This window comes from Citrobacter sp. wls716 (assembly GCF_005280975.1).
Classification (GTDB): Bacteria; Pseudomonadota; Gammaproteobacteria; order Enterobacterales; family Enterobacteriaceae; genus Citrobacter; species Citrobacter youngae.
On the sequence record NZ_SZWX01000037.1, the window covers coordinates 1 to 41,814 of the forward strand.

General features: G+C 49.1%; 56 protein-coding genes and 1 pseudogene. 9 read left to right on the forward strand and 48 right to left on the reverse strand.

Annotated elements, in window-relative coordinates:
- Positions 1–12: 12 nt before the first annotated feature.
- From FDX24_RS13245 to FDX24_RS13270, 6 genes are read right to left on the reverse strand one after another with little or no spacing between them, the layout of a single operon-like run.
- Positions 13–423, reverse strand: coding sequence for a tail fiber assembly protein (locus FDX24_RS13245; protein ID WP_137364426.1), 411 nt, complete (start codon positions 421–423; stop codon positions 13–15).
- Complete coding sequence (locus FDX24_RS23720) at positions 420–1,145, reverse strand: carbohydrate-binding protein (protein WP_252362820.1); 726 nt, start codon at positions 1,143–1,145, stop codon at positions 420–422. The genes FDX24_RS13245 and FDX24_RS23720 overlap by 4 nt, the downstream gene beginning before the upstream one ends.
- Entirely contained in the window at positions 1,138–1,860 is a 723-nt protein-coding gene (locus FDX24_RS13255; RefSeq protein ID WP_137364427.1) for a DUF2612 domain-containing protein, read from the reverse strand. Before FDX24_RS13255 ends, FDX24_RS23720 begins: the two co-directional genes overlap by 8 nt.
- A complete protein-coding gene (locus FDX24_RS13260) occupies positions 1,857–3,038 on the reverse strand; it encodes a baseplate J/gp47 family protein (RefSeq protein ID WP_137364428.1) in 1,182 nt (393 codons plus the stop codon). Before FDX24_RS13260 ends, FDX24_RS13255 begins: the two co-directional genes overlap by 4 nt.
- Entirely contained in the window at positions 3,022–3,402 is a 381-nt protein-coding gene (locus FDX24_RS13265; RefSeq protein WP_137364429.1) for a hypothetical protein, read from the reverse strand. The genes FDX24_RS13260 and FDX24_RS13265 overlap by 17 nt, the downstream gene beginning before the upstream one ends.
- Positions 3,399–4,016 carry a Gp138 family membrane-puncturing spike protein gene (locus FDX24_RS13270; protein WP_137364430.1) on the reverse strand — a complete coding sequence of 206 codons (618 nt, stop codon included), beginning with the start codon at positions 4,014–4,016 and terminating at the stop codon, positions 3,399–3,401. The genes FDX24_RS13265 and FDX24_RS13270 overlap by 4 nt, the downstream gene beginning before the upstream one ends.
- Positions 4,017–4,037: 21 nt before the next feature.
- Between FDX24_RS13270 and FDX24_RS13275 the strand changes: the two genes are divergently transcribed.
- Complete coding sequence (locus tag FDX24_RS13275; protein ID WP_116360029.1) at positions 4,038–4,400, forward strand: hypothetical protein; 363 nt, start codon at positions 4,038–4,040, stop codon at positions 4,398–4,400.
- Here the strand turns inward: FDX24_RS13275 and FDX24_RS13280 are convergent, their stop codons facing one another.
- The 22 genes from FDX24_RS13280 to FDX24_RS23470 form a co-directional block, all read right to left on the reverse strand.
- Positions 4,401–5,345, reverse strand: a complete 945-nt coding sequence (locus FDX24_RS13280; RefSeq protein ID WP_137364431.1) for a hypothetical protein — start codon at positions 5,343–5,345, stop codon at positions 4,401–4,403.
- Complete coding sequence (locus tag FDX24_RS13285) at positions 5,345–5,680, reverse strand: hypothetical protein (RefSeq protein WP_137364432.1); 336 nt, start codon at positions 5,678–5,680, stop codon at positions 5,345–5,347. The genes FDX24_RS13280 and FDX24_RS13285 overlap by 1 nt, the downstream gene beginning before the upstream one ends.
- A gap of 1 nt (position 5,681) precedes the next feature.
- Complete coding sequence (locus tag FDX24_RS13290; RefSeq protein WP_137364433.1) at positions 5,682–6,467, reverse strand: phage baseplate protein; 786 nt, start codon at positions 6,465–6,467, stop codon at positions 5,682–5,684.
- Entirely contained in the window at positions 6,467–8,053 is a 1,587-nt protein-coding gene (locus FDX24_RS13295) for a hypothetical protein (protein ID WP_137364434.1), read from the reverse strand. Before FDX24_RS13295 ends, FDX24_RS13290 begins: the two co-directional genes overlap by 1 nt.
- Before the next feature lie 153 nt (positions 8,054–8,206).
- Positions 8,207–8,635, reverse strand: a complete 429-nt coding sequence (locus tag FDX24_RS13300) for a hypothetical protein (protein WP_137364435.1) — start codon at positions 8,633–8,635, stop codon at positions 8,207–8,209.
- Positions 8,636–8,650: 15 nt separating this feature from the next.
- Positions 8,651–9,082, reverse strand: a complete 432-nt coding sequence (locus FDX24_RS13305) for a hypothetical protein (RefSeq protein WP_137364436.1) — start codon at positions 9,080–9,082, stop codon at positions 8,651–8,653.
- A gap of 10 nt (positions 9,083–9,092) precedes the next feature.
- Positions 9,093–10,595 carry a DUF3383 family protein gene (locus FDX24_RS13310; RefSeq protein ID WP_137364437.1) on the reverse strand — a complete coding sequence of 501 codons (1,503 nt, stop codon included), beginning with the start codon at positions 10,593–10,595 and terminating at the stop codon, positions 9,093–9,095.
- Positions 10,596–11,084, reverse strand: a complete 489-nt coding sequence (locus tag FDX24_RS13315) for a hypothetical protein (RefSeq protein ID WP_137364438.1) — start codon at positions 11,082–11,084, stop codon at positions 10,596–10,598.
- Positions 11,081–11,437, reverse strand: coding sequence for a hypothetical protein (locus FDX24_RS13320; protein WP_137364439.1), 357 nt, complete (start codon positions 11,435–11,437; stop codon positions 11,081–11,083). The genes FDX24_RS13315 and FDX24_RS13320 overlap by 4 nt, the downstream gene beginning before the upstream one ends.
- Positions 11,434–12,006: a hypothetical protein gene (locus FDX24_RS13325; RefSeq protein ID WP_137364440.1), complete on the reverse strand. Its 573-nt coding sequence runs from the start codon at positions 12,004–12,006 to the stop codon at positions 11,434–11,436. Before FDX24_RS13325 ends, FDX24_RS13320 begins: the two co-directional genes overlap by 4 nt.
- A 20-nt stretch (positions 12,007–12,026) precedes the next feature.
- Positions 12,027–12,389: a DUF4054 domain-containing protein gene (locus FDX24_RS13330; RefSeq protein ID WP_137364441.1), complete on the reverse strand. Its 363-nt coding sequence runs from the start codon at positions 12,387–12,389 to the stop codon at positions 12,027–12,029.
- Between the two features lie 14 nt (positions 12,390–12,403).
- Complete coding sequence (locus tag FDX24_RS13335; RefSeq protein WP_137364442.1) at positions 12,404–13,372, reverse strand: major capsid family protein; 969 nt, start codon at positions 13,370–13,372, stop codon at positions 12,404–12,406.
- Between the two features lie 3 nt (positions 13,373–13,375).
- Positions 13,376–13,867 (reverse strand): hypothetical protein, encoded by a 492-nt coding sequence (locus tag FDX24_RS13340; RefSeq protein ID WP_137364443.1) that lies wholly within the window; start codon positions 13,865–13,867, stop codon positions 13,376–13,378.
- Positions 13,864–15,012: a DUF2213 domain-containing protein gene (locus FDX24_RS13345; protein ID WP_137364444.1), complete on the reverse strand. Its 1,149-nt coding sequence runs from the start codon at positions 15,010–15,012 to the stop codon at positions 13,864–13,866. The genes FDX24_RS13340 and FDX24_RS13345 overlap by 4 nt, the downstream gene beginning before the upstream one ends.
- A gap of 3 nt (positions 15,013–15,015) precedes the next feature.
- Positions 15,016–15,867, reverse strand: a complete 852-nt coding sequence (locus FDX24_RS13350) for a phage minor head protein (RefSeq protein ID WP_137364445.1) — start codon at positions 15,865–15,867, stop codon at positions 15,016–15,018.
- A complete protein-coding gene (locus FDX24_RS13355; RefSeq protein WP_137364446.1) occupies positions 15,858–17,147 on the reverse strand; it encodes a DUF1073 domain-containing protein in 1,290 nt (429 codons plus the stop codon). The genes FDX24_RS13350 and FDX24_RS13355 overlap by 10 nt, the downstream gene beginning before the upstream one ends.
- Positions 17,147–18,565, reverse strand: a complete 1,419-nt coding sequence (terL, locus tag FDX24_RS13360) for a phage terminase large subunit (protein WP_137364447.1) — start codon at positions 18,563–18,565, stop codon at positions 17,147–17,149. The genes FDX24_RS13355 and terL overlap by 1 nt, the downstream gene beginning before the upstream one ends.
- On the reverse strand, positions 18,531–19,010 hold the full coding sequence (locus FDX24_RS13365; RefSeq protein WP_069721560.1) for a DUF2280 domain-containing protein: 480 nt from the start codon (positions 19,008–19,010) through the stop codon (positions 18,531–18,533). Before FDX24_RS13365 ends, terL begins: the two co-directional genes overlap by 35 nt.
- Positions 19,011–19,040: 30 nt before the next feature.
- Positions 19,041–19,691 carry a putative metallopeptidase gene (locus tag FDX24_RS13370; protein ID WP_137364448.1) on the reverse strand — a complete coding sequence of 217 codons (651 nt, stop codon included), beginning with the start codon at positions 19,689–19,691 and terminating at the stop codon, positions 19,041–19,043.
- Between the two features lie 3 nt (positions 19,692–19,694).
- Entirely contained in the window at positions 19,695–20,066 is a 372-nt protein-coding gene (locus FDX24_RS13375; protein WP_137364449.1) for a hypothetical protein, read from the reverse strand.
- A 96-nt stretch (positions 20,067–20,162) separates the two neighbouring features.
- A complete protein-coding gene (locus tag FDX24_RS23465) occupies positions 20,163–20,324 on the reverse strand; it encodes a hypothetical protein (RefSeq protein ID WP_170973069.1) in 162 nt (53 codons plus the stop codon).
- Between the two features lie 220 nt (positions 20,325–20,544).
- Positions 20,545–20,715, reverse strand: a complete 171-nt coding sequence (locus FDX24_RS23470; protein ID WP_170973070.1) for a hypothetical protein — start codon at positions 20,713–20,715, stop codon at positions 20,545–20,547.
- Here FDX24_RS23470 and FDX24_RS13380 point away from each other — a divergent pair.
- On the forward strand, positions 20,694–20,906 hold the full coding sequence (locus FDX24_RS13380; RefSeq protein ID WP_071684699.1) for a KTSC domain-containing protein: 213 nt from the start codon (positions 20,694–20,696) through the stop codon (positions 20,904–20,906). The genes FDX24_RS23470 and FDX24_RS13380 overlap by 22 nt on opposite strands.
- Here FDX24_RS13380 and FDX24_RS13385 read toward each other — a convergent pair whose 3' ends face one another.
- The 17 genes and pseudogenes from FDX24_RS13385 to FDX24_RS13475 all read right to left on the reverse strand — a co-directional run bounded on the left by FDX24_RS13385 (position 20,907) and on the right by FDX24_RS13475 (position 32,831).
- Positions 20,907–21,443 carry a DUF2514 domain-containing protein gene (locus FDX24_RS13385; RefSeq protein ID WP_137364450.1) on the reverse strand — a complete coding sequence of 179 codons (537 nt, stop codon included), beginning with the start codon at positions 21,441–21,443 and terminating at the stop codon, positions 20,907–20,909.
- Positions 21,443–22,015 carry a lysozyme gene (locus FDX24_RS13390; RefSeq protein WP_137364451.1) on the reverse strand — a complete coding sequence of 191 codons (573 nt, stop codon included), beginning with the start codon at positions 22,013–22,015 and terminating at the stop codon, positions 21,443–21,445. The genes FDX24_RS13385 and FDX24_RS13390 overlap by 1 nt, the downstream gene beginning before the upstream one ends.
- A complete protein-coding gene (locus tag FDX24_RS13395; protein WP_001568784.1) occupies positions 21,987–22,265 on the reverse strand; it encodes a phage holin in 279 nt (92 codons plus the stop codon). Before FDX24_RS13395 ends, FDX24_RS13390 begins: the two co-directional genes overlap by 29 nt.
- 506 nt (positions 22,266–22,771) lie before the next feature.
- On the reverse strand, positions 22,772–23,350 hold the full coding sequence (locus FDX24_RS13400; RefSeq protein WP_137364452.1) for a DUF1133 family protein: 579 nt from the start codon (positions 23,348–23,350) through the stop codon (positions 22,772–22,774).
- Positions 23,347–23,640, reverse strand: coding sequence for a DUF1364 domain-containing protein (locus FDX24_RS13405; RefSeq protein ID WP_137364453.1), 294 nt, complete (start codon positions 23,638–23,640; stop codon positions 23,347–23,349). Before FDX24_RS13405 ends, FDX24_RS13400 begins: the two co-directional genes overlap by 4 nt.
- Entirely contained in the window at positions 23,637–24,233 is a 597-nt protein-coding gene (locus tag FDX24_RS13410) for a DUF1367 family protein (RefSeq protein ID WP_048241290.1), read from the reverse strand. Before FDX24_RS13410 ends, FDX24_RS13405 begins: the two co-directional genes overlap by 4 nt.
- Positions 24,234–24,680: 447 nt before the next feature.
- Entirely contained in the window at positions 24,681–25,019 is a 339-nt protein-coding gene (locus FDX24_RS13420) for a hypothetical protein (RefSeq protein WP_137364454.1), read from the reverse strand.
- Positions 25,019–27,154, reverse strand: a complete 2,136-nt coding sequence (locus FDX24_RS13425) for a DNA cytosine methyltransferase (RefSeq protein ID WP_137364455.1) — start codon at positions 27,152–27,154, stop codon at positions 25,019–25,021. Before FDX24_RS13425 ends, FDX24_RS13420 begins: the two co-directional genes overlap by 1 nt.
- Before the next feature lie 278 nt (positions 27,155–27,432).
- Positions 27,433–27,906: pseudogene (locus FDX24_RS23725) on the reverse strand (class I SAM-dependent methyltransferase); the annotation flags it as partial.
- A complete protein-coding gene (locus FDX24_RS13435) occupies positions 27,903–28,505 on the reverse strand; it encodes an MT-A70 family methyltransferase (RefSeq protein WP_137364457.1) in 603 nt (200 codons plus the stop codon). The pseudogene FDX24_RS23725 and the gene FDX24_RS13435, both read right to left, overlap by 4 nt.
- Complete coding sequence (locus tag FDX24_RS13440; RefSeq protein WP_137364458.1) at positions 28,498–28,746, reverse strand: hypothetical protein; 249 nt, start codon at positions 28,744–28,746, stop codon at positions 28,498–28,500. The genes FDX24_RS13435 and FDX24_RS13440 overlap by 8 nt, the downstream gene beginning before the upstream one ends.
- A gap of 3 nt (positions 28,747–28,749) precedes the next feature.
- Positions 28,750–29,430 carry a hypothetical protein gene (locus tag FDX24_RS13445; RefSeq protein WP_137364459.1) on the reverse strand — a complete coding sequence of 227 codons (681 nt, stop codon included), beginning with the start codon at positions 29,428–29,430 and terminating at the stop codon, positions 28,750–28,752.
- 38 nt (positions 29,431–29,468) lie between these two features.
- The gene (locus FDX24_RS13450; protein ID WP_137364460.1) at positions 29,469–30,857 is read right to left on the reverse strand and encodes a replicative DNA helicase; all 1,389 of its coding nucleotides are present in this window, start codon (positions 30,855–30,857) and stop codon (positions 29,469–29,471) included.
- Positions 30,854–31,837, reverse strand: a complete 984-nt coding sequence (locus FDX24_RS13455) for a helix-turn-helix domain-containing protein (RefSeq protein WP_137364461.1) — start codon at positions 31,835–31,837, stop codon at positions 30,854–30,856. The genes FDX24_RS13450 and FDX24_RS13455 overlap by 4 nt, the downstream gene beginning before the upstream one ends.
- Before the next feature lie 2 nt (positions 31,838–31,839).
- Entirely contained in the window at positions 31,840–32,064 is a 225-nt protein-coding gene (locus tag FDX24_RS13460; protein ID WP_001648809.1) for a hypothetical protein, read from the reverse strand.
- Between the two features lie 22 nt (positions 32,065–32,086).
- On the reverse strand, positions 32,087–32,533 hold the full coding sequence (locus tag FDX24_RS13465; protein ID WP_016152513.1) for a toxin YdaT family protein: 447 nt from the start codon (positions 32,531–32,533) through the stop codon (positions 32,087–32,089).
- Positions 32,534–32,597: 64 nt separating this feature from the next.
- Entirely contained in the window at positions 32,598–32,831 is a 234-nt protein-coding gene (locus tag FDX24_RS13475; RefSeq protein WP_000364674.1) for a helix-turn-helix transcriptional regulator, read from the reverse strand.
- A gap of 108 nt (positions 32,832–32,939) precedes the next feature.
- Between FDX24_RS13475 and FDX24_RS13480 the strand changes: the two genes are divergently transcribed.
- Positions 32,940–33,395, forward strand: a complete 456-nt coding sequence (locus FDX24_RS13480; RefSeq protein WP_045449542.1) for a helix-turn-helix domain-containing protein — start codon at positions 32,940–32,942, stop codon at positions 33,393–33,395.
- Between the two features lie 303 nt (positions 33,396–33,698).
- On the opposite strand, the gene FDX24_RS23475 is transcribed toward FDX24_RS13480, so the two are convergent.
- Complete coding sequence (locus FDX24_RS23475; protein WP_170973071.1) at positions 33,699–33,947, reverse strand: hypothetical protein; 249 nt, start codon at positions 33,945–33,947, stop codon at positions 33,699–33,701.
- A gap of 486 nt (positions 33,948–34,433) precedes the next feature.
- Between FDX24_RS23475 and FDX24_RS13485 the strand changes: the two genes are divergently transcribed.
- The 6 genes from FDX24_RS13485 (at position 34,434) to FDX24_RS13515 (ending at position 39,263) form a co-directional block, all read left to right on the forward strand.
- Positions 34,434–34,757, forward strand: a complete 324-nt coding sequence (locus FDX24_RS13485; protein ID WP_137364463.1) for a hypothetical protein — start codon at positions 34,434–34,436, stop codon at positions 34,755–34,757.
- 45 nt (positions 34,758–34,802) lie between these two features.
- Positions 34,803–37,076, forward strand: a complete 2,274-nt coding sequence (locus FDX24_RS13490; protein WP_137364464.1) for a hypothetical protein — start codon at positions 34,803–34,805, stop codon at positions 37,074–37,076.
- Positions 37,076–37,630, forward strand: coding sequence for a siphovirus Gp157 family protein (locus FDX24_RS13495; RefSeq protein ID WP_016152507.1), 555 nt, complete (start codon positions 37,076–37,078; stop codon positions 37,628–37,630). The genes FDX24_RS13490 and FDX24_RS13495 overlap by 1 nt, the downstream gene beginning before the upstream one ends.
- Before the next feature lie 2 nt (positions 37,631–37,632).
- Positions 37,633–37,815, forward strand: a complete 183-nt coding sequence (locus FDX24_RS13500) for a hypothetical protein (RefSeq protein WP_016152506.1) — start codon at positions 37,633–37,635, stop codon at positions 37,813–37,815.
- Positions 37,816–38,027: 212 nt separating this feature from the next.
- Complete coding sequence (locus FDX24_RS13510; RefSeq protein WP_016152504.1) at positions 38,028–38,252, forward strand: DUF4224 domain-containing protein; 225 nt, start codon at positions 38,028–38,030, stop codon at positions 38,250–38,252.
- Positions 38,253–39,263 carry a tyrosine-type recombinase/integrase gene (locus FDX24_RS13515; protein ID WP_115643628.1) on the forward strand — a complete coding sequence of 337 codons (1,011 nt, stop codon included), beginning with the start codon at positions 38,253–38,255 and terminating at the stop codon, positions 39,261–39,263. It abuts the gene before it with no gap.
- Between the two features lie 27 nt (positions 39,264–39,290).
- Here FDX24_RS13515 and FDX24_RS13520 read toward each other — a convergent pair whose 3' ends face one another.
- Both FDX24_RS13520 and FDX24_RS13525 read right to left on the reverse strand, forming a co-directional pair.
- Positions 39,291–40,502, reverse strand: coding sequence for a hypothetical protein (locus FDX24_RS13520; protein WP_137364465.1), 1,212 nt, complete (start codon positions 40,500–40,502; stop codon positions 39,291–39,293).
- 14 nt (positions 40,503–40,516) lie between these two features.
- A complete protein-coding gene (locus FDX24_RS13525) occupies positions 40,517–41,539 on the reverse strand; it encodes a nucleoid-associated protein (protein ID WP_115642613.1) in 1,023 nt (340 codons plus the stop codon).
- Between the last annotated feature and the right edge of the window lie 275 nt (positions 41,540–41,814).

The window sequence follows — 41,814 nt, forward strand, 5'->3', positions numbered from 1 at the left end:
AACCTGTCTGGCCTACGCCTCCGGGGGAACAGGCCAGTTAACATGCTCAGGGTCGGTTGTCACATCAACCGCCTTAATCTCGTTTTTATAAGCCATCCACGCCGACAGTTTAGCTCTGTTGGCGTCGCTGATTTCACCCAGCATCAACTCTGTTCGCCAGTCGAGCATTACCGCGTCTGCCTTAGCAAGCAGCCTCTGGCGCTCAGTCTCAGCAATCTGAATCAATTGTTCCTGGCTCAGTGGTGGAGTATCGGCCCAGGATGGCAGACCATCAGCGCCGGGCTGCATGATTTTCCCGTCGCGGCCCAACATAAATTCTTCATGCACTTCCTGTGAAACCTCAACTAAATCCACGGGCGTCGGGTTGTATACAATTGCATCCGAAAAAAAACCGTTATGTTCTGCACTGTAAAATATCTTCATGCTTTCCCCACTGCAATATATCGTGCGTTCACAAATTTATTGGGTTGTGATGCGCCTGTTTTTGAATTTCGCACTGCTGCACCTAACGCAGTTACAGGTCCAGGGCCGGATGGATACGGAGAAAATATGAGAGGGTCAGTATCTGCCGCATAACTCGCATTCGCCTGCGTGATATTCAGATAAAAAACGGTATCAGGGAATGCAAACGGAAACACAACGTTCAAATTACCCTCTGGTGTGGTGTCCTTACTGCAGTTACCAACCATGACGATGAATGCCCCGATTTTCGCGGTCAGATACGTAGGGCCAGACGTTATTACCAAACCAAGGTTTGCGAGACCGTTTTTTGAAGTTAAGACAGGAGTCCATTTCGCGGATGGCGGCTGGCTACCAACATTGGCATTTTGTAAGGACTGATAAGATTCACCGTTATGTGTGCAGATTGAACCGAGATGATATTCCTGCTCAGCATGCCACTCTGGAATCCCCATCTGGTGCTGATACGCAATAAACTGACTCATTGCATACATTGCCGCATTGAAGTCCTCAAGCGAGGGGTGCTCGGAAGCGCCAACAATGCCCCATCCGCGCAGGAAAGATGCCGTGATCTGCGAGGTCAGATCATCTGCCTGATTTGTTTCACCAAACACAGTTCTTTCCAGCCCCTGAGCATCAGAGGCAAAAGCCCGAACATTTCCCTGGTATCGTGCAATCTTAGACATGGATTTTCCTCGAAAAAAAACCGCCCTGGTAGGCGGTATTGAATTTGCTGGCGAAGCCTCTGGCCGAGGGGTTTCGCGAGAAACCGAATGTCAGACCTGGAGTCACCTGATAAAAATAATCGTATCGAACGCCTGCAGGTTTTGGCAGCAAGCCAAGCTTCACAATCAAGCGTAACTCTTCAACTGATACCTGCGGCGAAACGTTCAGCGCAAGTGTCATGTCTTTTCTGTCGGTCACGTAAGCTTCGCCGTTGAATGCCGTCTGTATAACATCCTGTAGGCTGACTCGATCGTCTGACGCTATCGTTGCACCTGCGGCGTTTCGCGCAATTTTGACCCGGAGGAACCTGCGATATTCATTGTCAGCCAGTTGGTAGTCACCATATGCCGGGGAAAACTTGCTGTAGAAAGGTGCCCCGGCATACGCCGCATTAGATTTACTGTCGAAGCCCGCAGTATTCAGATGTCCGTCAAACCCGAAAAATACACGGGCAATAACATCCGGCACGCTGCGGGGAAGCCCAACTATCCGGCCAATCACATCGAGCCGGTATCCGGTAACACGGTCGAGATCAAAATTGTCTGGGTTACGAATAAAATCGGCGATGATTTGCCAGTGCCTGAGCATGGCCTGTATCTCTGACCTTGCTTTTTTCTTTTCCCAATACTGCTTGATGAGCATTAGTGTGTAGCGGTTAATGATGTCGTCATTCACTGGAGCACCTCATTAACGTCTATATTTTCCACACCCAAAGTGAACTTTCCCTGAAAACCCGGCGAAAGCTCAGCATCGGTGTAATCGACTCCATTGCTGCTAATTTGCAGGTTGGTCAGCACAAAATTCACCCGCCCGACACCGTAGCCATTCTCATAAAATTCGTTGGCATCCACAGACTCACCGATGTGCATGGTGCGTGATATAAGTGATTTTTTGAGGGTATCGATATCTATCGGTTCGTTTTGAGTCTTACGGCGGGCAGTAAGCCTGATATGAAGCGGTTTGTAGATGGGGCGATCAAGCTGAAGCTCATGGGCTATCGGAAATGAGGTGCCGTCAGGCCGAATCAGGGTTTCGGTGTAGCGACCGGTTATACTGCCTTTCGTTCCCGTGCCACCACCTTTCTGTTTAACCATGACCTCCACGATTTCTGAGATCGCACCGCCTTCCACGACAAGCCATATAGAGTTTGCCGGAATACCCGTAGTTTGATCATCGATTTTCGTGTCGTTCTCACCAATATTTAGATCAATTACGCCTGTCAGTTGGGCAACTTTTGCGAAGACAGCACCAGTGCTTCCTGTTGCCGGATTCTCAAGAGACCGATTCCGGCGCTGCCTGAACTCTTCTGGCGTCTCTTCATCACGCCCCACCACAACCTCTGAATCAGAGATAATGCTCACAATCCCTGGTTCTGGTGTGAGTTGAGTGAAGGTATCGGTGATCAGTCCTGTAACCTTCCCAAAATTTTGAGCAAAAAAGGTAGCAGTTGTGACGCCCGCCGGAATGGTCACATCCTGTCGGATAACCCAGACCTGATTGGCCTGGTCCCGTATCTTGTACCCGCTATAGAGAAGTAACGGCCTGTCTGTTGTGACTTTAAGGTCACGTTGCGAACGTGAACCAGGGCGCATGAAAAGACCGTGAAGTTTGGCAATAATCTGCTGCATATCACCCGTATTAAAATCAGGGTCCATTTGGGAATAAAGCCATTGCAGCGCGGCTTCAATATCTACCCGAGCCTGAGCTTCGATTGCCACACGTTGACCGTCTGGAGACTCCTGGTCTAAATCAATATCCTGCCCATAAATCCCTTTATAGCCATCACTCAGCATCTGAAACAAATCTCTGAATGTATTTATCTCCAGACCGTTGTCATTAAACTGTAGTGCCATTTTTCAACGCTCCGCTGACTGGGAAGGTGATCGTCTGCTCGTCATAGACGGTCTCAATGCTGAGTTCGATTTTTTGTAACCGGGTGGCTTTATTGACCTCCATCGCCAGTTCTGTGATGCGCATAACTCCGTCCGTCGCCAGTGTCACACGCTCGATCTCCCGCAAAATTTCCTGCTCGGTGTTTTTTTCTGATAACAGGTAAAGCCAGTCGATGTTGTCATCCATGTTGAGAGGGTTATCGTTTTTGAACGAGAGAATCCGGCATTTCACTTTCTGTGCGATAGCTACACCGCCAGTAATATAATTCGCTCGCCCGCGCCCAAATCCCCAGTCGTGATTTTTATCCAGTGCTGAAACAATCATGAGATCTCCGTGACGATACCGTTGGTAACTGTGATTGTTTTCCCGTCATCGCTTCGAAATGAACCAGACACACCTGATTTGCCGCCTGTCTTTACCTGGGAATATTGAAGTACATTCAGAACATCGCATTCTTCCAGAGTCGTCTTGCCCTCTTTCTGGGTAATATTCCCTGTGAGGTTTAAATCACCTTCATGGTCAGTATCCCCCTTCATCATCCGATTCTTCTTAGGAATAGCGATAGCGGCGGCCTGTGGATTAACCCCACATAGAGCAAATCCATCTGAATAATCGTGCATGCGCATTTCAAGTGGTGAAACGAAGTCGCTGCCAGCATACCAGGCGTCATAGCAACGCTCAGATATTAGAACGAGGCAATAGTCACCAGCCGCAATTGGTTCTGCGATATAACTATCACCACCTTGCAAAATTACCGGGGGTACTTCGATGAACTCTGGGAGTTGCCTGCTGCTCCCCTTCACAACCCGATTGATAACGGGGGCGCAACTGATTGTTTTGTCATTTACAGACGTTATTTTTGCGACAACAATGGTATGAACATCGGCCAGAGCGAATTCAACACCCAGGCCGATTGTGTCGTGAAGTTCTTCAACCATATTTTTTCTCTGGGATGAATTATGAAAAAATTGATTTGCATTGCTGGATTGTTATTTGCCACAGCATCTATCGCTGGGCCTTACGCAGAAATTGCGAAATCTAAGTTTGAAAGCGCCATGCTCGAAGCACTTCAGGCAACTAATGCTAATCAGAAAAAAATAAATGAAGGCATGTCTCAGTTACCAGCCATGGAAAAACAAATGAGAGGGGTAGTTCGTGAAGGCTTAAAAGAAAAAAAGTCATGTTCTAAGATAAAGCGAGACTTCATCAAGGAACAAAAACAAATGATGGAAAAGGAAGATTGGCCGGATCAAGACTTTGTCGAGTCATTTCTTTCTGCGGGTGGTGATTATGTCGCAACTATTTGCCTCGATATGAAATAGTCACTTAATTACCCTGTAGCTCCCTGCTGGCTGACAGACGACCTTCTGATACCAAGCAGGCCCGTTGTTCTGCCCACTGGTTTCAATCTGGTATATCTTATAAACCCCGTTTAACGCGGGGTTCATGACACTCTCCATCGCACAAAGTCCTCCAATTACCAGCATAGGATTCAGTTTCGTATCGAATACTATTTGCCCTTTTGATGACTTGGCTAAGGTGCTCGAATCGGTGTCTTTTTTACCTGCCGGATCAGTATCAGGATCATTGGTTGGAGTTTTGGCTTTCTTACCGCCGTCATCCTGCGCGCTAATCTTCGTGGCCTGCGGGGTGTTTAGCAGACCGCTTCGCGCGTTCACGACTGGAATGTTACCCGATGTAACCTCATTAGCTTTGAGGATATGGACGCGCTCATCTTTGATGAAAAATGACTCGTCAGGCGCAAGGGTATCGGTAAGAATTTTACTGGAGCTACCTACCAGAACCTTCGGCCTGATGAGTGCCTGTTGCTTCGTCACAGAGCCTTTCTTCGTGTTCGGCATGTCCTGCAAGACAGAATCGACAACCTGATCTTTCCCGCGTACCGTGCGCGATGTGAAGGCGTTGATATAGTCGTGACCACCGTCTTCACATTCCAAGCTGACGATGTGGATCGCACCATCACGCTTTACTGCCCCACTTTTAACTGAACCCTGAAACACCTGACGCAGCTTGCCGTCGTAACCAACCTCCAGCCTTACCGGGATGTACTTCTCTTCATCTTCAGACTTGAGCAATTGCAGACGCGTGGAGGGCTTTAAACCGTTGATGGACACACTCAACTTACCCAGAGACTTTTTACTTACCGATTCAAGCGCTTTAAATGAAATAGTTATCGGTGGCTGAATAATCACAGCCTGGTTACCGATCCCAACCGTCAGACGATAGTCACGATAAAAAGTTTCCATTACGGTACGTCTCCCCCGCGAATTTCAATCATTTCTTCCGGTGTTACCATGTAAAGCTCACATCGTCCGCTGGCGAAATCATCTGCGCGGTACGGATCTATACCGGTGTTATCTGTAGCAAGCACCGCAATATCAAACGGCCAGTTTTTATGTCGAAAATGCAACGTTCCCAGCGACAACTTTACGCCATCAATATAATCGCCATTGTATTCCACGCGCATCTTCCACATTTCAACCGTTGGCAGGTGGCGAAGGATAACGACAGCCTCACCACGGTCAAAGTTCAGAATGTGGCGCTGAATAGACTCGTCGGTAATGTTGGAGATCTGATTCATATTATCTCCCAAGTAGTGCGGTAAAGACTGATTTAGATTTTCCACTACCACTTTTTGAACTATCTGCCGGAGTCTGCGCCCCCTTATTTGCAACGCCCGCTGTTTTTGATTTAGCGACTGCCGACGGCGATTTGAAGTGCTGCTCTATCGGTGCGGTAGTTAGTTGCGTGAAGGTGATCTTTGTAAAACTGGCCTCAAACTTAGTTTCCATCGTCTGATTGTCAGTGCTGATGAGCAGGCCGCTTAATGCCATATTTTCATGGGTGCGATAATCTACCTCCACGGAAATAAGTTGCTTGCCGTAGTACACACCCTCAATAAAATCGAGGAATTGCTCTCTGATACCTTTTGCGCCACCAGTAGACGGGCTGCCCACCAGCCCAAACAGGTCGGCGCCTTTATCAGCCAGGCGTTTTGCCTTTAAGATGGCCTGCTCTGCGCGGTCGGCAATCTCATTCATTTTCTGCAACTGCTGCTGCGTCTTTGCGGGGATATACTCCAGCACCTCGCCATACTTCGAATAATCAGGCATCAGGCTAAAAGAAGAGTTTGGTTTTGCATCGACATAGATATCGGCCACAACACCGCTGATTTTTATCGTCAGCGGGCCATTAATAATATCGTCAGACGCGTTACTACCGTCCTCCAGCACGTCTACCGGAACCTGAGAGGGGTAATCAGTCGAATCACTCACGCGAGCGAACATTGAGAACCCGCCGATCCCTACCTTTTTAACTGTATCCTTGCCAGAAGATTGCGCCTGCATGAGGCCGTCTAGAATTCCCATTAACGCCCTCCTCTGCCACTCAACCGGTTGGCATCCTTCATGTTTTGTTGCAGGCTATCTGCCGCGGTATTCCCGGCTACAACTGGATCAGATGTATTGATGTGAATCGTGTTCTGCTGGCTGACATTTGAATTGCTTGTCATACCACCACCAGCGATACCCACCGCAGAATTCATGCCGTAAGGAATACCATCAGGACTAATGCCACCATTACCGCCGCCGGTTACACCCTGCTGCTGTTCATCCTCACCGAACCCGAAGAAAGACTTCGTGGCATTCCAGGCATTTGAAGCAGCATTGTTGATCGTGTTTTTAATCGTCTCACCGAGGTTTGCGAACAGCCCCATTACCCACTGCATAAATTCATCAAACGGTTTTCTGAGCAGAGCGACACTTTCAGTGAAAGATTTCACAACATCATCCCACGCCCCCTGAAAATCGCCTGTAACCACTTTACTCAGCGCGCTAAAGAGCAGTTTGATATTCTCAACACCCTGTTTGAATACATCGATGATGTAATCGACCACCACCATGACCGCGTCTTTAATCGCCAGCAAACCGGGGACGATATCGATCCCCCATGTGTCTTTAAAGAAATCAGCAATAACGCTTTGGCCGCCTTCCATCGCCGTTAACAGATCATCTATGACGAGGATAACGCCCAGGATTGCTGCGGTGATAAGGACTACTGGAGACATCAGCACGCCCATTGCCGTTGCAAGCCCGCCAGTGACAAGCCACCAGGCAGAGAAAGCGATAGTGATAGCAGCGACAATCGGCAGGAAGCGGCGGATCATACCCATAACGGAGAAGATAATTTCCCCAAGATGGGCCAGACCGTTCTTGATGAGATCCTTGTTAGCAATGAGAAAGTCTGTAAACCCATCCACCAGGTCTTTCAGCACCGGTACAAATCCGACGGCAACCTGAAATTTGATACCATCAAAGCCTTTCCCTAGCGTGGTAAGAGAATCGTTATAGGCAGCAAACTGATCGGCCTGGTCTTGCGTGACAACACCAAGCGCCTCAGCCTTGTCCTGCAACGAAGATATTTCGTCACCCGTCATGGATAACAACTGCACCATGGAACGGTCGATACCCATCTTATCCAGAACAGAAAACTTCTCTGCCTGGCTCATGCCGTGCAGTTTGTCGGCCAGTTCACGAAATATCACATCGGAGTTTTTTACCTGCCCGTTCATATCCTTGAACTGAAGACCCAGCCTTTCCGCAACGTCTTTCGCTTCCCCCTCTCCGGTGGAAACGAACTCCCCCACTCTTTTTGTCATCTCGCCGAGCGAAGCCTGCAACGCATCAACACTTGAACCATTTACGGACGCCGCATAGCCCAGAGTCTGGACAGTCTCGATCGCCACTCCCGTTTCCCGGGAGAACTGGACCAGCGGATCAATAGACTGACTGATAGACGTCACCCAGCCAGCAACCCCAGCAGCCGAACCGGCGATAGCTGCGCCAAGCCCGGCAAGCAGACCAATGGATGCTTTCAGATTCGCGTTGAAGGTTTCCTGTGGTGCCAGATCACCAATAAAACCGAATTTGGTAATAAGTTCGTTAACTATCGCCATTCCGGGCCTTCTCCATCTCGTAGTGCTGAATGTCTGCGCTGATATTCTCGAACTCGAGCATGTCAAACAGCTCTGGTGTGTCTAATCTGACAAGTTCGTGATAGGGGCCGTATCCGGCCTTTGACAGCGCCAGATACATGCTCATGTCGTCGCTTATGTTCGAGGATTTAACGTAAATTTCTGAACGTCTGGAGCTTCTGAACGTGAGTTCATATCGCTCCCGCCCATAAAAGGCAGGCTGATAACCTGTAGCGCTGTTGTGATTAGCATGACGTAATCACCTGGGAAGGATTCGAAGTGTTCCTGCTGCTTGGACAGTTGCACACCGTCAAACAGAACATAATCAAACATCAGGCGTTCAATTTCCTCGAATCGCTCTGAGTCCAGAAACTCCAGGGACTCCCGCGATAACTCAGAAGCAATGCCTGTGAAGAATGCAAAAATCTTGCGGCGTTTTTTATGCGTCATCGCAGCAAAGTCGTAGCGGTTGCCGTTAATCTCAGCAAAACCGTCATCGTAGACCGCCTTGATCATCTCAAGGGCTTTCTGCTGTTTTTCTTTCCGTTCTTTTTCGTTATTCATGGGCATGGGGATACCTTATACATTGCGCACGACGTTACGGAACTCGATGGTGTACTCCATCAGTGCATTAACGTCCTGGTTGTTTTTGGTTTGCGTCGGTTGAGTGGTGATAGAACCGACCTGTAGATCGTAGGTTTCCTTCAGTGCCGCGCCGTCGCGCACGAACGACTCTTTAACTGAGCCATTAAAGACAACGGGAATCGCAGCGTTACGCTGCTGGTTGAGCCAGATATCATCATTAGAAAACTTCTGGACGCGTATCACCATCACATGCACCCCGGCATCGACACGCCCGGAGATTGTGACGCCGTTATTCGCACTATTGGCACGGCTCGTAAGCGGATTGGATGGCGTCAACGTGAAGTAGTCCCCCGCTGCGATATCCGTAATGATTCGCCCATTAAGAACCGTGGTCGCGGTATCTGCACTGATAACAATCTGAGACATTCACCGCTCCTTATTTATTGAAATTGATGATGATATCGGCACTGTGAACAGCGCCAGCATTCTTTACTGCAACCTGAACAACCGGGGATTTGCGTTCCTGCCTGTCTGCAGTTGACTGGTCTTTCAGGTCACCTGCCAGCACGTAATACCCGTTTTGCTCGATATTTCGCAGAAACATATCCCGATCCCCGAAGAAGTCAGGCAGCGTCCAGGTCCCCGGATTGAACACCCCGGCCTTCACAAACCCATGCGTGGTTTTCTCTACACAGTCCTCTAACTGATCAACGCCATAATAGGTTTGTGGGACTTTCGTCGGCGTGGTTTTAAGGAGGTTGAAGGAATCCGTCTGCACTGCGTCAACGTAGGCCATCAGGTTATAGACGTTGTCCACAAAATCATTGGAACCGCTCGACAGCACGCAGGGAACATCTTTAATCGTGGTGTAGATATCAAGGCCTACGCGCTTAGCCTTGTCGATCTCCGTCTGCTCATAACTTTCAGCCGGCACGTTCATCGTTTTGAGGTGCAACGTGATTGCGGTACGCTCTCCGTTGAAATTGACGGTATGCGTGCGCGCCATATAGCTGACACCAAATTTCCTGTTACCTGCTTTGCTGTAGAGCATGCGGAAATTACTCTGGCTGGCGAGTGTTACTGCCCATGCTGGGTTATCCGGGGCAACTTCCAGAGCTGCCGAACCGGTAAATGTCTCATACACGATTACCGCATTCGCTTTCGCCCATGAAGCGATCAATGGCACCTGCACATCGAGAATTTTGTCGATGAAAGTCGCGCCTTTTACATTGACCTGTGCTTTAAGTTTACTGAGAGACTCCAGTTGTGTTTCAGGTGAAATCTCAGTTGATGCGCTACCGTTTACCAGCGAAGCGCCGGAACCTTCCGCAACCGCCAGCAGATCGCCAATAAAAGAACCGCCATCCATCGCTTTCGGAAAACCAACAACAGAGTTAGCTCCTGTCGATTTGCTGGTGATCACTATACGACTACCATCAAAAACAACCGATGCGACATCTGGCGTAATTTTCGCCTGGATTTGGGCAATGACATCTGACAGTGTCGCAGCCGTCATGCCATTAATTGCGGCCACATCGTGCTTCGTGCCGTCAATCTCAATACTGAATGACCAGTCAGACTTCTCGCGTAACGCTGGCAGTACGACTGCCTGAGAAATCTCACCGCCACCCAGTACACCGCTGGTCGCGGGCAGCGTTTCCCCGGCAGCATTCCAGTAACCAACAATCAGCGTGCCGCCAGCGGATACCGGGTTAGGGCTGGTCCCGAAAAACACATTTGCAAAAGCTGCCGTGACAGAAGAAGCCCCCCAGTCCTGTTCGACAGCGGGTGCGCTTTTGTAAGAACGCCAGCGCTCTGCGGTGCTCAATACCCCTGTCTGGCTGGTAAGAATTGCGCAGACGTTGATGTTATCGCGCGCCGCCGCCCGCCCCTCTTCGAGAAGCGTCACATTAATGACGTTATTAATTGATGCCGACATTTATTTGTCCTCTAAAAATTGAAACTGCGGCGTATCGATGCGCAGCGTCTGCACGTCCCGAGCAGGGGCATACTGAACATTGAAACTCAGGTGAACACGATTACCGTGGGACTGCCCCAGGAGTTGCCCCACATCGATGATGTTTGAGACGGCCATGATGGTGAGAGAATGAGTTCGGCGCAGTTCGTTCGCCGCCTGGCTATAGCTCAACATCAGGAAGTTTTCAGCGTTGCTGTATGCTTCGTCCCCGTAGAACTCAAGAACAATCGCGTGACTCACTGAGGCGCTATAAGTCATCACCTCAGCCTCACCATTAAAGCGCTGGCCTCTAGCCAGAACCGATTGAGGCAGCGAACCGTTGACCACGATATAACTGGTGGAGAAGTCCGACGCCTGCACGTTCCGTCGGTCGAACTTGATCAGCTGCTCGTCGTAGTCCAGAAGGTCACGAACGAAACGCGCGACCGCTTTCAGGTGGGGTTGTGTCATGGCGTTGGCACCAGTAGCGGGAGCCGGGTTTCCTCGGCAATGACGGCGCAGAATCCATAATCCATGTAATCGGCCGGGGACACGACTTTGTAATCCTTCCCGCCCTTTTCGATGAACTGGCCGGTTTCAATTTTCAGCCGCGCGTGAATCAGCAGATACTCTTTCGACCAGTCCAGGCTATCCAGCGTCAGATTCTCTTTGTTCGCGCTTTGCACCACCGCCAAAATGTCCTGGCTGGTGACGATTACAGTCGGCTCAAAATCCACGGTCTTTTCCGTCCTGGTTTTGAGTTTTAAAGGCTGCTCCCAACCGATTAGCGCGTCGCTCATATCAAGTTCTGATAAGTCGCTCACTTACGAACCTCCCATGTGATAGTCCCTCGTAACTGCCCTTTATCAATCAAGATCGCCGATGAGCCTTTGGCTTTTTTCGTTGCCTCGGTGATATCCGGCCACGTACCATAACCACCCGTTTCAAAGGCTTTCACACTGATATTCCGCGCGGTGGCGCCTATCAGATTTAACGCGGTTGTTGCATCCATTTTCCCGGAGCCTACGGCTTCACAGGCCTTTTCGATTGCCCGGTTAATTTCTGATTTTTTGAGGGTGAATGGAGCGCGGAGAAAAGAACGTTCAGGGAGTGTTATTGTATGGGCTGCCGTAAAGCCGCTAACCGGCCCCATGAGGCTATTTTTTGTGAAAGTAGCCTTGCCACCCATTGCCATATATCCGGTGCCGCCAGGGTGATCGATTTCAGCGCCGAATTCGTGGGCCGCCCCAATCTCAATTATTGATGTTCCATCATCATTGGTTGCGTTTCCCACTTTGCCCGCAGGCAAACCCACGGCGACGTAATGCGTTTTCATCGCCTCCAGGTTCTTCAGGTATTTGGTGGTAAGTTTTAGCGTCTCTTCCGGAGTCATAGCAAATCACTCCCAGTTCACTACCTAATAGCCAGCACATGCACGCCCACCAGCTTACGCAGCCTCAGATACTCTTGTCCGTAAGAGCTGGACGCGTAGCCATCGTGAACGGCCCCAAACCCGGCATCGGGCGCTGAATAGCCAATAGACACGCCTGCAACGGATCGACTGGTGATTGTCTGGACAGGCTTGCCATTGCTACTTCCGGAGGGAGTAAGCGCGCCAGCCGCATACAGCAGATGCGCCGCTAAAGCATGGAGCCCTTGTTCATAGAGCTTGTTCCATACCTTGCGGCTCATCTGGTTTGCTGCATCCTGTAGCGCCCCTTCTATGCGAGCAGGGGCAACACTGGCGAACTCGGGGTAACGAACGGTGAAATCCATGCTACCCCCTGTGATTACTCTGCCGGAGAGGATTTGTAATCCACATACACCGCGGACTGCGGCTGTTTCCACATCGCACCACCGAAGGCAGAACGATAACCACACTCGTAGGTCAGCAGATCACGCTGTCGTGCTGCCAGCAGTTCCGGCATATGCACTTCCATTTCCACGTAGTCCTCGTCGTAGGTATAAATCGCCAGGCGAGTTTTACCGGACTTGATGCCGACCGCGTAGTTGCTCGGGACTTTAACAAACGTGATGTTGAAGGATTCATTGCCTGAAGCCTTACGCAGCGCCGCCATAATGCGATCCATTGCCGCAATCGGCAGCAGATCAGTACCCACAACGATCGGGTTAGGGTCGAACTTCTGCATGGCGAGCATAAAATCGCTGGCATCCATGGCGATATGCGTCGGCTGAATACGGTAACTGGATTTGCGCCAGGCCACGTTGTAAGCATCCAGCACCAGTTTCACGAACCCATCAGAGGTCATTTCGGCGATGGTTTTGCCTGAAGCATCGATGACAACCTGAACCTTCGCGCCTGTCAGCAACCCTTCCTGCCCTTTAACTCCGCGATGGCCTACGTATCCCGCGTACTGGATTGTTGCGAGGGCGTTGGCATACAGATCATCCTGCTTTTTGGTCTGCAGGTTGATGTTCAGACGAGCAATCTTCTCCAGTTCCTGCTGAGTCCAGGTTGCAGCTTTAGCCCACTGTCCAACAGGCGCTTTCAGCCATTCGATATCACTATCAATGGTTTTCAGGCTGTTTGTTTTGTTACCAATGATGCCGTCTTTAACCGACCCGACCACCTCTGATACACCGAAATCCACGTATTCCAGAGAAAAATCCAGGCCTTCTTTAACCGGAAGGGCTTCACCGATGTTGATCTCCGGCAGTTCTTTTTCCTGCAACTGCGTGTCACGTTCGGTCAGCGCTTCCTGCAATACTTCTTCAAAATCTGCTGATACCATTGGCATTTGTTATGCTCCTTCCGCTGACTGTGCTGCCTGCTGTACGTAGCCCAGGGTGATAGCCACGCAGTTATTACCCGCGCTCACATCTTCCGCCCAGTAGCCCAAATCAATGTTGCCGGCTGCTTCTGTTGTCACCTTCCCGGCATCGGCACCCGTCGCCACGATGTAGGCCGCCGCGCCACGAGTAAAATCAGCGTCATCGACCGTCAACGCGCCGACGCAGTCACCGTGGGAAAAATGCCCAACGTTGACCTGCTTGTTGTGCGGTGCACTGTCACCGTAGATATCACGCACCACAATCCCATGAATGCGCAGGCCAGCGGCGAGAGGCATCACGCCACCGTCCGGGTTGACCGCTACGAACGTGCCATAGAGCAACTTCGTTTCGGTCAGATTCTCTTCACCCCAGACTTTGTCGTTTGAGCTGGAGGCACGTTTGATTGAACCCGGTTTAATAGTGCCGTCGGCACCATCCCAGTCAGTAAAAGACATAGTTATTTACCCCCAAGGCGTTGAGTTGCGGTTTTGGTGCCTTTATTCGCTGAGTCGTTAAACAGATGAGCGCCGATTTCACTGCGTGGCTTCGAGGTGGCCTGAATAGCTGCATAAGCTGCACGGACTTCGCTGTCAGTCATTGCTTTGACCTCAGCATCGTTAAATGCTTTAGTGCTCACGAGTACGGCGGCGCGCACGTCACGCGCTGATTTGGCATCATTGAAGCTGACTTTAGGGAAACGGGCTTTCGCGTCTGCCAGTGTGGTGCTGGTTTCATTGCCGGATTTCAGCTGCTCCAGTTCTTCTTCCAGCGTTTTAACTTTCGCTTTCAGATCGGCGTTTTCGGTTTCCAGCGCGGTGATTTTCGCGTCCTTGTCGTCACCACCACCAGCACCGGGATCTTCATCATTCGGCGCTGGTGTACTCGTCGCGCCTTCCAGTTGCTTTTTCAGGTCTGCGAGCTGCGCCAGCACTTCCTGTGCTTTAGCAGTGGCCTCTTCAGTCCCTTGCCCCTGTAGTTCTTCCAGCGCCTTTTCCAGCGCGGCAATCATGCCGACCAGCTCATCGGCAGTCAGCGCTACGCCTTCCGCATCCTTCAGTTTTTTGCCCTTCAGAAACGCCAGGGCGTCAGCTAATTTTGCAAACATTGGCTTACCTTTTTTGTCGTTTAACTTGCACTGAGGCCCGTAGCGCCCCTCTGCCACTCCCGCGACGTGATTGCCGCGAATGTTGATGTGGTAAAACTTCCCGCCTCTTTCCTCGAGTTCAGCAGGCTCATATCCAACGGACACTTCACGTATCCCCGTTTCTTCCAGCGTCTCGATTCCCGCGGCATCCGTCAGAAATACGTCACAGACCACTTCACCGTCCTCAATGCGAGTGTTGGCGATGTGTCCGGATGCTTTGTCTTTGTGGTCTGCTGCGGTGACCTCCCCGTCGTCGGGGTGCGTTATGGTGAACGGGAGGCCATTGAATGAAGCGAGGGTTTCGGGTTTTGATAGTTCGTCGAGGGTGCGAACAACGGTGATTTTTTTGTTGGCATCGCTGCCAGTTAGTCCCAGCTCATGACCGTAATACTCAATCGGTCCGGCGCGGGTGATCGTCGCAGTGGTAATCACGTACCCCTGCGCTGTTCGTTTCCACGTCATTGATTAATCCCATGAGACGTAAGGACGGGCCAGGCATCGGCATTGGTAGTCTTCTCCAGGTTTGCCGATGAATGCCCCGATGGTTGAGCGTTTCTTCCAGGTTTTGCCGCCGTCGTCCGAGTAGACAGTCGGGTCGGAATATTTACAGAGCATGCCATTTAACACGAAATGACTATCGCGCTCGCGTTCGTCGCCAGTGCCGCCCCACTCGTACAGGTCAAGGCCAAGCGCCACATTGCGCGCTTCCGTGAGGTCTGCGTTAAGTTTCGAGGTCTGGTCACGTGCGATTAGCCTGGCGCGGTTGCGGGTGACGTTCCCGCGGTCCTTGATTATGTCGATCAGGTTTTCATGTCGGCCGCCGTCTTTCATGTTGTCGAAAACCGCCGCGCCGATATCGTGAATAAAATCGGTATGGATGGAGGTAATCAGGTCAACGTTGTCACTGACTGCCTTTTCCATTTCTGGCTTTATCGCGCCATCGCCGAGCATCCCGGTCAGGTCAATCCCAAAAGCCTGAGAGAAAGTGCGCTGCGTCTGCTCTTTGTTCTGCAGGTTTGCCCGCGCAACGAACCCGGCAGAGAGTCGGGCGGCGACCTCCTGAATTGAAATGCTCGCTAATCGCTGCATGACTGCCGCAAGGCGCGCTGTAATCGACAAAGGAGTGGTATCGGGTGCATCGGTGAGTATGGGCTTGTCCAGCTCGTCCAGGAGTGTCTGAAGCATGCTATCGACAAACTCAATCAGCCTGTCTCGATACCAGACCTCTGCGCGCTTGCTGGCGGTTGGTGGCCGCATCCGTCGGCGTCGTGGTTTAAGACGCCCCTGTTTGCGCTCCAGCAGCTGTTTCAGGTCCATGTGCCACTCCCTGCGACAATCGCCTTAATTTCTGCTTCGGTGACTGTCTTCAGTACGCCCCGGTTTACCATCTCCCTGATGGCGACCTCTTCTGTCAGGATTGAACCCGTTACCAGCGTATTAAATCCGGTGGCATACTGGCTAAACCGGTTAGCTTCGTCAGCCTCGTTAATGCTGTCGATTGTCGGGTATTCGTAAGTAAGGCTTTCCGTAATGGCGAGTTTATCCAGCGTGAACTGGTCGGCGAAATCCTGCATAGGGCGAAGCCGGGACTCCTGCAGACCGTTAATCGTCTCGTAATAGGATTTATTGTCTTCCTCGCCGCTGCTGAACCCGCTGGCCGACTCACCAAACAGAACCGTTATGGGCCTGTCCAGCGCCCCAGCCAGTACAATCGCCATTTTGCTGATCACGTCAGACAGCCCGGTGAATTGCGCGTTCTTCTGCTCGTAACGCCCTTGAGCTGTTGTATCACCAGCGTCAATTAGCAGCAGCCCGGTCGAGGATTTAGTTTCCTTCATCACCCTGGCGTATTCGCGCACCTGCCCTTCCTGACCAGCTGCGATCTGGTTATTCATGCCGGGGATAAACAGCACATCGACGTTTGCCTCCTGTATGGTGTCTCCGGTGCTGAGGATTGCTGTGTCGAAGGTTTTGATGTGCTCATAGGGCGCCTGAAGGTCTGACGTACCAAACTTTGCGCGATCCTTAATGCTGTGATTGCCCAGCTTTGTCCGGCAGCAGCGGGAATGATGAAACCTGAGTTGCTTCGTCCCGACGTCAAGTTGATACGTTAGCGGTTCACCAAAGCAATCTGAGCGGATATCGGTGATGACATTACTGTCCGGCGTGTACTCACCTTTACGGAACACCAGGAATTTAACGATATCTTCGCGTTGCAAATTGAGCGGCAAGGCGATCTGGTCATCAGCACAATCCGTGATAGCCACGATTAGCGAGTCGCCCAGCAGAGAGGCCCATCCCAGCGCGCTGTGAAAGACTGCGTTTAATTTCAGTTCTTTTTCAGCGTCTGCGATGCGCTTGGTTATGGAGCTATCGACATCGCCAGAAAATTTACGGGGCAACTTCAGCATGTCGTCGGCGGTTTTGTTGATGTACTTTTTCACCACCCACGATTTTTTATACATCGCGAGCAGTTCTTTATCCGGCACATCGGGCTTACTGCTGCTATACCGCACCGCGCCGATCTTCTCGCCGAGTGAAGTCATTAAGCTAACCAGGCCATCATTCAGACGACCAACGATATTTTTTTTCGTCATTACATGATGTCCAGTGGGCTAAGAGTTTTACGTTGGTATAAATCGCGCAGCGCCTGCGTCATGCCATCGACCTGATCGTCGTTAGCGCCAACAGGGAAGGAAGTGATCTCTTCGACGAACTCCGTTATCCATGGGGCTGTATCCGGGTGCGGAAGATAAACGTTACCCGCCTCCCACACGGCGGTAATCGCATGTGCGCGGGCTACCTTGCTACCGTCCGGTTCTACCGGCACCAGTCCGGCCACGGTACTTTTCAGTGAGTCGATAACCGCCGGGCCGTTAGCCTTGTCCTCCACCAGCTTGCGAAGGCCTTTAGGGAATTCGTCGGACATTCGCTTAACGGCTTTAAGCGTTGCGGTGAAACTCATGCGGGCTCGAACCTGATGAAGCAGATAAGCATTGGCGCCCTTTTTACCCCACACCTGACCGACAACGTAGTCAGTGCCTTCGCTGTCTTTAAACGTCATATCCCAGCTGTGGATGACTATGTCGAAGTTGGTCGGCAAGTCTTTCGGGAGGTAATACTTGATCCATTCGTCTTTGAAGATGGAGCCACCAGCCTGTTTTGGTGACTGCTGATACATCGCAGACCAGAAGTAATCCCCGAGAATGGTTTTGGTTTCGAGCAGTTTCTCTTTTGGGTGCAACTCTGGAACCAGCGCTTCACCCTGCTCGTTGATTGCAGGGAACGCCAGCACCTTAGCGCGCGGCGTGATTTCCACTACACGCCCGGATAAGTCATCTGTCGCCCAGCGGGTCGCCATGATGATTTCGCCGCTGTTTTTCGACAGACGCGTTTTAAACGTGGAAACGTACCAGTTCCAGATAGATTTCTTAGTTGTCGGGCTAAGTGCTTCTTTGGCGTTTTTTATCGGGTCATCGATGATACCGAGATCGATTTTCTTACCCGTTAACGGACCGCCTACCCCCGCACAAACATACGTCCCCTTATGGTTGGCTATGCCGAATTCGTCAGTGTTACGCTTTACGGCCACACCATCAGCCGGCTTATTGCCCAGCCAGGCGCCCGGGAATATGTTGCGGTATTCCGGCGTGGACATAATGCGCTGAACGTCGGCGTTCATATCCCCGGCAAGGTCAGCAGAGTAGGACAGCGCACCTACGCGCATTTCAGGATATTTTCCGAAGAAATACGCTGGCAGGTAACGCGAAACGATATCCGATTTACCATGCTGCGGCGGCGCACCGAGAATCAGTATCGGGCGCACTCCATTCATCATATCCAGCAGGAACTGATCCAGAGCGTCGCAAACCGTTTGCGAGAACTTGCTGGTTATATATTCGGGGTTGATGTACTGAATAAAGTCGTGAAGGCTGGCCCTGGCGTTGCGCCGCTTGAGTAACTCTGCCGCTGCTTCCTGCTTACTTACCAGCGATAATTGCGGCGAGCTGCTCATCAGTCAGATCCTCCGCGCTTACTGTGTGATTATGCTGTATGGGCTCACCATTCGGGCCTGAATGCTCAAGCTTCTGCTTGTTGCTATATGCCTCGCCAACTTCTTTCGCGGCCTGTTCGAGAAGCTGGGCCGTCATACCGATATTTTTCATATTCTCAGCGGTCATCGACATCCTTTGCAGGACACGCAGCCGGTAGGCTTTATTGGCGATCGGGATATCGGAAATTTCATTCTGGAAGCGTTCGCGAGTTGCGTTGAACAGATCAACCCATTTTTTTGCTAACCCTTTTCCACTCACCTTCGTCGGATCGTGCGATTCGACTTGCTGTGGGGTGACTTTTATCCCGAAATCTTTTTGGATAGCATCGACCACAATCGACAGGGTGTCATAGCACGCAAGCATTTGAACGATGGCGGCTTTCACCTCTGGTTTTAGTGCAGCCATAAATCACCATCCTTCCAAAGCATTCCAAATTTAAGCCATCTTCAGCATGCACGTCCCGCACGCTCTGGCGATGTTAAGTTTTGCCACCTCTGCAGGTTGATTGGCTGCGTCCACCAGTTCTTGCACGTCTTCGCTGGCGCCGTAACGCCGAACTACTCCAACAAATTCCTCGACGTCATGCCCACGCAATGTCAGTACCGGCTGCCCGGTCTCTTTGTTGAACTTTGGAGCGCCAAACTCATCGGTGGCCTGGGCTATGTGATAAAGCTCATGCTCTACCAGCGCGCAGAACTCGAGGTCGCTGCATTGCGTACAGTAATCGGCTGCCAGCGTGATGATGAACTTCGGGATGCGCCCAAACCATTCATACATCTGCTGTTCCATTCTGGCTTTCTGCCAACCACCTGCACGGAGCATTACCTGCTCGGCCTGACCGAGAACATAGCGACCTTTCTTCGCGAACGATTCTGAAGCCCACATAAAACACAAATCAGCTTCCATTAAATGGGCGTGGTCAGGGTTATGGATGCTTCCTGTATCGCTGAGGATTTGTCGGCTTATCCAGTCATGCACTTCATTGGCTGGGATCAATCTGGTGTAGGGCTGCCAGTTATCGGGACCAATGAAATTAACTGGTGGGTATGGGCGTTGCTGAAGGCCTCCCCAGTCCGGTTTTGCCATGAGTTAATCCTGTTTGATGTGCGGAAGGAATGCCGTGAACATTCTGTCGAGCAGATAGCAGTAGGTTTCGTTTGCCGCTCCAGTGTCGATTGTCACACCAACATCATTGCAGCAGTAAAACGTTGCGTGGGCGCATTCGTGAACCAGTGTGGCGGCATTGTTATCAAACACACCTACCAGATAAAGATTCTCACCGGTTTCATCATTGACGAATTGCCGACACATGCCATTCACCATAGTCACGTCAGCCAGCGATACGCCGAGCGCCGTTTCTGCCTGTATCCACTCTTCTTTGCTTCGGCAGAGATAGATATTGGCTGATTTGAATAGAGGAAGTAGATGGCGAGGAAGCTTCGGCCACTTGGTTTTTGCCATGGTTCTATTCCTGTGGTTAAAGCCATTAAAAAAGCCACCCTGTTAGAGATGGCCTTTGTGATGGCAATAAAAAAATGCCCGAAGGCGGTTTTTTTACTATTTACCAACTTTTGAAGCAAGTGCGTCATAAATCGATTTAAAAGCGCTTACTGCCGCAGTATAGGTATCGAACTTATTAGGGTTCGCCTTAATTAACTCTTTAGTAATTTCTGCGGCAATTTCAGCAAGCTTGGTGTTTTCTTCTTTTTCAGTAGTCATAAAGTTCCCTTAGTTTTTGGACTGTGCGCACAAAAAGATGGGGGTAATTTCAGTCAACTCAATAGCTAGTCAATAATTATTTCGTACACTGCATATTGATAGACTCCTGCAGCACCTTCAATGCTGGCTGGCGTTGCTTGATCCCAGCCAGGTTTTGTCATTACTGTTTCTTCAGGTTGTCATTATCGAAGCCCCTCAGTGAAGAGCTTCTGTAATGCGGTCAGGCCTGCGCTTTACTGGCAAGCTCAACCAAATCTTTGAAGTCCTGGCACGTATCCAGTCGATGACCATGATCGTCGACAAAGTTATACCCTTTGAATAGCTCTACGATTTCCTCGGGACTTTTCCCATTCAAACGAGGAAACCGCTTTGATTCGTCAACCTGTTTCATCTTCTAATCTCCAGTCAGTAGGATATGATCCCGCTACAAACGTTCTTGAAATTGCCTTTCATGGTGGCGGCATTTATCAGTATTCAGGTGTTCCATCGACAGTACATCTGGGCCTGCTTTCAGCCGGGTCAAAAGGCGTTTACTTTCACCAACACATCAAAAATGTTTACGGCTACCGCAAGGTAGGCTAATCATCTGCGGGGATTCGTCCCCGCTTTTTGCCAGTTCCCGTTATTTGACTCTCTCACCGAGTCGTAAATACGTTCACACGTCATCCCGGCGGTGTAGCGTTCGTCAGCGATTCCAGCATAACGTTTAGCTTCTGCTGCAATATCTCCGAGCATGTCGGCGAGCATTCTGGCGTCGGCTCCGGCTGTTTTGCTTCTGACGGTAGCGGCAAGATCTGCGGTGTGCTTTGCGGCGTCCAGGCGGGCGGCAAGCTTTGTTGCTTCGGTGCGCAGCTGGCTAACAGAAGCAGACAGACCAGCAGCAGTGGCAGCTGATTTAGCGGCTTGTGCTTGTGCATCTTTTACAGCCTCATCACGGGCAATAATACGCCCTTGTTCAATCATCCGGGCTGCAGTCTGCGCGTTCGCTGTTTGCGATGATTCCGCGCTATCACGTTCCGCCCACTTTTTTTCCCACCCGCGACTGCTCCATACACTGCCGGCGATGAATGCGACGACCACCAGCAGCAACCCAACAATAATCTGGCGTTTCGGGCTCATCAGAATACCCCCGGAACTGATACCGGAATGCCTGGGTTAAGCGGCCCGAGCCCATCACCAAGAACCTGAGGTTTTTCTGCCCACAGGCAAACTTCACGCTCAATCTCACGCCGGGTGATTAAACCCTTCCACTGTTTGCCACCGGCATATGTCCAGCGCCGTAATTGTTCGCAAGCCCCTTTTGTGTCGCCCTGGTTGATTTTGCGTAGCAGCGTGGAGGTTTTGAAGTTGCCAGCACCGACGTTGTACGCGAATGAGTAAAGTGCACCCCGCATTGTTGCCGGGATCGGAACCTTGATGTAGGGGTCAATCTGACGTGCGATGGTATTCAGATCTTTTGTGAGCTGAATGGCACACTCTGTCTCGGTGTACGTCTTCCCGATTTTGACGTCGCTGCCAGTGTGCCCGTAGCATACCGTCCACACCCCAACGACATCCCGATAAGGCTGATAGCGAACACCTTCAAGGCCATCATTACCCGTTGGGCCAGTAATCAATGCCGCAGCGATAGCAATAGCGCCAGCGGGTATAGCTGCAATAACGCTATTCTTCAGCTTTGGTGGCATAGCCATTGCGCCGATCCTCCCGTTCTTTCCAGCGGAAATACCAGTTCACTGCACAGGTGATAACAGTGCATGCGATACCGACAATAATTGCCCAGTCGCTCAGGCTTAACCCTGCAATTCTGTCGGCCAACATCCAGGATACCTCTTTTGCTGTTTTAGCTGTTTCGGCATATGCCTTCGCTGATACACCGCAGCCGGTCAGCGTGGTTCCTGTTCCATATGAGAGTCTGCTGTAAATGGTGCTCATTCTGGTCATAGCCTCACCTCCGATTTTTCGGATGGCGCTGTGTGTTTGAAAAGGGTTCAGGCTTCACGGGCTGGATTTATCAACAAAGCACGTAGCGGATGATTCCCGTTAGCCTGATATATGGCGGGCTCTGCGCAAGCGCCTGTCGGATTGGGTTATGAGCCGTCCGTCAGCGAGCCCTGAATATGATGAAGCCCCGGTAAATACCGAGGCTCGTTAATCATTGCCGCTGTGAGTGTCGCGGCGCACTATCTCTTTGTCAGGCTACTTACGCGTTAAACCGGGCGCCAACCGTAACTCAGTGATGCTTTGCGCTTCCTCTCCCTCACTACGTCGCCATGGGAGTCCGACCAGATTAACGCTGTCGTCACGTTGCCAAAATATGGCATCCAATGCGGTCTTTCCGTTTAGCTATTTCATTTTTCTATCCTCCAGAAACGACAAAACCCGCTTGGATGGCGGGTTATTAATTTTTATCTATCGCTGCGGGTGTAGCTTCGCGAGCATAGCTGAATTCAAGCAATCCCCGCGCAACTTTGCAACCGGAATCGTTCAACTTTTTTATCGAATGCGTCACACATTGGCGCGTAAAGCATCGATTCTGCAAAATTTAGCCAAACATCGATCCGGCTCTCACATGTACGCAAGCACCATTCAGGATGTTTTTCATTTAAGTCTCTGGCCATCGCCTTTTTGCTAAGGCGCTTGATATAACGATCTTCAATAAGAGCGTATAACTTCTTATGCCCTGACAGCACAAGGACACCGCTGAGTACAGCGTTGATGGTCAACGCTTCTTCATCGGTACAGAACGCCAGGTTGCTTTTTTCTTTTCCGGAAAGCATGTCCAGAAAATATGACATCAGTTCACCGTGATCCAGGCCTGATGATTTGAGGTGCTTCAACACCTGCTGAATGGCCGTTTTACTAACTTTTTTTGACGCGAGAAGGTTATTAAACATGTGACCACCTGAGCCGGATCCAATATATGACCATCGGCCCCACATACGAAGTTTACCCTGAATCCAGACTGACTCGAGGGTGTTTAATCGCAGCATTTCACCACCTTTTCCTGTCGTTGATGGGTTAATCATATAAACGCCTCCTCTCTCCAGATTTGTTGGGTACGGAAAACACCTTCGGCGTGATATAGCCTCAGGGTGTCCTGATCAATATCGGTTTTTACACGGCCATCGATTACGTCATGACAACAGTTGCAAGCAATTGCGCCTTGCATGTCATGTGGTTTGATTCCCATCCCGCAGGTGTCACTCATGCGATAATGGGCAAGAACGCTGGTTTCTGGATTAAAATTGCAGATACCCGGAATGCGCACAGTGCACATGCGACCGCGAGCCTGTTTGGTGAGATCGATTTTCTTCATGCGGCGTAACTGAATAATTGTGAGGCGGCGTTTTCTGCAGCCTGCTGGGTGGGAAATGTGCGGAATAAAATATAATTCCATAGCACATCAAGTACGGATTTATAAAGTTGGGAAAACTCGAGATCGTCCATTTTAGCAAACGATATGGATTTGGGTTCGTTGCGCGTCGTACCGTCTGGCATTTCGTATTGAGTATAAAAACCCGCCTCGATAGTTACCCAGGCTCTGAATGCTTCAAAGGATTTTACAGCGCTGATATTGCCGGCGCGTTTTTCTGCTTCTTCACGCAGATACTGATCGGCCAGCTCCTGGAGTGTTTCTTCATGGCCAGCATAATGGGCCACCAGCTGAACATATCCGTGAACCAGTTTTTTATCTGCCGGGGATATTGCACCGCCCGACGGTTGCCAGTAATCGAAACCAAGATTCAGGAGTGCAAAAAATTTACGGTGAAATGCCGCATTACGTGCCTGTTTAAAGTCAGCATATAAAACAGCACCAAGACGGAATTTTTTCTCGATAAATTCCCGTGCGTCAGGCGTCGCCGGAATTAATACTCCGCCTGCTGATTTTACAAATGAATACTGCGCCATTGGTTTCCCCTTTAGCGCAGCAATTGCTCAGAAATACAGGTTCCGGGTGTTCAGTCCGATACCATGATTATATCTTAGTTTTGCCTCTTTGAACAACGACACAACCTGCTTGTTCTGCCAGCTCTAACAACGATTTAAGTGACGCGACATGTTCATCATCATAGATGTTTCTAAGTGCCGTCACCTTACCATTCTTGCAGGTTATGAGAACGCGACCGTTATCGGGGAGATGTTCCCCTACCTCCGTCTTTTTGAACACGTTCCCTCCCTCACAAGCATACTGTATAAACATACAGTATATATACTCCCAAGTGGCAGTAAGTGCAAACTTTTAAAGGCACAAAACGTTAAAATATCAAACATGGCTATTTTGTACACACTTGTTTAATAAAGAAAAACCGCCATTTTCTGGCGGTTCGTTTTAAGGTGTTAGGGTATCGTGACATGTCACGTTGTCAGTTTTACTACATGCCATCCGTGTGTAACCCAGCACTGAGAATCACCTGCGCATGGGCATGCTTTAACCGGTAATGAGTCACCGCACTTGTTGCATTTATTTGCGCGGATTGATTTTATCCGCCCCTTTACACGCGCATCATCCTGGCGAATGAGAAGCGCTATATATTCCCCCATTTCATACGGTGTGCGGCCTGGTCGACGATCTGCGCAATTTCGGGCAAGCATTTCCAGTTCCTGCGCATCCAGCACCAGTTCAAGTTTCCGCCCACCAGCGGCAGACTGGCGAGCACGCTGTGCTGCTTTGCGCTCTGCTGCTGATTTTGCCATTATGCGGCCTCCCTGCTTACACATAATTCAGGCAAATTAGCCCTCACCAGCGCCTCTGCAAACGGCGGTGGCACCGCGTTACCGCAGCGTGCAACCTGCTTGTCTTTCGCATACTTCTTGCCCCGATAGTCCTGGTCGATGATGTACCACTCCGGGAAGCCCTGCGCACGGTATAGCTCGTGCGGTTGCAGCATACGCATGCCAATATCAACGATGCGGTAAGTTATGCCGTCAACTGCCACCAGCCCGTCGCAATCCTCGCCGCAGTATTCCCGCAGAAACTCAAGCGTCTGCTGAGCGCGATATTCGTCGTATTCATCGACCGCAAGAGTGGTTTTCACCTCCCCTACGTGCAGCCCACCCGGCGTCACCGTTGGCATTGGATGGCTGGTTGGCTGGCCGTCCCGGCAGGTGCCGCGCAGTTTTACCAGGTGAGAGGTAATTGCAGCATGATGATTTCCTGTCGTTACAGTATGAGCCGGATTGTCCAGTGAGCCTCCGGAATGTCCGGTGTTATTGACCATCAAATGCGCAGCGACAACTGCGTGGTGATCAACCGTGGTAACTGAATGAACAGGTTCATCTAATCCGACGCCCGGTCCCGAGTAGTTACCGCCGTAGTGTTTCGCAAGGAACGCGCTCACCGTTGCGAATTTATTGCCACCTGCAGTAACGGTCCCCAGCGGATTATCCAGTCGCAGCACACGCGGTTCTTGTCCGGGACGTTCCCCATAGCCCATCTGGATCAACGTTGGTGTTACCAGTTGAGATTTACCACCACCACCAGCGGTGATAGTTCCGCTCGGTTCATCTGCCCGGTGGCCGATGCTGGCCCCAAACTGGCGGGCTATCACTGGCGCAACCAGACAGGCACGGGATTGCTTCAAAATGGTGTGAGCAGGTTTATCCAGCGGGCGCGGTTTAGCCTGGTATTCACTACCACCATTACCCGCCAGGAATGGTGTCAGTGCAGCCTCAACAATCCCGAGTGCATGCCCATTCCCGCCCGGGCGTTTTGACGTGCCAGCGGTTACCGTCGGTACCGGTTCGGTAACGGGCTGACCGGTTGCACCAGTGCGAAACTTTGTCAGGTGCGGAACGGCTAACGCATAGCCGTGGGTTTTGGTAATGGTCTGCAATGGCTCATCCAGCGCTTGACCTCGGAAACAGTCGTAACTCGTTTTGGTGCTGGTGTGATTGCACTTCACGATGAACGGCGACGCACTGTCGATAACAAAGCGCTGTATGCCGCGCGCGATCCGCTTCAGGGTATTTTCTGCCAGCGGCTTTTTGCGGTCGAATATCGATAGAGCCGGAATTGACCAGTCGATACACTCCGCAGCTGTACGCCATGGCGCCAGCCTGCCAGCCTGAACCACAGGTGATTTCGGATCCCCATGCGTTGGTTCCGGCCATACAATCGGCTTCCCATCACGTCGCATAACCATGAAGAAACGCTTTCTGATTGTCGGTGCGCCGTAGTCACAGGCGCGCAGTTCGCGATACTCAACTACATAGCCCAGGCCTTTTACCAGCCGCGCGGCGTCATCGCTATCAAGCGAAATATTCAGAAACTCACAGCATTCTGCCAGCGCCGGATGATCTGCAGAAATGCCGGTTGTAAGCATTGCGACAAAGGCGTTAAAAGTTTCACCAATTCGAGCTGGGTCGGGACGCTGTTCAACTGGCTCAGGTGGTCCGATAAATTCATCAAGAAAGCGATCCGCGTGACTGATGAATGGCATTTCACGTAATAATGGTCCCCACGTTTTAAACTCTTCGACGTTCTCCAGTTTCATTACCCGTGGTTCAACATCCAGCCCCCAACGCAGCGCAACCCATGCCAGTCCACGGATCGCTTTCTCGACAGGTTTAGCGCCCTTGGCTTTAGAAAAGTGGCGGCAATCAGGAGAAAACCACGCCAGCGCCACCGGGCGCCCCGCAGTTGCTACCTTTGGGCGAACCTCATACACAGACTCGCAATAGTGCAGCGTATCAGGGTGATTCGTAGTGTGCATCGCCACAGCGTTCTCATCGTGGTTGATTGCTATATCAACACTGCGACCGATCGCCATTTCAATACCGGTTGACGCACCGCCACCACCAGCAAAATTATCAACGATGATTTCTCTCACGCGTATTTCTCCATTGCATTCATTAGCGAACGAGCAGCAATCACAATCTCCTGTGCTGACATTTTTTCTAACCACATGCGATTGATATGATGCTTTAGTCGCCTTTGGTGATGTTCAGGCAGACTCTCGGCGTTGTTTATTTGCTCAAAAATCATCTTGACCTCAACTGGCCAGACTGTTTCTGGCACCTCGGGAAGAAGCAAACTCTCCAGCTCATGTAATCTACGGTATGCGCTATCAAGGAGGGCGCTTTTGAGATTGCAGGTATCGTCACCAGTTTCTTTCGTAAATATTATCCAGTGGGTTTTGTCGTTCTTTCCGGTACGCTGGCCAATTGCAGGTTTCACATCTGTAAGCGCCAGAATCTGGCTAACCGGTATCTGCGTTTCGTTCCATTTGAAGATGAGCACGCCGTGTGGCCGCAGCACGCGGAAAGCTTCTTTGAATCCTGTTCGCAAATCAGAACGCCACGTTTTTTTGTTCAGTCTCCCGTATTTTTTACCCATCCAGGCAGACTGGCCCACACGCTCCAGATGTGGCGGGTCAAACACCACAACCGGAAAAGAAGAATCAGCGAACGGCAGTGAACGAAAGTCGGCAATCAGGTCGGGACTGATAACCAGGCGGCGACCGTCGCACAGCTCGTGCTCTTCGGTGCGGATATCAGTGAACACAGCACGGGTGTCATGCTTGTTGAACCAGAACATGCGGGAGCCGCAGCACATATCAAGAATTGTTGCTGGCTTTGTCATGCAGCACTCTCCCTATCTTCCTTGATAAATTCAGCTATTCCTGGCAGCAGCATTACATCAGACGAACCACACTCATTTCCCCATACGTCAAAGCCATGTGATGACTGGCGCGCAAATAATTCTATACGTGGTACGTCACCCAACAGTTGAACTAACTTTTCACGCACAAAGTCAGGTTTTTGTGAATGAGCCAGACGAGGCGCTGTAAATGACTGGATAATCCCAGCATCAATACGCTCAGGGAGTTTCCCCTTAATTGCAAAAAGGCAATCTTCACTATTAGCACGGGTCATATGCCCCATTCCCATTACCAATTTTTCTGTCTGACGGCTTCCGTACTTGTTCCAGGTAAAGCCTTTCATTGTCATCAAACGAAACCCCCATGCCTCGACTACCTTCAGTGCTTCAAGCGGCTGCGTCGGAACCCACCACATAGCCAGCAGGCTACTTTCAGCAGCGAGATCCCACACAGGAAGACGGCAAATATCTAGAACATTCATCACCGGATATTTAAACCCGGCGCCGCGGTCACCATCCGCTGCTTTGTCTCTGTATTCCCAGGGAGGATCCGCATAAATTAACGTGTACTTTTTATTCACTCTTTCCCCCTTCGTGCTGCTGGCGCCAGTAATTCAAACGTTCTCTGAAAAAATCCCGATAACTCTCCGGCGTCGCGTCAATGTGCTGAATAACCGTCTGGCGAGTAACTTTCCGCTCATAGAGCTGACGAACGAGCGCAGCTGCGCGCATGTCGTAATGCTCTTTGAGTTGGCACTCTTGTGGCCATTTCGCACGATTGAGCGGGAGACCGGGCGGGAGGTAATCCGATTGCCCGGCCATGCCTTAAGCCCTCATGTTTTTCTCTGAGTGAACGTAGAAACGTGGATCAACGCTTTTCAGCGTGAAGTGTGTAACGGGCATATCGTCATGCCGTTCGATGCCAACAAAGTTCGACATGCAAAGCGCAAAGACGCGTTTCTGGAGCTGATCCAGGGTAATTTTGATGTCCGGGTAATATTTTTTAATCGATGACATAATCCCCTGATATGAGAGCGTTTTACCCTTCATAATCGCCACGAGGTATTCCGCCGGCAGTTCGCTGGATTTTTGGGGTAATTGGGATTCAGTAGGATTCTCAATGGGTTTTATGGTATCCAGCAGCAAACGACAGCGGCTGGTAATACCTACCCTATAGCCCGTTTTTTTGTCGTAATTCTCTTTGCTTCCGGAAGTCCATACAGTTGCCGTTTCGCGGAGTTTTACGGTCTTCTCTCCACCTGAATAAATAACGGTTCCGGTATGCGTCTTACTGAAACACCGTGGGTTGGTTTCAACAGGTTTTGATTTTTTATTTTTTGGGGCCGCGCGAGCAGTTAATCCCGGAACAGGAACCGGACGCGGGCAAGGTACATAAACCGAACGGCTGCGAGCCCTGGCACCTGCGTTCATCCGCCAGATGATTACGTTCGTCCAGTCACAGGCATCGTCAACTGTCGCTACTTTAGGATAAATTAAATCGGTCATTGGTCTTTCCTCATTGTATTTCACGCTGGTCAGGCGTTTTAAAATGCGTCGGTGTTGTACTTCTCTGCATACTTACGGTGCGTTTTTCTGGGTTTTGCTGCCTCCAGTTGAATCCGTGTTTTTTCTTTGCCAATGTGCTGGTCGATCGGCAGAAAGTGACCGTTTTTAAACTCCTGGTAAACTACGGTACCAGCAGCTGCAAAGCGGCATTTGCCGAGGATGACCTCAGCCACACCAGCAGCCGGGCTTTCAGGGTTATAAACTTCATCTCTGTACAGAAACAGAATGCTGTCAGCATCCTGCTCAATAGAGCCTGAATCACGCAGGTCTGACATTACCGGACGGCGCTGCGCCGCCGGGCGCGCATCGACGGCGCGGGAGAGCTGACTCAGTGCAAAGGTTGGCGTGTGCAGGCGCATAGCCATGGTTTTAAGATTTCGGGAAATATGCGCTACAGCGAGATCGTTACGCTCTGCTTTTGGTTTTTTAATCAGTCCGAGATAGTCGACCATAATCATCGCCAGATGCGGATGACGCCGTTTGTGTGTTTCGGCAATGGCGCGAATTTGTTCAACCGTAAGGTCGGTTGCATCCACGATCCAGATATCGCGATCCGTAAGCTCACCTATCGCAGCGGTTAATCGTGCCCAGTCCTCATCGTACATATCCTGTGGATTACGCAGACGGGAAACAGACAGATTCCCGGCGCCAGCCAGTGAGCGTTCAACAATCTGAGCAGCGGCCATTTCCATGCTGAAAATTAGCGCGCCTCCGCCTTTAGCGGTTACGCCCTCCACAACAGTAAGAGCAAATTCGGTTTTACCCATACCTGGTCGACCAGCAACGACAATCAGATCCTGCGGGTTAATACCTCCTGTAGCATTATCGAGATCTACAATCCCGGTCAGAAGGTTACGCGTGGATTCATCGCCTTCCATGCGTTTCTGTACGGTGTCCATGTAGGCGGGCAACAGCTCGTTAATGTGTACCGGTTGGACGTCGCCGCTTTCAGCAGTCATATCCAGCAGCTGCGCCACAGCCTTTTCCACAACCTGATCACGTTGTTCCTGGTTGGCAGCATTGCGGATGCCGTCGGCGCCATCCTGCAAAAGTTTCGCCAGCGCACGGCTACGCCATGCTTTAACCATCTTCCCTGCATACCCTTTGAGATTCGGAATCGTTGCTGGTATGCGGGAAATTTCCGACAAATCAGCCAGGCTTGAACCGCCCAACGCCTCACTGATGAAAAGCATGTCGATCATGCCGTTAGTCAGTGCCTGTTTTTTTATTTCGCTGAATGCGCGGCGATAAAAACCAATGCTGAATGATTCCTCTGGCGTGGATGCGATCACGTCAAATGCGTCAGGTGTAGCGCCGCCATTCAACAACCCTGCCAGCACACACGCTTCCAGTTCCTGCGGGGTCATAGCGAACCTTCCCGGGTATTACGTAAAGTTTCTGGTTTCATCAAATAATCAAAGCTGGCGCGCCATCCACCGTTAGATCCGAAATAAAAATCAGGGGCATCAGCGCGGAATTTTTCGAAGTAACCCAGGAATGCTCCCGTAGTTTTATTTTTCATATGGGCCGCCAGGCGAATAATCATCCTGCGGCGATCTGTATCCAGTTCAGCAGCAGGCAGTGTGTCAGCGAATATCTCGTTGTAGCCGTTCATGACAGCATCCGGATCAATATCAGCCTCCGTAGTGGCCCATGCTTCGGCATCTGCGAGATAACCATCAAAGCGATTTACACGGCAGATATTGGCTGGTTTAGGTAAGCCAGAACCACGGCGACGCCATGTCGCCAGAACCCAACGAATAACTAATTGCAGCTCAGCCAGTGTGTATGCTTCCCGCGTTTGTGTCGGCGTAAGCATGAGAACGAACGGCTTAACATCACGGCAACGGGTACCGGTTTGTTCGTTATAGAATTCCAGGGCTTTTTTAGCGTCAGCAAGGATCCATTCGTCGCCCTCCCCCTTCTGGGGGTTAGGGGGATCATTAGGTTCATTGACTGGTTCAAAAGAGTGACTGGTTCTGGTGCCACCACATGGCATAGGGGGTGTGTTTTCTAACGGCATACCTGTGATTTTTGATGGCACAGGGGCTGTGCTTTTTGGTGGCACAGGGTTATCAAGATTCAGGTAATACACATTCGATGTATTTCCCTTACCATTGTTAATACCCATACGATTTTCTTTTGTTAAAACGCCCATGCCAATAAGCGCGTCAATATGCGTACGAACAGCACTCCTGCTGCATTCGCAATGATCAGCAATGTGCTGATAAGATGGCCAGCATTCACCATTATCATTGGCGTTATCAGCAAGTTTAATCAGCACCAGTTTACGGATTGGGTTTCCGGTTTTTATTGCCATAGCCCGGGCCATTAGGGTCATGCTCATAGTCAGATCCCCAGCAGTTCAGCCAGTTCACGACAGGCTATTTCGTAGTCTTTTGGTGTGAGAAAAACGCACGTCTCGATCATCTCAGCTTTGCGTTTCTCATAAATTTCCCATTTTTTAGCGGACAGGCGTTCTTCAAATATTCCCCGTACGTCATGCGCACAGGATGGCTCGCCATTTAAACGCCAGCCGTTCCGCCAGGTGATGCGGTCAGTTGATGTCTGCATATTGGTCTTTCCTCGATACAAGTTAAACGCTGGTCAGGCGCTGTGTTTCCTGTATGGCTTGTAGTGCCTGTGCTATCCGCTGTGGTCGATCTCTGGCATCAAGCAGCAAGGCAATAATCGCCGCAGCAAAATCACGAATCGCGATGCAAATTAACTGCTGAGTGGTCATCCCCAGCTGTGCATATCGTTCCGCAGGCAATGCAGCCTCCATCGCCATGGCCAGCGCTTTAGTTTTGATTCTTGCCGCTTTCGTCTCACCACGTAGCCAGCGAAAAATCTGCTGCCGGTTGTTGTTGATTGCCCGCCAGTCAGCATTACCTTTTGAATCCTCCATCGGGTGCAGTTTTACGCAGCTGGTATTGCCGCCCATTCGAAACCACATGCGAGTGATCTCAATAGCAACATGTTCCTGCCCACGCTCAGCAGCCCAGTTGAAGATTTCTCTTTTCAGTTCGTCGAGGTTTTCCACTTCGTCGCGTCTCCTGTCGCTGAAAACCTGATTAAGCGTAATCAGATTTCAAATACGCCCTTTGTTAAGCTGCATTCTGTTCCGGCAGTCCGTCAGTTGGTTTTCGATAAATATTGGGGAGTAGATCATGTGGTGTAACTTGATAGCCAGTCGCTGCGGCCCATTTCAATGCAGTTGCAGCACCAAGAAGGCATTTTCCAGATGCAACACGACTGACATAGCCCTGCGTCTCACCAACCACTTGAGCGAAATCCTGCTGGCGAACGCCAGAGGTCTTTAGATAGGTTTTGAGATCCATTTGTCCTCCTAAAATGTATGTGACACATGAATATTAGTATTGCGAATACACATGTGTCAATAGTTACACGATTGGGAGGAAATTAATTTTACGAATAATATGGGCGTCATGAGAAAGAAAACGCTTGATGCAGCTGAAGCTGATGCAGCCCAAAGGCTGCGCGACATATGGAACGAGAAAAAAGTAACTTTACGTCTTACTCAGGAAAAGGCGGCGGATGCTCTCGGCTTTAGTACTCAGGCTACAGTCAGTCAGTATTTGAATGGAAGTATTCCGTTAAACACAGATGCGACATTAAAATTTTCAGCTCTTCTCGGTGTAAAACCTGAAGACATTAGACCCGACCTTGCCGAACTAATGAATTATGTCCGGAAATCAGGAGCCCACGTTCAAGATTATTCAGCTGCTGGCTGGCGACTCCTGAAACCAGAAGATGCCGAGTTGATAGCACTTTATGAAAGACTTCCTCAGAGTGAAAAAGAAAGGCATCTATCTGAATTAAAAGACAAAGTTAGTGGATTTGACCGACTTTTTGAAGAACTTCTAGCCACAAGAAAACAGTAAATTCCCCTCCAAAATAATCCCGCATCGTCGGGATTTTTTTTATCCTTTCTTATCAAGAACATACAAAATATATTCGCATTACGATTATTTTAATCTTGACCATGAATATACGCATAACTAATATAAGCCACATCAACGACGCACTAACCACGCGGCAGTTGTTCAGAAAAACGTTCTGACGATTCGGAAAGACGAATGAGGGAGTGAGCATGATGACAGCAGCAGAAGAGAAAAGGCTCATCGAAAGCGTGAAGAGCCTTAGATCGGAAATAGAGATGAAACTAGCCCTTAATTTTTCCCAGGCTAATGAGATTCAGATTCGTCTCGTACGTTCAATCCACGAATCATTTTGTAAGTCTCAGCCTCAACCTGGTGAGCAAAATTTTTAATGGCTTCACTGTCATTTTGCATAGGGTTAACGAAGGTGTTTAGCAGTACCTCAGTCATAGATAGCACCTGCGCCCTTTGCTCCTTTGGCATTGATGCAATTATTCCAGAGATGATTAGCTGTGTAGCAATGTCTCGCGGTGAAGGAGTTGTTTCATTTTCCATAAGTGAGTTCTCTTTGCTTTTGTTGGAATAGCAAAGGTAGCACGACCGGGCGTGTTGAAAAATCCCGGAACGAATTGCGGGTCGCCGCCAGTACGATGACATGCGGGAAAGACCGCACAGAATTCGAATTGTGGCGAATTGCAGTCCATCGAGACAACCAGAAGATAAGCACCTGGCGCCACACCTCTATTTTGCTGTTGCGATAGCGTTCCCTGAAGGTGAGAGCCGACCAGCAGTATGACGCCGGGAAAGTCCGGGAGGAAAGACCAATGGGGCATGACCAGCCCTGACAGCCCGGAAAGACGGGCAACCTTTAGATGGCAAAAGGCCCGCACAAGGCGGGCCAGTTACCCCGAACGGCGACCAAACCATTCGGATTCCGTAGGGGACCAACCCTACGGAGAGGAAAGACCAACGACACTGACGCTATGGAAGCTGATCAATATTCGCTGATCGGCTCTGAGTATACATCACTAAGGAGTCGCTATGGAAGCGCTTACCATCCCTGTAAAACTGTACATTCACTACCACACACAAACGTTTTCTTCGGATAAATACATTGTTGCCACCTGTGACATGTCACGCAATTTTCCGGACACCTACGTTTTGTTGGAAACTCGTGAAATTACCCTCGATATAAACCAGCCTGAACCATTTGACATCATTGCTCTTCAGGTCGACCAGTTGCGCGGCCAGAAAGAGACGATTGCGGAGGAAGCACAACGTCAAATTGCCCGAGTCGACGACAAAATACAGCAACTGCTGTGTATTGATCATACCCCTGTTCAGGAAAGCGATATCCCATTTTGATCAGCCGGCGCCAGACCAGCGCCAGTAACCAAAGAGGAAAGACCAATGACCATCTACAACGGCTTATTTGAGCCAAAAAAATCAGCGGTTAAAGATTGCGGGGCCGTACAACTGGCGATCGCAATTGATGCGCCAAACAAAAAAGTGGCAGAGAGCATCATGACCGGAAAACTCTGGGAAGCCTACCCTGCCAACGGTGACAACTATTTCAAACCCAAGTTATGGGAACATGCTGAAGGTCTGCCGCTGCCGGCTGTTGGTAAGTTTGATGAACAATTTGCCCTGACACACACATTCGACGGGGAAAAATGGGTCATCAACGAACCGGAGGCTAACGTATCAAATCTGCCAACCAGTAACGAGATTATCGATCTGGCAAAGCTACCATCCCGGGAACGCTTCGCGGCCGTCCTTATGTTCAGCGATTCTCCCATCGATGGAGTTCTTTACTCTCAGGTGCTGGATTATCTCGATAATCTGGAAAATAACGATGAATCCTTTGATGAGGATGATCGGGTTAATCTCAATATTCTCCACGCGCTGCACAATAACGAACCCGTGCAGCATATGCATGTTGAAGGTCTTAATAATCTCATTCAGGCCATTTACGCAAACTTTGAAGATCAAACTCCGGGTAAGGCTGCGATTTCACAATTTATTAAACGCTGGCTGGAAAACCCAGGTAAGCGTGATGAGATGATGCCAAACAAAACATCGTCACTTAGTACCTGCGTTAAAAATGACAATATCGCTGTGGCGCCACAACGTGGTTATAAACACACCTACGCAACACTGGATCAGGAAATTGCCGTTGCCCTCCTTCCCATTGCTCCCGATGCACCAGTGTTATCAGGAAATCTCCGTGACGCGGAGAAAATGATTTCCGCTGACCGGGAAGATTTCAAACGCTGGTCAGCCGCATTACGTACTACCGGGAAGATACTCAAATATGACCGCCCGAGTATCTTTGGGGTTATTCAGAATGTCCCATCTAAAGATACATACCATTTCCCTGAGTCACTGCGACGCCATATTGATTCATGGCTGGCTGAACATGGTCAACTCGAATGTGCCGAAACGGATGCAGAAAGAACCGGCAAGCAGCTTGCGGCAGAACGCGGCGAATATGTGGAAGGTATCAGCGACCCTAATGACCCTAAATGGGTTAAAACCGATACCCAACCGCAGGATTCAATCCACAATGACGGAACGCTTTCGCGTGATGGAACTATGCCTGAAACTGCCTCAAATGAAGGTGAAAAAACGGAAGTAGCAGAACAGGAAACAGTTACAGAAGACCAGGCGGAGCAGGCTCGTGAAACGCTAAATAATATGGGTTACGGAGTATATGCGACCAACCAGGACACAACTGACCAACAGAATGAAAATCTGAGCGATAAAGTGAAAAAAATTGTTCAGGATGTGGATCAGCTCGTCGATCGAGTTAAGCGTGAAGAACAGCTTCCTCAGGCGTCGGAACTGGTTAAGAGTATTAATGAAATGCAGGTTGGCGAAAGCGACAACCTGGAGTTGTGGAAAGAAGTATTCAAAACAGATGAGCGCTTTACCTCCGCATTCTCTGTGAATGGCGGCGGTACCTCCATCAATGGTACCTACATGACCATGATCGCCACCCGTGAATTTGGTCCGAAAGGTATCGGCTGGGGCGTGGATATTCTGGAAGAACGCTTTGATGATGGTGCGCCAATCACTCGCACGGTAAAGGGAGCTGACGGTAACAATACATGGGAACTTATCCCTGATGGAATCGGCGGCATACTGACTGAGAAAAACCACGTTATCAAAATCAAGCTTTGGTATATCCGTAATGGCAAACGAGGTACAGAGATCGCTTACGGCTGCACACCTTACCTTTACAGCACCAAATACGGCCCCTTCTGTGACGGTGAAGCGACAAAAAAATCACTGACTGACGCAACCAAAAAAGCGTTGTCTGCTCTTGGTTTCTGCGCGGATATTTTTATGGGCCTGTACGACAACCCGGAATATCGCCAGAAAAATAAAGCTGAATTTGCGCTCAAAAACGCCAGCGAAAACGCAGAGGATGCAGCCCGCGTACGTCAGGAACTGGACGATAAACTGACCAAAGTCGCAAACACTCTTGCATCAGCTGTGTCAGAGAACGAGATCAACAAGGTTTATTCTTCGATTGCCCGTGAAGCGGAGGTGCATCGCAAGGATGCAGAGGCGAAGGGTGACACGCAACATGCGCGCTATTTAAGTGGGCGCCTGCGTCGCCTGACATCCATCAAAGATGAACGTATCGCTGAACTGAACAAATCCCAGGAGAATGCATAATGACTACTGCAATCGCGTTAGCTGCTGACTACACCAACCTTCTGCAATTGCTGGAAAGCTCTGATGAACTAACTCCGGAAATGATCACCGATACACTGGAAGGAATTGAAGGAGAACTGGCGGATAAGCTGGATGCCATCATGGTCATCGCACGTAATAATCTGGGAAATGCAAAAACATGCGATGAAGAAATGAAGCGCCTGGCTGAGCGTAAAAAATCTTTCGAAAATAAAGATAAAACGCTGCGTAAATATATTCTGTCTTGCCTGCTTGCTGCCAATCTGGACAAGCTCAAGACCCCTAAGAATAGCTTTACTGCCCGAAAAGGTAGCGTCAGCGTTGTTATCGACAACGAAAATCTATTACCGGATGAGTTGGTTACTGTTCAGACGATTGTCGCTCCGGACAAAAAAGCCATCAAAGAAGCGATCGAGGCTGCGGAAGCTGCCGCGGCGCAAATCACGGCTGATGGTGGTGAAGTACCAGCAGAATTGTTAAATCCGGTACCGGGTGCCCACCTTGAGATCGGCGAACGCTCACTACAGGTACGATAACTATGCTGAAACTATCCCTAAAACGTGGTGATGCGGTTCACGTAGTATTTTCAGATGGCAGTAACGGCATTATTGAAGCGCGTAGCCGTTGCGAGTTGGGAATGCACCTGCCGAAAAGCGTTAAAGTGACTCGTGAGAAAGGCGCATTCCTACCCGAAAACCTGATTAAGCGTAATCAGAAATAAAACCATACTATCGCTAGCATTGTGGCCTCACCCAACCCAGGAGGCTGCAATGCTGCGATGGCAACCCGGAGCTACTCTGCTCACAGATTTCGACATAAAGATTGGCCGGTTATCGGCAAGCGTACGAAAGAAGACCCTGACCCAGTCCGACATCGAACGCGCATGCAGTGATGCTGATGACGCCGTGTACCGGATGATGAGGAAAGACCAACATGGCCAGAGAAAACGATCTACTAACAGACGCAGAACTGATTGAGTTTACCGGTTATCAGAAGGCATCCAAACAAAGGGAAATTCTCGACCGTGGCGGCGTCTCGTACATACCCGACCGGGAAGGTCGCCCAATGGTTACCTGGACGCACATTAACGCTGTATTGAACGGGCAGATCACCGTACAGACCAGCACAGAAGAAAAACCCGATTTCGGAGCTATTTAAATGGGGCGCAGAAGAAAGGATCCTGGAGATAACAAACTGCCGCCGCGCGTATCCAAAACAAAAACGCGTTACTACTACAAACCCACGTCACGGGAAACAGTGACACTGGGGCCAATCACTCTCACTATGTCAGCGTTATGGAAACGGTATGAGGAAGAACGACGGAATTACTCAGATGTAATGACGTTCGAAAAGCTCTGGGGAATGTTTCTCAAAAGCGCCTACTACACAGAACTGGCAATACGAACCCAGCGTGACTATCTGCAACATCAGAAAAAATTACTCGCTGTATTCGGCAAGGTTAAAGCTGACATAATCAAACCTGAAGACGTGCGACAGTTTATGGATCGTCGTGGTCTGCAAAGTAAGAACCAGGCCAACCAAGAAATGAGCAGCATGTCTCGCGTTTACCGCTGGGGATATGAGCGCGGATATGTTAAGGGAAACCCCTGTGCCGGCGTCAGCAAATTTTCTCTCAAGGCTCGTGAGCAATACATCACTGACGAAGATTACCTGGCAATTTATAAACATGCAGATCACGTCGTCAGAGCCGCAATGGAAATATCTTACTTATGCGCCGCGCGACAAGCTGACGTACTCGAACTACGTTGGATGCAAATATCAGATAAAGGGATTTTTATACAACAGGGCAAAACCGGGAAAAAACAGATAAAGGTCTGGACACCTCGCCTGCGGGAAGCACTGGAAACAGCACAGGCAGCATGCCCAAAGCTTTCACCTGACGCATTGGTTCTCTATAACAGCGATCGCGGGCAGTTCATCCGCAAGACATTCAATAATCGCTGGCTAAAGGCCGTGCGGTCAGCACAGAGTGAACTTAATAGGCAACTGGATTACACGTTCCACGACATTAAGGCAAAAGCTATTTCAGATTTTGAAGGGAGCAGTAGGGATAAGCAGATATTCAGCGGACACAAGACGGAGAGCCAAGTGCTTATTTATGACAGGAAAGTACAAATCAGCCCGACTCTAGATCTCCCTCTCATATAATTTACCAAGGCTGTGACTTAACAGCCTTTAAAAAATAGTTATGATAAATAATGCTGCATTAAGAATAAGATTACAGATGGAAATTGATTGCACAAAATTCAATGTTGATATTACTTTTTTTGATTGGTCATTGAGCTCATCTTCCTTCTGACTCAGCTCAATTAATTCGAGATCCTTCAATTCCGTCCTAATATTATCAAACAAATCTTTATATTCAGACTGTGAAATCCTGATCATAGACGACTGAAACTTAACCAAATACCATATATTTATTGATGCAAAAAGAACAAGTAATAACGCCCCAACGTTAATAATTGCAGAGCTACCAGAAAAATCCCCTTTCATTGCTACAAAACTTATTAAGCTAGAAATAGGGATTGACAATGCTCTTGTCAAAGTATCGTACATTATTCCATTTAGCTTTGATAAATAATCTCTAAATCGTTCTGAATACTCTTTACGTATTTTATCAAAACTAAATCCAACTGAAAAAGCTCGATAGTTTTCTTCAAAAACAAGACTAAAGAGAGTGAATTCTGCTAGTAATTTTCTGAATGAATCAGAGCGTTTTTCACGCCAAAGAAAAGAGTGCAGAGTACTACGCATGATATTACATTTGGCATCCATATGTAATTCATCAGAAAAAATTTTATCAAGCTTTGCAAATCCATCAAATTCATGTTCAAGATCTTTAATGTTATAATTTAATGTAACACTGATCTTTTGCTTATATAAAAATATTAATTCATGCCCATCTTGGTGATCAGAGCAAGATGAAAGCAGATCCCATATTTTTTTAACTTGTCGGTACCTAGCTATTTCATTTTTTGAATATTCGTCAGGACAGATAGTACAATCACCATTATTTATCCCTAACTTTATTATTAGAAATCGCTCTGGCGACAAAGGGCATATTTCGATTAACTCATTTTCATCGTAATAAACATGAATACCACTCATGCGCATAGATTTGAGATTTAGTGAAACCTCAAAGGTAGTGATATTTCCATTAGTAATAGATGATGGGAGTTCATCCCATAGACTGAATACTCTATCACGAGACTGCCCTTTAAAAATAAATGAAAACGTCTGTGATATTAAATTTTGTTCAGCACACATTGATGCGAAATCATATACTGTCTGAACCATTGGCAGATGAACATGGACAATATCATCAGCATAAACAATATCCTCACAGGACGACGCGAGTAATTGTTTTATACTTTCAAATCTAGCCATTTCAGCCCCCTACATTATCCCTTTTCTAATGCTTTTCGTAAAACGATTGGTATCTGATTGAATGTTAATTTTCCAGTTGTTGAGTCAAATTCAACCGTTTTAGATGTTAATAAATCAGCATCGAAACTTATGCTCATCCTTTTATCACTGCCGCGATAACGAACTAACGCTTTCAAACCTGTGTTATCAATACTAACACGTTCACTTAAATTGTACGGTTCATTTTGTGCCACATTAAGGAGAAGATGTTCATGTTCAGGAAACAAATGTCTGCCTAAAACTTCGAGACTGATTTTCCCATCATCATCCTTATGCTTTTTACAAAAATCCTCTGCCAATTCTAGTTTTTCATTTATTATTTGTGGTTCACTTTCATGAACTAGTTGCAAGCAATGTTTGATAGCATCAACTAATCCTTTAGTTTCAATTTTAGCCTGAGTGAATTCTTCGCAACCTATGAAATCTTTAAAGTAATCACGAATTTCGCTTGCACGCCCTACTCTAAAAGATATATATCTTTCATCTATTTCATCGTTCCAATCATTAAGTCTTATTCTTGCTGCAAGATGCAATTTATCAAGATCAAGTCTATCAATAAGCTTGAACGATAGTTCCTCTAGAGTAAAACCTTTTGTTTCGAGAAGAGTAATAACTGATAAATAGTGTTTAGAACCGAATGAGTGATGAAAAAAGACAATATATGTTGGCTTCGCTATTTTACCAGCGCCTTTATTCATTTCACCTTCAAGAATTCTAGCCAAATCAATTGACATTTGAGTGAAATCAGGGAAAGAAAAAACATCATCATTGATTGAAGAATATCTTTCTAAAACCTGTTCAAATTTAGGTTTTCCGCTAACTTGGCTAAAAGTTCCAGTCTGTAATCCGGTCTTATTAAATAAGCTTAAAAGACTACTAACAACATCAGTAGTAAGCTCATCTATATCATTCTCTTGAAAGCGCTCTATTAACATTGCAGCTCTAGAGCTGTCACGCTTAATTTGATGAACAATAAAATTATGGATAGTTGCAGACACGATATTCCCTCTTCATGACTAATTCAGGGTCAACTATCCACATTTTTGCTGAAAAATCAAGAAAATATCAAAAACGAGGTTGCTATATCGATGTTAGATCAAAATTCATCATCAAAAAAACATAACTATGTATTTTTATGCATAGTTATGCATTTCAGTATTATTATATTCTTTCCGAATATTCTTTCTTTATTCTTCTGCTAAAAAAACAAAGGGGTTAGCGTTTAGCTAACCCCTTGTTAAATTTGGCGGAAGCGTAGAGATTCGAACTCTAG

Coding starts and splice junctions, on each gene's coding strand:
- FDX24_RS13245 (WP_137364426.1), bottom strand. CDS start 423: ATGAAGATATTTTACAGTGCAGAACATAACGGTTTTTTTTCGGATGCA.
- FDX24_RS23720 (WP_252362820.1), bottom strand. CDS start 1,145: ATGTCTAAGATTGCACGATACCAGGGAAATGTTCGGGCTTTTGCCTCT.
- FDX24_RS13260 (WP_137364428.1), bottom strand. CDS start 3,038: ATGGCACTACAGTTTAATGACAACGGTCTGGAGATAAATACATTCAGA.
- FDX24_RS13265 (WP_137364429.1), bottom strand. CDS start 3,402: ATGATTGTTTCAGCACTGGATAAAAATCACGACTGGGGATTTGGGCGC.
- FDX24_RS13270 (WP_137364430.1), bottom strand. CDS start 4,016: ATGGTTGAAGAACTTCACGACACAATCGGCCTGGGTGTTGAATTCGCT.
- FDX24_RS13275 (WP_116360029.1), top strand. CDS start 4,038: ATGAAAAAATTGATTTGCATTGCTGGATTGTTATTTGCCACAGCATCT.
- FDX24_RS13280 (WP_137364431.1), bottom strand. CDS start 5,345: ATGGAAACTTTTTATCGTGACTATCGTCTGACGGTTGGGATCGGTAAC.
- FDX24_RS13285 (WP_137364432.1), bottom strand. CDS start 5,680: ATGAATCAGATCTCCAACATTACCGACGAGTCTATTCAGCGCCACATT.
- FDX24_RS13290 (WP_137364433.1), bottom strand. CDS start 6,467: ATGGGAATTCTAGACGGCCTCATGCAGGCGCAATCTTCTGGCAAGGAT.
- FDX24_RS13295 (WP_137364434.1), bottom strand. CDS start 8,053: ATGGCGATAGTTAACGAACTTATTACCAAATTCGGTTTTATTGGTGAT.
- FDX24_RS13300 (WP_137364435.1), bottom strand. CDS start 8,635: ATGAATAACGAAAAAGAACGGAAAGAAAAACAGCAGAAAGCCCTTGAG.
- FDX24_RS13305 (WP_137364436.1), bottom strand. CDS start 9,082: ATGTCTCAGATTGTTATCAGTGCAGATACCGCGACCACGGTTCTTAAT.
- FDX24_RS13310 (WP_137364437.1), bottom strand. CDS start 10,595: ATGTCGGCATCAATTAATAACGTCATTAATGTGACGCTTCTCGAAGAG.
- FDX24_RS13315 (WP_137364438.1), bottom strand. CDS start 11,084: ATGACACAACCCCACCTGAAAGCGGTCGCGCGTTTCGTTCGTGACCTT.
- FDX24_RS13325 (WP_137364440.1), bottom strand. CDS start 12,006: ATGACTCCGGAAGAGACGCTAAAACTTACCACCAAATACCTGAAGAAC.
- FDX24_RS13330 (WP_137364441.1), bottom strand. CDS start 12,389: ATGGATTTCACCGTTCGTTACCCCGAGTTCGCCAGTGTTGCCCCTGCT.
- FDX24_RS13335 (WP_137364442.1), bottom strand. CDS start 13,372: ATGCCAATGGTATCAGCAGATTTTGAAGAAGTATTGCAGGAAGCGCTG.
- FDX24_RS13345 (WP_137364444.1), bottom strand. CDS start 15,012: ATGACGTGGAAACGAACAGCGCAGGGGTACGTGATTACCACTGCGACG.
- FDX24_RS13350 (WP_137364445.1), bottom strand. CDS start 15,867: ATGGACCTGAAACAGCTGCTGGAGCGCAAACAGGGGCGTCTTAAACCA.
- FDX24_RS13355 (WP_137364446.1), bottom strand. CDS start 17,147: ATGACGAAAAAAAATATCGTTGGTCGTCTGAATGATGGCCTGGTTAGC.
- terL (WP_137364447.1), bottom strand. CDS start 18,565: ATGAGCAGCTCGCCGCAATTATCGCTGGTAAGTAAGCAGGAAGCAGCG.
- FDX24_RS13365 (WP_069721560.1), bottom strand. CDS start 19,010: ATGGCTGCACTAAAACCAGAGGTGAAAGCCGCCATCGTTCAAATGCTT.
- FDX24_RS13370 (WP_137364448.1), bottom strand. CDS start 19,691: ATGGCAAAACCGGACTGGGGAGGCCTTCAGCAACGCCCATACCCACCA.
- FDX24_RS13375 (WP_137364449.1), bottom strand. CDS start 20,066: ATGGCAAAAACCAAGTGGCCGAAGCTTCCTCGCCATCTACTTCCTCTA.
- FDX24_RS23465 (WP_170973069.1), bottom strand. CDS start 20,324: ATGACTACTGAAAAAGAAGAAAACACCAAGCTTGCTGAAATTGCCGCA.
- FDX24_RS23470 (WP_170973070.1), bottom strand. CDS start 20,715: ATGAAACAGGTTGACGAATCAAAGCGGTTTCCTCGTTTGAATGGGAAA.
- FDX24_RS13385 (WP_137364450.1), bottom strand. CDS start 21,443: ATGAGCCCGAAACGCCAGATTATTGTTGGGTTGCTGCTGGTGGTCGTC.
- FDX24_RS13390 (WP_137364451.1), bottom strand. CDS start 22,015: ATGGCTATGCCACCAAAGCTGAAGAATAGCGTTATTGCAGCTATACCC.
- FDX24_RS13395 (WP_001568784.1), bottom strand. CDS start 22,265: ATGACCAGAATGAGCACCATTTACAGCAGACTCTCATATGGAACAGGA.
- FDX24_RS13400 (WP_137364452.1), bottom strand. CDS start 23,350: ATGATTAACCCATCAACGACAGGAAAAGGTGGTGAAATGCTGCGATTA.
- FDX24_RS13405 (WP_137364453.1), bottom strand. CDS start 23,640: ATGAAGAAAATCGATCTCACCAAACAGGCTCGCGGTCGCATGTGCACT.
- FDX24_RS13410 (WP_048241290.1), bottom strand. CDS start 24,233: ATGGCGCAGTATTCATTTGTAAAATCAGCAGGCGGAGTATTAATTCCG.
- FDX24_RS13420 (WP_137364454.1), bottom strand. CDS start 25,019: ATGGCAAAATCAGCAGCAGAGCGCAAAGCAGCACAGCGTGCTCGCCAG.
- FDX24_RS13440 (WP_137364458.1), bottom strand. CDS start 28,746: ATGGCCGGGCAATCGGATTACCTCCCGCCCGGTCTCCCGCTCAATCGT.
- FDX24_RS13445 (WP_137364459.1), bottom strand. CDS start 29,430: ATGACCGATTTAATTTATCCTAAAGTAGCGACAGTTGACGATGCCTGT.
- FDX24_RS13450 (WP_137364460.1), bottom strand. CDS start 30,857: ATGACCCCGCAGGAACTGGAAGCGTGTGTGCTGGCAGGGTTGTTGAAT.
- FDX24_RS13455 (WP_137364461.1), bottom strand. CDS start 31,837: ATGAGCATGACCCTAATGGCCCGGGCTATGGCAATAAAAACCGGAAAC.
- FDX24_RS13460 (WP_001648809.1), bottom strand. CDS start 32,064: ATGCAGACATCAACTGACCGCATCACCTGGCGGAACGGCTGGCGTTTA.
- FDX24_RS13475 (WP_000364674.1), bottom strand. CDS start 32,831: ATGGATCTCAAAACCTATCTAAAGACCTCTGGCGTTCGCCAGCAGGAT.
- FDX24_RS13480 (WP_045449542.1), top strand. CDS start 32,940: ATGAGAAAGAAAACGCTTGATGCAGCTGAAGCTGATGCAGCCCAAAGG.
- FDX24_RS23475 (WP_170973071.1), bottom strand. CDS start 33,947: ATGGAAAATGAAACAACTCCTTCACCGCGAGACATTGCTACACAGCTA.
- FDX24_RS13485 (WP_137364463.1), top strand. CDS start 34,434: ATGGAAGCGCTTACCATCCCTGTAAAACTGTACATTCACTACCACACA.
- FDX24_RS13490 (WP_137364464.1), top strand. CDS start 34,803: ATGACCATCTACAACGGCTTATTTGAGCCAAAAAAATCAGCGGTTAAA.
- FDX24_RS13495 (WP_016152507.1), top strand. CDS start 37,076: ATGACTACTGCAATCGCGTTAGCTGCTGACTACACCAACCTTCTGCAA.
- FDX24_RS13500 (WP_016152506.1), top strand. CDS start 37,633: ATGCTGAAACTATCCCTAAAACGTGGTGATGCGGTTCACGTAGTATTT.
- FDX24_RS13510 (WP_016152504.1), top strand. CDS start 38,028: ATGGCCAGAGAAAACGATCTACTAACAGACGCAGAACTGATTGAGTTT.
- FDX24_RS13515 (WP_115643628.1), top strand. CDS start 38,253: ATGGGGCGCAGAAGAAAGGATCCTGGAGATAACAAACTGCCGCCGCGC.
- FDX24_RS13520 (WP_137364465.1), bottom strand. CDS start 40,502: ATGGCTAGATTTGAAAGTATAAAACAATTACTCGCGTCGTCCTGTGAG.